The organism is Burkholderia cepacia, assembly GCF_001718835.1.
Taxonomy (GTDB): Bacteria; Pseudomonadota; Gammaproteobacteria; order Burkholderiales; family Burkholderiaceae; genus Burkholderia; species Burkholderia cepacia_F.
The window spans coordinates 691,613-748,696 of the sequence record NZ_CP013442.1 but is presented as its reverse complement, the minus strand read 5'-3'; the positions used below and the strand labels follow the sequence as shown (position 1 = coordinate 748,696).

Below are 57,084 nucleotides of genomic sequence, written 5' to 3'. Positions count from 1 at the left end.
GACAGTGATTATCTCCCATGCGATTTATTTGTCAAATCGATTGACCTAAGATTCCTCTCAACGAACGGCCGATCCCACTTCCGCGGTTCGGCGACTTTGAGGACAAGCAAAATGATTGAGATCCGTGCAGCAAACCAACGTGGCCGTGCGGAGCATGGCTGGCTCAGCTCCCGTCATTCGTTTTCGTTCGCGAATTACTACGATCCGAAGCAAGTCGGCTTCTCCGACCTGCTGGTGATCAACGACGACCGTGTCGCGCCGGGCCGCGGCTTCGGCACGCACCCGCACCGCGACATGGAGATCCTGTCGTACGTGCTCGACGGCGCGCTGGAACACAAGGACTCGATGGGCACCGGCTCGGTGATCGTGCCGGGCGACGTGCAGCTGATGAGCGCGGGCACGGGCGTGCGCCACAGCGAGTTCAACCACTCGCCGGAACTGCCGGTCCACTTCCTGCAGATCTGGGTGGGGCCGGCCGACAAGGGTGCCGAGCCGCGCTATCAGCAGACGAACCTGCCGGCCGAAGACAAGCGCGGCAAGCTCGCCCTCGTCGTATCGCCGAACGGCGACGCCGGTTCGCTGAGGATCCGGCAGGACACGCGGATTTACGCGGGCTTGTTCGACGGCGCGGAACGCGCGACGCTCGCGCTGCCGCCTGAGCGGTTTGCGTACGTGCACGTGGCACGCGGCAGCGTGTCGGTCAACGGCGTGACGCTCGGCGAAGGCGACGGCGTGCGCATCCGCGACGAACAGACGCTGACGTTCGCCGACGGGAAGGATGCCGAAGTGCTGGTGTTCGACCTGCGTCCGGTCGAAGTAACGGCCGAATGGGTGTGATGGCGTGATGGATGTCGTGATGCGCCGGAGGCAGGATTCCGGCGAAGGCCCCGCAGCGATGCGGGGCCTTTTGTTTGGTTCTTATATGAACGCGTGGCCGTCCGTTACCGGCCGAAAGAAAGTCGCCCATAGCAAGCGCCGCATGCTGGCAGCAATCAACGCCATCCCTGGTTTCCGGGCGTGCGATATCTCCGCCATATGTCTGTAAGGACCCGACATCGCCCTGCAAAAGTTGGTTTGCGGAACACACTCGTCGCGCTCCACATTCCGAACAAAAGCCGACGCGGATTGCCGAAAGGGCATTGAGCCCGTTGGCACATTCGATGCAAGCACGTCGAGCGTCAGTTGGATTTCGCCGACTGCGATTGAGTGGAGATGCATCATGTCGAGTATTTCGGATGAGGGGCAAAGGGGCCTCTCGCGCGTATTGCAAATGCTTAAAACCTTCTTTCGCGCGCCAAGGGACCTGTGGCCGTATGTGCTCACATGGGCGATCGCCATTCTGGCCATTCCATTTTGCGAGCTCGTCGTTTCCGGCGCTGCCACGCAACATTTGCAGGTGCCTCCGGTTGACACGCCGAAGTCGCTGGTCGACCGCGGCTACACCCCGGAGTTTCTGGCGGAACGCATCATGGCGGAAATGAGCAAAATCAGTAACGACAGCGGGTGGGTGCCGCACGATCCTCCGCTGTCCTACAACGGCCCCGACTTCAAGCTTCCGGGCCAGGAAATGTCCTATTCGTCAATCGTCGGGCTGCTGAAAACGATCGCGTTCTCAGACAAACAGGACGTGGTGGTCCATATCGGCATCACGAGGCGGAGCGAAGGCGAGGATTTGTACGACGCACACGTCCGGATCGAAAACGGTCCATTCAACACTGCGCCCGCTGACGTTCGGTTCACCGGCAATGACTTCAACCAGTCCGTGCGCAAAATCGCCATCGAGGTCATGCGGCTCGCCGACCCGAATACGCTCGCGAGCCATCTCGTCAAGGTAGAGAACGACGGCAAATGTTCTCTGAAGAAGTGCTCCTATCACGAGGCCGAGAAAATCTATAACAGCCTTCTCGCACTGCCAGGCTCGCCGCAACGCCAATGGGCGCTCGCCGGGAAAGGATGGCTGCTGCTCAGGCAAAACCGGTCCGAGGAAGCGGAACTGCAAACACGCGACGCGCTCCTGCGGTACCCGCATTCAGCCATTCTGCGAGCGAACCTCGGCATTGCGCTCGAGCAGGAGAAGCGAATCGACGACGCGCTCAGGGAACTCCGCGCCGGCGCCCGCGAGAAATCGAGCACCGCGGATAATCAGCGTCTGCTCGGCGATGTCCTGTTGCACGCGCAGCGGTACGACGAAGCGCTCAAGGCATTCAGGCGCGCAAGCGAGATGCGCCCGCAGGATCCGCAGATACTGCATGACTGGGGTGAAGCCCTCGTCAAGAACGGACAATTCGAGGAGGCGATCACCATACTTTCCCTTGCGGCCGATCTTCGCCCTGACTTCGCACCCTTGTATGCCGAATGGGGTCGAGCGCTGGAAGGCAAAGGCGATTTTCCTCACGCGGCACAAAAGTATGCAGAGGCGGAGAGGCGCGACCCTATCGACCTTGCCGCCCTGACTCCGCACGAAAAGCAACTCGCTCTCCTGGACCCTAAGTTCCGTGCCTCCGGTTTATATGCAAGTCAGCATGTCGCTGGCCGGGAGATCGTTCGCCGTTTCGGATTCGCGGATTCAATGCGTGATCTCCGCCAGGAAGCCACTCTTTGACTACTTTTGCGACCGTCTCTTGCTGGCCAACCGCCGACGCTCTGCCCCGCGTTCCCCGGAATCTCGGGGACGAACAGCTCGGCGGCAGATCGATCGGCGCCCCGGCGCAATGGCCGGCTCCGCGGCGTTCGCGCCATTGGTGCGGTCCATGTGCAGTCTGCGGGAAAGGGATGTCGCTCGAGAAAGCGCGCTCGATTACCGATCAGCGGCTGCGTTCCGCGCCGCCGTTAACCTGGATCACCTGACCCGTGACGTGCAGCGCGTCGGGCGACGCAAGCCAGCCGATCGTGTTCGCGATATCGTCCGGCGTGCCCGCGCGGCCGTTCAGCGATTCCGCCGCCTTGTCCTTGCGCTGCGCATCGGACAGCGCCGCGCCGAAGAACTCCGTGTCCGCGACGAAGCCGGGCGCCACCGTGTTCACGGTCACGCCTTTGGGCCCCAGCGCCTTCGCGAGATCGGCGGTATACGGATGCAGCGCGGCCTTCGATGCGCCGTAGCAGCCGACGCCCGAGCCGCGAAACGCGGCGATCGAACTCAGGAACACGATGCGCCCACCCGGTTGGCGCAGATGCGGCAGCAACGCTTCCGTCAGCAGCACCGCCGACAACGTGTTCTTGCGGAAGTTGTCGGTCCAGCGGCGCGCGACGCCCGCGAGGCCGTCCGCATAGGCGTCGGGCGGAGATTGCCGCAGCACGTGCCCGCCTGCCGCGTTGACGATCGCGTCGACAGTCGGGAATCGCGCGGTCAGCGTGCGCACGATCGCTTCCACCTGCTCCGGCACCGCCAGATCCGCGACCAGCGGCGCCACGCCCGGCGCATCCGGAAATGCATTGTCGATCTGTTCGGCTGCGTGCGCGAGCACGTCGGCGCGACGCCCGACGATCGCCACCTGCGCGCCGCGTTGCGCGAAATGGCGTGCGGTCGCGAAACCGATGCCGGTACCGCCGCCGCTGACTACGACTACCTGACTCATGTTCATGCTCCGTGTTGAAAGTAAGCGATCCGTATCGATTGATGCGGTTACCACGTCGCGGTGGAAAAACCCAGCGCGCGCGCCGGGTGCGCCCAGCGCATCGGCGCGCCGTCGACCCGCGCCGGTGCCCGCACGCGTTGCGCACTGCCCCAGCTCGTCTCCTCGATCCATGCATCCAGGTCACCCGGCTCCTCGGGGGCGAGCAGCGCGCGCTCCGGCGCCTGCAGGCCGCCCGACGACAGCAGCAGCGACGTTCTCGCCAGCGATCCGCGCGTTCGCGTGCCCACGTTGGTCGCCAGTCGGCGCGTCAACCCGCGTAGCGCCGCGGCGGCGAGGAAATAACCGGTGCCGTGATCAAGCGCCTGCACGGGAAGCGGAACGGGACGATCCGCGCCCTTCACGCGCATCGCCGTCTCGACGAGGCCCGTGCTCGTCTGCACCAGGCTGTCGAAGCCCCTGCGCCCACGCCACGGCCCGCTCCAGCCATAGGCGTCGAGCGACACGTCGACGAGCCCCGGATTGATCCGCCGCCGCTCGTCGGCATCGAAGCCGAGGCGATCGAGCGCATCGGGCCGGTAGCCGTGAACCATCACGTCGGCGTCGCGGATCAGGCGCCGCAGCACCGCGCGCCCGTCTCCCGATTTCAGGTCGACGCGCGCGGAGCGCTTGCCGAGCACGACTTCGTGAACCGTGTTCGGTTCGTCCCAGTCGATCGGATCGATGCGCAGCACGTCTGCGCCGAAGCCCGCGAGAAAACGTGTCGCCACGGGGCCGGCGAGAATGCGCGTCAGGTCGAGCACGCGAACGCCGCGCAGCGGCCGCGCGGCCGGCACGCTCCACAGCGGCCGCTGCCCTTCGACACTCACCGTGTCGTGAATCAGCAAGGGCTCGGCCCGCACCGCGAGCCCCTGCGGATGCCGGGCCCATTCGTCCTGCGTGTGCATCGCGGCCGCGCAGCCGCCCTGTTCGATCACCGCGACCTCGAGTTCCTCTTTGCGCCAGCGCGTGACCGCCTGCGCGACGGCCGCCTTGTCGAGCGGCGTGCGCAGCACCGCGAGCACGGCGTCGCGATGGTGCGGTGCATTGGTATGCAGCCGGATCCAGCCGTCGGACGCACGGTAGTCGCCCGCGATCACGTCCCACTGCGGCGGCATTTCCCAGCCACGCGGACGCAGCGACGTGCCGAACCACAGCGACACGTAGCGCCGGTCGACTTCGACGGCGGGCAACGCGCCGTGTGCCTGCTGCACGAGTTCCGCAAGCGCGACGCTCGCCGCACCGACCGCGGCCGAAGCGAAATCGGTGACGGGAAAGGCGGACGGCAACACGCCCGTGCCGGTGAACTTCAGGATGTTCAGACGATCGGCATCTCCGTTCAGCGCCTGCCAGATGTCACGTAGATATGCGTCCGTGCACGCGCTGCCGGCCTGTTCGAGTGCCGATGTCGAAGCATGTTCAGACATGACTCTTCCTGATTCGTATATATGGGGTAAAAAAGTCTATTCGTCGGCAACTTCGAGCGTCAATCTTGATTCAGCGAATCAAGATATCTTTTTACGCAACAGCAGTTTTCAAGCAGTGGCGGACCGGTATGTCAACGAATCGCCGTGACTTTGCATGACGCATCATTTCCCCTGGATCAACCGAATGATGAGACCGCTTGGTATCTGCTCACAAATACCAAACGGAATCCGTAATTCACATTCAATCGAATCGGCTTGCGTCACCCCACTGCGTACCGGCCAACGCGCAGGCCTTTTCGACATGAGTAGACCCCATCCACTCACTGAACCCGGATCACTATCGCCCCGCGCATCGACCACCGGCCATCGAACGCCCCGCCCCGGAACGCATGCCCGCGCATCGTCTTGCCGATCGCCCGGCTGCTTGACAAGCCGCGCGGGTTCGACGATTATTTGCGTGATACTTCTCCGTATCATTTAAATACACAAAATTCTGTCTGCGCGCGCATCCCCGATTACTCGTCTTTTCGGCCGTATTTCCGGCGGCCCGGGAAGGCAAGCAACGAATGCTTCGTGAGCAGCCACATCGCAGGCCCAGTGAGAACCTGAGAGAAGACGCAAGACCGGGCAGCGTCAGGGGCGAGGCAACACAACAACAGGGCACCGCCCAAGTCAGCAATGACAGCCTCGCCCCCTGCCGGCGTCGAATCCCGCCGAGCCGGCGCCAGCAGCGCGAGATGATCGACCAAGGCGTCGATCCGAATTCGGCGCGCCCGATTTGTGTGATGGGGAAACGGGTTTCCGCTCGCATCCTTCTGCATGACTGATGATGTGCAGCTCCCAATACTTCGCCACCTTTTTTATTTCATTACGACGCGTCGTGTATGATCGGCCCGCTTCATATCAGATCGATAATTACGAAAATCAATCAAATAAATTACAATCATAAAATCAGCCGCAAAATCAGTAATTAAAAAGAAATCCAAGGACGATCACACCATGCAAGAGGAAATTGTGGTATCGCGTACCGCTGCCGGGCCGGCATGCGAAGACGCAAGTCGAGGAAATGTGCTGGACGCCGCGTTGACGCTTCCGCTTCATCAGGCGATTTCGCTGCTTTGCGACACCGTGGACCTTGACGAGCGCGTCGATGCCCATCCGGACTGGAGCCAGCGCCTGTTGTCCCGGGTTCGATCCGAACTCGGCAAGGCGCTCGGGCAGCGCGACGAGCAGGCGCTAGAGGAAGTCCACGGGGCGCTGTTTGCGCTTTACGACCTGCACACGTGCGACGGAACGGAACCGCGTGCGATCAACCAGTTCAACCCGACGCTCACGCAGGTGCGGCGCCATATCGAACGCGCATGGCTCGACAGCGAGGGCCGGCGTCTGGCCGTCGCCGCCCCTGCCGCGCCCGACGGCCGTTCGATCGTCGAGGCGATCAAGCGGATGTGGTCGCAGCACGCGGTCGTGTCGCATCCTCTGTTCGACTTCCTCGAGAAAGAGGCGTCGCGCGAGCAGATCGTCGCGTTCTTTCGGAGTGACAGCGCGCTCAACCTGCGCTTCTTCGACCTGCTCCTCTATGCAATGATCGGCGCGCGCAGCGAGGCGCGCACCGAACTGGCGCAGAACCTTTGGGACGAAGCGGGGCGCGGCGATGCGGCGCAAAGCCACGTGAACCTGTTCCAGCATCTGCTGAACGTCGTCGGCGTCGGGCCGGCCGACGACAACCACGCGAGCGTGCTGGGATGGGAAGGGCTCGCGGGCCACAATCAGTTCATGCTGGCTTGCGTCAATCGCGCCCATTACTTCAAGTTGCTGGGTGTGATGGCGATCACCGAGCTGCTCGACCCCGCGCAGTATGAAAAACTCGTCAACGGGTGCAAACGGGTCGGGCTGGGCAGCGAAGGCGAATTGAGCTACTACGACGAGCACATCACGATCGACGTCGTTCACGGCGACGGCTGGCTGACCAACGTGATCACGCCGATCGTCGACCAGTCGCCGGCGATCGCCGGCGACATCCTGTTCGGCGCCGCGTGGCGGCTGTCGAGCTGCGACGCCTACTACAGCGCGCTGCACGCCAGATTGCTGGCGCTGCCGATGCTGCACGGCCAGGCTGCCTGACGAAGCACCGGCGCACGGCCGCGCTCAGGCGTGCCGTGCGCCGCGCGGCTTCGACGCGGCGCCGCCGTGCTCCTCGATCAGCTTCTTCGCGACTTCCCACGCATCCTGCGCGGCGTGATTGCGATCCCCGGCCACCGCCGCGATGGTCGCCCCGTCGAGGAGCATCACGATCTGCCGGGCCACGCGCTCCGCGGCGGCCGGCTCGACGAGGTCGATCATCAGGCCCCGGACGAACAGGCGCAAGTTCGCCTTCTGTGCGACCGAGATGCGGATGATCTCGCCCGAGTCGGAATGAAATTCGGACAACGCACCAACGAACATGCACCCCGCGAAATCACGCGCCCTGAACCAGCGGCCGTGCCAGTCGAACAGTTCCTGCAAGCGCTCGATCGGCGTTCCCTTGGTGCTCACCGCCTGCGTCATGGAGGCCAGCGCCTGATGCGCCCGCTGCGTCAGGACTTCGGAAATGAGGTCGTTCTTGGTCGGGAAATTGCGGAACAGCGTCATCTTCGCGACACCCGACTCCTTGATGATCCGGTCGGTGCCGACGGCGTGGTAGCCATGTTCTGCAAATAGGCGTGTCGCCGTATCGATGATGTCCTGTCGCTTGGTGCTCATGGGTGTGACCTTTCCGCTGGGCCGACGGCAAGAGAGTCCGGCCCCGGGATCGCCGCGATTATAAATGGATCGGTCTGCCCGCCGCCACGCTGCGGCAATTCGCGCGAGACGTCGACGGCGATGCGCTGCGCGACACGCCAGCCGCGCAGCGCGACGGCCGTTACTGCCCCGGCGACGGCGCGGCGCCGTTGGTGGCCTTTGCGCCGTCCGCCTTGCCTGCGCCGTTTTGCGGGCTCTGCGGATAGCCGGAGCGGTCGCCGGTCAGCCGATAGCCGTCTTTCTCGATGGCGCCCAGATCCTGGTTGCGCTTTTCCCGAGCGGCCTTGCGCGCCGCCTTGCGCTGCGCCTTGCCGAGTTCCTTGGGCGTCGGCTTGGCCATCGGCGCGGCTTCCGTCGCCGCATCCTGCGCAAACGCGATCGGCGCGCCCGCCAGCGCAAGGCCGATCGATGCCGCCATTGCCGCCGAGACAATGCGAATCCTGTTCATGCGCGAATCTCCTTGTCGATAGTCGATCGTCGCTCGAACGCCGCTGCGGATGCAAACGGCGGGCGGCGATACGCGTGTCTTCTTTTATACAAGCCGCGCAGACGCGACGCAATTGCCCGGCGAACATACACCTGGCCCGCCGTCATCGTGCAGCACGCACATTCGCCGACAGATCCGCCGCAAGTCAGGACGCCCGCCTGCGGACGATGTCGGCCAGCTCGCCAAGGTCGCGCCGGACCGCGTCCTTGCCCAGGCTCGACCATGCGTCGAACGACGTCGTGCCGCTCACCGCGCCGACGAAGCGGGTGCCGGCCCGTTCCGCGGCTTGCGCGTCGACTGCATGGTCGCCGACATAAAGCGCCGACGATGCCGGCACCTCGAGCCGCGACAATGCCAGCACGAGCCCCTCCGGGTCCGGCTTGTGACGTTGCACGTCCTCGCCGCCGACGATCACGTCGATCGACGCACGCAAGTCCGCGACATCGAGGATCGCTTCGATGCGGTAGCGAAACTTGCTCGAAACGATCGCGGTCGCCACGCCGCGCTCGCGCAGCCGTGCGAGCAGGCCGGGCACCTCCGGGTAGATCTTCGTCGACGCAACCATGACCTCGTCCGCCCGCGCCACGAACCGGCGTGCGAACTCGTCTGCCGGCTCCGGCCGGTCGTCCGCGGTCAGCGCATGGAACATCGCCTGCAACGGCAGGCCGATCACCGGACGGATCTGCTCGCTCGCCGCGGCGTCGTGCCCGAGCTCGCGCAGCGCATGCTGCGTGCAGTCGATGATGCCTGCGGACGAGTCGGCCAAGGTCAGGTCGAAATCAAAGATGACGGCGTCGATATCCATGCGTGAACTCCGGATCATGTGCGCGTGCGCACGCCGCACGCGCGAGGGTGGAAGTTGTGCGGTTCATTGCGCCAGCAGCATCCGCCGGATGATCAGCCTGAGCATCTGCGTATTCGCCTTCATCTTGAAGCCGGGCTCGGACGCCACGCGCATGAACGCGCCTTCCGTGAGCGCGAGCAACCAGGTGGCGGACAGGTCCGGCTTCAGGGTCCGGTCGATGCGCCCCTGGGCGATGCCGCGCTTGACCAGCGCGGCCAGCCGGCCCTTCACGAGCGACTCGTTCGCCGCGAACAGCGCGGCGACGTCCGGATTGCGCGTCGCCTCGACGCTGATTTCGACGGTGATGCGCACATGGACGGGGTCGCTCGCGAGCTGCATGAACTCGAGCGCGATTTCCTCGATCGCGGTAACCGCGTCTTCCGTGTCGAACCATTTCGCGAAGATGTCGACCGCGATGCGCTGGTCCTCCAGCGCAATCGCCTCGATGATCGACGCCTTGGTCGGGAAGTAGTGGAACAGATTGCCGGGACTCATGCCCGCGGCCGAGCAGATCGATGCCGTCGACGTGCCGTGAAAGCCGTCGCGCGCAAAACAGTCGATCGCGGCATCCAGGATCTGGCGCCGCTTCGCTTCCACTCTTTCAGGGTCGATCTTTCTCAAGGTGCCCTCTCTGCTGGACGTCGGCGCGAATCTTTATTAGACTGATTAATCGATCTATTATCAAACGACGGCAGACACGCGTCAAGCCGCCGATCCGAGGGCGAACAATTGAAACGACCGACCGTCATCCGCGTCGTGGTCGCCGTGGTGCTGGCGCCACTCGTCGCGTTCGGCGCCTACGCGCTGCGCGGCCTGTCCGACTTCGAACTGAACCAGAGCGCACGCGCGTCGACGCTGACGTTCCGTTCGGGCAGCGCCGAGCTGGCAGGCACGCTGGTCCTGCCGGCCTGCGTGCCCGACGCGCCGATCGTGCTGCTGATCCATGGCGACGGGCCGCGCGACCGCTTCTCGGAAGACACGTACCTGCCGCTCGTCAACAGCCTGCTCGACGCCGGCATCGGCGTGTTCGCATGGGACAAGCAGGGCACCGGCCGCAGCGGCGGCGACTGGCTCGCGCAATCGATGCAGGATCGTGCGAACGAAACGATCGCCGCGATGGCGCGCGTGCGCGCCGTCGTCGGCCCCGCGCACAAGATCGGCCTGCTCGGCTTCTCGCAAGGCGGCTGGGTCGTGCCGCGCGTCGCGAATGCGGTGCGGCCCGCGTTCTCGGTGATCGTCGGCGGCGCCGTCAGCTGGCGCCGGCAAGGCGTCTACCTGACCCGGCAGCGCATGCAGCGCGAAGGCGCGGCGCCCGACCGGATCGACACGCGGATCGCCGCCGAACTGAAGTCGAACGACGCGATCTTCGGCCGCCCGGGCGAGCGTGCCGACCCGCGCGCGCGCCCCGACATCGAGCCGCGCCGCTTCGGCTTCATCGCACGCAACTACCTGGAGGATGCGTCGCAGGCGCTCGCGACGATGCACGGGCCCGTGCTGGCCGTGTGGGGCGCGCAGGATCGCAATGTCGATCCGGTCGACGAGGCGAACGCGTACAGCCGTGCGTTCGGCAATCGCGCCGACCGGCGCGTGGTGATAGTGCCCGACGCGACACACGCGCTGCTGCGCGCCGGCTGGTTCGACTACCAGCTCGAGTCCGACTGGCCGTCGTGGAAAAAGCTCCTGTTCATGAGTCTAGGGCGCCGTGCGTACGAACCGGGCGCGCTCGGCATGATCGCCGGCTGGATCAACGCGCAATGAGCCCGCGGCGGCTCGCGTGCGCGCCGGCCGACAACCGGGCAACGGACCGGCGCCTTCTGCAGTACCCTGCTCACTTCCGGCACGGCGTCGCTCACGAAGCGCGCCGGCGCTTTTCCCCATCCGCGGCTCCGGCATACGCCCCGGCGCCGCGCCAAGGAGATACTGGATGTTTTCGTGGTTTGAACGGCGCCTGCCGACTTTCCCGCTCGAAGATCCGGTCACGCCGCCGAAGGGATTCTTCTCGTTCGTCTGGGCGTGCACGAAAGGCGCGCGCGGCTGGATCCTGCTGATCGCGCTGACGTCGGCCGCGCTGGCCGCGTACGAAGCCGCGCTGTTCGCGATGATGGGGCACGTGGTCGACTGGCTGTCGTCCCCGACGCCCGCCGATTTCCGCAACCGGCATCTCGGCACGCTGCTCGCGTATGCCGGCGTGCTGCTCGGCAGCGCGCTGCTGATCGCGCTGCATACGATGGTCAAGCACCAGGTGCTCGCGATCAACTTTCCGATGCGGCTGCGCTGGCTGTTTCACCGGCTGATGCTCGACCAGAGCCTGTCGTTCTATGCGAACGAGTTCGCGGGCCGCGTCACGACCAAGATCATGCAGACCGCGTTGGCGGTGCGCGACGCGCTGTTCATGTCGGTCGACGTCGTGATCGGCGTCACCGCCTACCTGATCGGCATCCTCGCGCTCGCCGCCAGCTTCGACTGGCGACTGATGATTCCGCTCGTCGTCTGGGCGATCGGCTACGGCGCGGCGTGCGCGTATTTCGTGCCGCGCCTCGGTGCGGTCGGCAGCCGGCAGGCCGACGCGCGCGCGCTGATGACGGGCCGCATCACCGACGCGTATTCGAACATCACGACCGTGAAGCTGTTCTCGCACACGCGGCGGGAGGCCGACCACGCGCGGCGCGCGATGGAAGCGTTCAAGGCAACCGGCGACGCGCAGATGCGGCTCGTCAGCGCGTTCGAGGTGACCAATCACGTGATGACCACCGCGCTGCTGATCGGCTCGACCGGTCTCGCACTCCATCTGTGGGCGCAGGGCGAGGCGAGTGCTGGCGTCGTCGCGGCCGTGATCGCGATGGCGCTGCGCCTGTCGAGTTATTCGCACTGGATCATGTGGGAGATGACCGAGCTGTTCGAGAACGTCGGCACGATCCAGGACGGTATCAACACGCTGACGAAGGTGCGCGCCGTCGTCGACCGGCCGGACGCGCGGCCGCTCGTCGTGCGGCGCGGCGAAATCGTGTTCGACAACGTGCAGTTCGCGCACGAGGACAACGGCAAGCCGGTGTTCGACGGCCTGACGCTCACGATCCGGCCGGGCGAGCGGATCGGCCTGATCGGCCGCTCGGGTGCCGGCAAGTCGACGCTCGTGAACCTGCTGCTACGCTTCTACGACGTGGGCGGCGGCGCGATCCGGATCGACGGGCAGGACATCGCGCACGTCACGCAGGACAGCCTGCGCGGCGCGATCGGGATGGTCACGCAGGATACGTCGCTGCTTCATCGGACGATGCGCGAGAACATTCTCTACGGCCGCCCGGACGCGAGCGAAAAAGACATGCGGGACGCGGCCGTGCGCGCGGAAGCGTCCGAATTCATCGACCGGCTGCGCGACCGCCACGGCCGCAGCGGCTACGATGTCGAGGTCGGCGAACGCGGCGTGAAGCTGTCGGGCGGCCAGCGGCAGCGCGTCGCGATCGCGCGCGTGATGCTCAAGGACGCGCCGATCCTCGTGCTCGACGAGGCTACCAGCGCGCTCGATTCCGAAGTCGAAGTCGCGATCCAGCGCAGCCTCGACGAACTGATGAGCGGCAAGACGGTGATCGCGATCGCGCACCGGCTGTCGACCATCGCGGCGATGGACCGGCTGATCGTGCTCGACGAAGGGCGCATCGTCGAGGAAGGCACGCACCAGCAACTGCTGCAGGCCGGCGGCATCTATGCGGCGCTGTGGGCGCACCAGAGCGGCGGGTTCCTCGGTGAAACGGCGGAGGCGGTGCAGTAGCCGGCGCGCCCTGCCGGCCTTCCATCCACGCGGCGATCGCAACGATCGCCGCGCTTCATATCCATTCGAGAAATGATTGGTTTCCTTGATGGTCCGTGGTCCGTATCGTTCACCGACTCGTCAGACCAATCGACCACGGGGGTAACCAGAAGATGCAATCATTCAAGCGACTCGCCCTTCTCGCGCTGCCGGCCGCGCTCTTCGCCGCCGGCGCCCACGCGCAGAGCAGCGTCACGCTGTACGGCATCGCCGATGCGGGCATCGCCTACGTGCACAATGCCCAGAACGCGAACGGCAGCAACGCGTCGAGCCTCGTCAAGTTCAGCAGCGGCAACCTGTCGGGCAGCCGCTGGGGGCTGCGCGGCACCGAGGATCTCGGCGGCGGCCTGGCCGCGCTGTTCCAGCTCGAGAACGGCTTCAACATCGGCACGGGCGCACTCGGCCAGGGCAGCCGCGAATTCGGCCGCAAAGCCGTCGTCGGCCTCGCGAGCAGCACGTACGGTACCGTCACGCTCGGCCGCCAGTACGATCCGGTCGTCGATCTCGTGCAGGGCCTCACGCAGGACAACTACTTCGGCGGCGTGTTCGCGACGCCGGGCGACCTCGACAACTACGACAACAGCCTGCGCGTCAGCAACTCGGTGAAATACACGAGCCCGCTGATCTCGGGCTTCCAGTTCGAGGGCCTGTACGGCTTCGGCGGCGTCGCGGGCGCCACCGGCAGCGGCCGCACGTACAGCTTCGGCGCAAGCTACGCGAACGGCCCGCTGTCGCTCGGCGCCGGCTTCTTCTACGCGAACGGCGGCACGACGACGGACAAGAGCGGCGTGCGCACGTGGTCGAGCAGCTCGGACACGCTGTTCAACACCGTGATCAACCAGGGCTTCTCGAGCGCGAAGTCGATCCAGATCGTGCGGGTGGCCGGCCAGTACGTGGCCGGGCCCGCCACCTTCGGCCTCGCGTATTCGAATACGCAGTACGGCGCGGACACGCTGTCGGCGTTCAGCCAGAACGCGAAGTTCAACAACGGCTCCGCGTTCTTCAACTGGCAGTTCTCGCCGGCGCTGCGCGCGGGTGTCGGCTACAACTACACGTCGCTGACGGGCCCGTCTTCCGCGCACTACAACCAGGTCAACCTCGGCGCGGACTACGCGCTGTCGAAGCGCACCGACCTGTATGCGCTGTTCGGCTACCAGAAGGCGAGCGGCAACACGCTCAACGCGAACGGCGCGGTCGTGAAGGCCGCCGCGTCGGTCGGCTCGTACGGCGTGAACTCCGGCACCGATACGCAGGAACTCGCGATCGTCGGGATTCGCCACAAGTTCTGACGCATCGACGGCGGCCGGCGCGCGCGCACTGCACGTGCCGGCCGCATTCCCGAACGAAGTTGTCATGCCGCCGGCCCGCCGAATCGGGCGGGCGCCGGCGGGCTAGACCGTTAGTTGCACATCGAACGTCCGCGCGCTCAATCGCGGTTTGCCTGCAACACCGTCAGCGCCGCCATGTTCACGATCCGCCGCACCGTCGCGCTGGACGTCAGAATATTCACCGGCGCGTTGACGCCCAGCAGGAACGGCCCCACCGCCACATTGCTGCCGGCCTCCGTCTTGAGCAGGTTGTACGCGATATTCCCCGCATCCACGTTCGGGCACACGAGCAGGTTCGCCGCCCCCTTCAGCGGCGACATCGGCAGGATGCGCAACCGCAGCGCTTCGTCCAGCGCGCAATCGCCATGCATTTCGCCGTCGATTTCGAGATCCGGCGCCTGCTCGCTGACGCGTTCGAGCACCTCGCGCATCTTCACGCCCGACGCCGCACTCCCCGACCCGAAGTTCGAGCGCGACAGCAACGCCGCTTTCGGCGTCAGGTTCAGCCATTCCATCTGGCGAGCCGCGGCGATCGTGAATTCCGCGATCTGCTCGGCATCGGGATTGTCGTTGACGTGCGTATCCACCAGCGCGACCGTCCGCTGATCGAGCAACAGGATGTTCATCGCCGCATAGACGTGCGCGCCGCGCCGCTTGCCGATCACCTCGTCGACGAACCGCAGGTGGTTGTGATATTCGCCAACCGTGCCGCAAATCATCCCGTCCGCATCGCCGAGCCGCACCATCATCGCGCCGATCAGCGTCAGGCGGCGCCGCATCTCGACCCGCGCCATTTCCTTCGAGATGCCGTCCCGGCAGCGCAGCTCCCAATACGTCGTCCAATACTGGTGAAAGCGCTCGTCGTATTCCGGATTGGTGACCTCGACGTCTTCGCCGAGCCGCAACCGCAGCCCGAATTTCTCGATGCGCGCCAGCAGCACTTCCGGGCGCCCGACCAGGATCGGGCGCGCCAGCTTCTCGTCGACGATCACCTGCACCGCGCGGAGCACGCGCTCGTCCTCGCCTTCGGTGAAGACGATCCGCGCCTTGCCGCCGTCACGCACCAGCCGGCGCGCCGTCGCGAACAGCGGCTTCATGAACGCGCCGGAGTGATAGACGAATTGCTGAAGCTGATCCGCGTACGCGGCGAAATCGTCGATCGGGCGCGTGGCGACGCCGTCCTCCATCGCGGCCTTCGCGACGGCGGGCGCGATCCGCACGATCAGTCGGGAATCGAACGGCTTCGGAATCAGGTATTGCGCGCCGAACGCCACGTCGTACGCGCCATAAGCCGCCGCGACCGAGTCGTTCGGCTCCTCCTTCGCGAGCCCCGCGATCGCATGGACGGCCGCGATCTCCATCCGGCGCGTGATCGAGGTGGCGCCCACGTCCAGCGCGCCGCGGAAGATGTACGGGAAGCAGAGGACGTTGTTGACCTGGTTCGGGTAGTCCGAACGGCCCGTCGCGATGACGACGTCGTCGCGCACCGCGCACGCCGCTTCCGGAAAGATCTCGGGCGTCGGGTTGGCCAGCGCAAGAATCAGCGGGCGCGGCCCCATCTTCGCGAGCATCGGCGCGGTCAGCACGCCGCCGGCGGACAGCCCGAGGAACACGTCGGCGCCCTCGATCACGTCGGACAGCGTGCGCGCCGACGTCTCCTGCGCAAAGCGCGCCTTGTCCGGGTCCATCGCGACCGTGCGCCCCGCATGGACGACGCCCTCGATGTCGGTCGCCCAGATGTTCTCCGGCGGCAGCCCGAGGTCGACCAGCAGGTCCAGGCAGGCCAGCGCGGCGGCCCCTGCGCCCGACGTCACGACCTTCACTTGCTTGATGTCCTTGCCCACCACGGCCAGCCCGTTGATGAACGCGGCGGAAACGGTGATGGCGGTGCCGTGCTGATCGTCATGGAAGACCGGGATCTTCATGCGTTCGCGCAGCTTCTGCTCGACCGTGAAGCACTCGGGCGCCTTGATGTCCTCGAGGTTGATGCCGCCGAAGGTGGGCTCGAGGCCCGCGATGATGTCGACCAGCTTGTCCGGATCGGTTTCGTTGATCTCGATGTCGAAGACGTCGATCCCCGCGAACTTCTTGAAGAGCACGGCCTTGCCTTCCATGACCGGCTTGGACGCGAGCGGGCCGATGTTGCCCAGACCCAGCACGGCCGTGCCGTTCGTGATCACGCCGACCAGGTTGCCGCGGCTGGTGAAGCGGTGCGCCTGCAGCGGATCGGCGGCGATTTCCTCGCAGGTGACCGCGACGCCCGGCGTGTACGCCAGCGCGAGATCGCGCTGGGTCACGAGCGGCTTGCTCGCGGTCACGGCAATCTTTCCCGGGGTCGGAAATTCGTGATATTCCAGGGCGGCCTGGCGTTCGGTCTTGTTCATGTGTCGTCTCGCATCCATGCGCCGGGCCCGTCCCGGCGACCATCGAAGCACGCCATTCTAGGCAGCCGTCCCGGGCGCGCCATTTTGAATTAGTATGCGTCCATCATGTTTACGTGATGGCCAAGGTTCGTGAGTCGTGCGATTCGATATTGAGGAAGTGAGCCGGCGCCTGAGCGCCCGCCTGAAGATGCGGCACCTGGTGCTGTTGCTGCAGATCCAGCAACACGGGTCGCTGACGCGCGCGGCCGAGCATCTCGCGAGCAGCCAGCCGGCCGTGACGAACGCGCTGTCCGAGCTGGAGAGCATGTTCGGCACGCCGCTCTTCGAGCGCTCGTCGCGCGGCATGCGGCCGACCGCGCTCGGCAACGTCGTGCTCGAACGCGCGCAGGCGATGCTGCACGACCTCGACCATCTCACCCGCGATATCGAAGCGGTCGTCGCCGGCCATGCGATGCGGCTGCACATCGGCGTGATTCCGTTCATTTCGGGCCGCACGCTGGCGGCGGCGATCCGGCGCACGCAATCGCAGGTGCCGCAGCGGCTCACGATGACGATCCACGAAGGCACCAGCGATGCGCTGATGGCGCAGTTGAGCGACCACACGCTCGACATCGTGATCGGACGCGCGTCGTCGACCGTCGATCTCGCGCAGTTGCGCTTCGAAGTGCTGCATCAGCAGAAGCCGCGCCTGATCGCGAGCCGCCGGCTCGCCGCGCGTCTGGCACGCAGCCGGCCCAACTGGCGCAAGCTCGCGGAGCTCGACTGGATTCTCGGCCCGCCGCACACGCCGCTCCGCGAGCAGATCGCCGACCTGTTCCTGCACGCCGGCGTCGCGCCGCCCGTGCCGATCGTCGAAAGCTACTCGTCGCGCCTGATCGGCGAAGTGATCGTGGCCAACGAAGACGCCGTGTCGATCGTCCCCGCCGATATCGCGGAGGAGCTCGTGCGCATCGCCGGCGTCGCGATCGTGCCGTATACGCTCGACTGGACGCTGCCGCCGGTTGCCGCGTTCACGCGCGCGGGCGTGGCGCGCGAGATCGATACGATCTTCGCGCAGATCCTCCGCACGCTGTATCAGGAAGCGGACGCAGGCCGGGCCGGCTGACGCCCGCTCGCGCAGCGAATTCGCAAGGAAACCGAAGCATCAGGGAATGCCGGGAGAGCGCAATGACAGGCAGTACGAAGCAGACCCGATCCGACTGGATTTCCCGCTCGGAAGCCACGCAGGGCATCGAGCGCATCGAAGCCTATTTCCGCGGCAACGCGTACTCGATGCACCGGCACGACACCTACGCGATCGGCCTGACCCTCGCCGGCGTCCAGTGCTTCCACTATCGGCGCAGCCTGCGCAGCAGCGTGCCGGGGCAAACGATGGTCCTGCATCCCGACGAGGCCCATGACGGCCAGGCCGGCACGCACGAGGGGTTCCGCTACCAGATGATCTACGTGCAGCCCGCCGCGATCCAGGCCGTGCTGGGCGGCAAGCCGCTGCCGTTCATCGACGGCGGCGTGACGACCGATCCGCGCCTGTTCGACGCGACCCGCGCCGCGCTGAGCCGGATGCGCGACGGCGCGGAGCCGCTCGAACGCGACGACGCGATCGTCGACCTCGCGCTCGCGCTGGATATCGCCTCCGGCGCCCGGCCGACGCGCAAGCCCGCGGATTTCGCCGCGGTGCAGCGAGCGCGCGAGTATCTGCAGGACGCATGCACCGGGCCCGTCACGCTGGACACGCTCGCCGCCATCAGCGGGCGGGACCGCTGGAGCCTGTCGCGGGATTTCCGCAACTTCTACGGAACGAGCCCGTATCGTTACCTGACCATGCGCCGGCTCGAAGCGGCGCGCGCGATGATGCTGCGCGGCGTGCCCCTCGCGGACGCCGCGGTCGCGGCGGGTTTTTCCGATCAGAGCCACATGACCCGGCATTTCCGCAGCGCATACGGAATCTCGCCCGCGCGCTGGCTGACGATGACGGGCCAGCCGCGCGCCGACTGACGGCGGCCGGCACGCACAATCGTTCAAGACTGCCCGCCGGCGGCCGGCCTAAGCTCCATTTACAGCACATCACCGTAACGGAGCCGGCATGTCCCACCCTTCTCTCCAGGCACCCGCGCATCGCGGCCAGCGCCAGACGATCGACCTGCTCGACAGGATTCGCCGCATCGACGGCCACTGGCAGCCGCGCGTCGTCGCTGAAATGAACGACTATCAGTTCAAGGTCGTGAAGATCGTCGGCGATTTCATCTGGCACCATCACGCCGACACCGACGAGACGTTCATCGTGCTCGAAGGCCGCTTGCGCATCGACTTCCGCGACGGCGCCGTGGAGCTGGGCCCGGGCGAGATGGCCGTGGTGCCGAAGGGGGTCGAACACAAGCCGTACGCGGCGTCCGAAGTGAAGCTGCTGTTGATCGAGCCGCGCGGCGTCGTCAACACGGGCGACACGGCCAGCGAAAGAACGGTCGAAAACGACCTGTGGATCTGACTGCCGCGATGCCGACGCACACGCCCGTCATCCGCGAAGCCGCGTTCCCCGCGGATACCGTCGCGCTCGTTGCCGTGATCCGCGAATACGTTCGCTGGCTCGACATGGACCTGTCCTACCGCGGCTTCGATGCCGAGATGGAGGCGTTCGAGCGGATCTATACGCTGCCGTCCGGCATGTTCTTCGTCGCGGAGGTCGACGGCGAGATCGCCGGTTGCGCGGGGCTGCTGCGCCATTCGAGCGAAACCGCGGAACTCAAGCGGCTCTATGTCCGCGCAGCATGGCGAGGCTTGTCGCTCGGCGAAAAGCTCGTCACGTCGGTGGTCGGGCGCGCGAAGGACCTGGGGTTCTCCTCGCTGGTTCTCGACGCCGTTGCGCAAACCCGTTTCGCCCAGCGCCTGTACGAGCGATTGGGATTCGCGGAAATCGCGCCGTTCTATGAGAACCCGGTCGAAGGCACGCGATTCATGGCGCTCGAGCTTTAAAGCAGCAGTCGATCGATGTGCGGTGCCGCCGGGGGCCGGTATTCACTAGAATCAATACACATGATCGCATCGCAGCTTTCCGGGCGAAGCGATGCGCCGCGCAACGCTGTCCCGGTGATCCTGCAGACCTGACTGGAAATGAGTGCTGGCAAAACGCTGTCCGGCATCGCGATGGCCGCGCTGTCCACGGCATGTGCCGCTGCGGGGGTGGCTGGAACCTGTGTGCCGTCGTTTTCCGAAGTCGACGTCACGCATGGATTCGAAGTGCGGAACCGCTGTGCTGTCTCCGCGCCCGCGCTCGCCAGCGTCACCGAACGCCTGAACCGCGCGGTGCAGCGCGACGGACTCGCCGCCGCGCAACGGGTTGCGCTGGCGAAAGCGGCCAACGTGATGCTGCACGCGGTCTTCTCCCGGTCAGGCCACGGCGAACCGACAGACGACGCCGCGTTGGTCAACCTCGAAACCCTCCTCGAAAGCCTCGCGTCGCAGATCAGGACCCGCACCGATATCGACCCTGCAGCCGAAGCGTCGAAATGGAACACACGCTATGACGATCTGCTGCGCAGGTTGTCGATCACGCGCAGCGCGGACCCCGCCGAACTGCAACTCGACGCGGCAGCGAAGCGCCTCGACCTGGATGCCGCGTCTGCGCTGACCATGCGGCTCGCGGCCAAAGTACCCGGCACCGCCCAGCTAACCGCGGCGCGCAACTATGAAGCGGCCAGCATCGAACTGCTTCGCTTCATGCCATGGAACGCGCTGCCGTACCTGGAGAAAGCCCATGCACTGCAGCCCGACGATGTGGCCATCGCCACCGCCTACGCCGACACACTGCTCGTGCAGCACGAGCCCGAGCGCGCGGAGCCGGTGTATCGCGCACTGCTGATCCAGTATCGGACGCTTGCGCAACAGAAGCCTGCCGCATGGCAACCCGCCGTCGCGCGTACGCTCGGCCAGCTCGGCAGTCTGTATGCGATGCAGCAACAGAAAAAGGAAGCCGAAGCCGCATGGCTGCACGCGCTCGAAATCTACTGGGCGCTCGCCCGCGTCAACGCTCCGGCCTACGATCCCGCGCTGGCGCAAACCTTCGACAACCTTGCAACGTTGTACCGCGACACGCAGCGCCTGCGGGAAGCGGCAGACGCGTGGCGCGAAGCCCTCGCCCTCGACCGCGCGCTGGCCCGGCAGGACCCGGCCCTGTACCGACCCGCGATCGCGACGACGCTCAACGATCTCGGCATCCTCTACGGCGCGACTCAGCGCATGCATGACGCGGAACGCGCCTATCGCGAAGCGCTCGGCATCCAGCGCGCACTCGCGCATGACAATCCGGCCGCGTGGCGTCCGGCGCTTGCGCGCACACTGAACAACCTCGGCAACTTCGATATCGCAAACGAGCGGCTGCCGGAAGCGGAACATGCCTACCGGGAAGCGCTGACGATCCGCCGGCAGCTCGTCCGCGAAAGCCCCGCGCTTTACCAGCCCGACCTGGCGCGTACGCTGGGCAATCTGGGCGTGCTGTACCGCATTGAACGGCGGCCGGCCAACGCACTGCAGGCGTATCGGCAGGCGCTGCAGATCGTTCACGCGCTCTCGCGCAATGCGCCTGCCGAGTACCAGCCCGACGAGGCGAGAATACTGAACAATCTGGGCGTGCTCTACAGCCGCACGGGCAGGCCGCGCGAAGCGGAAGACGCGTGGCGCCGTGCGCTGGATCTGTACCGCAAGCTCGCGTACGGCGATCCGCTGACCTGGCGACAGGATCAGGCTCGCACCTTGCGGAATCTGGGCACTCTTCTCCGCCAAACCGGACGTTCCGCCGAAGCCGACGAAATGAAGCGCGAGGCCGACGCACTGACCGACTCGACGCGGGCGCAATAGATCGCGAGGCAATCCTGCAGCGGCGAACTCGTCACCGGTCATTTTGTCGAAGCAACGTAATGGAAAGCATCCCATGAAGCTTCTTCGCGCTATCGTCGCCCTGGTCGTGCTCGTTGCCGGCTGCTCATCGGTGCCCGCCACCCAGCCGATCGCCCGGCAGATCCCGCCGGACACGCACACCTGTGCGTCGCGCGCCAGCCCCTGCGCGACGCGCGATGCCGCCACGTCGAAACCGCCGGTGCTCAGCGTCGGCGTCAGCGACCCTGATACGCAATTGATTCTGCCCTGGTTCCTCACCGACATCATCAACGCCGTGAACACGCACGAATCCTCCGGCGACTTCCTGCGCGCGATAAGAAGCGGCTTCTGACCCAATGACCGAGCGGCCCGGCGTCGCTCATCCCATCCATTACATCAGACGAATATCCGGCTGTCGGTGAGCCGGCGCTCGCCGCGACGCCTTGACCATTTCCCGATTCCCACCCTACATTGCCGTTTGCAGGCCCGCGCCCGCCCGGCGTGCTCATGACCCAAACCGATAGTTTGCTATCGAATTTGCTTGCCGCCAGCATCCCGGCCATGACCAATCTGCACGATCTCCGCCTCGCCGCAAGCAGCACGCTCGTGCTCGCCGCCCGCAAATGGCGCCGGGCGAGCGACGGCGTGCCGGCCGCGTTCAACACCCCCGACGCCACCGCGTCGCGCCACGCCCCGCCGGCCGATCTCGCGCCATGACCTATCCGAGCCTTCGCGACTGGCTGTTCTCGGGCAAGACGTTCGCTGCGTCGATGCTGGCGCTGTACCTCGGCCTGTATTTCCAGTTGCCGCGCCCGTACTGGGCGATGGCGAGCGTCTACATCGTGTCGAACCCGTTCGTCGGCGCGACACGCTCGAAGGCGCTGTATCGGGCGCTCGGCACCGCGCTCGGCGCGGCTGCCGCGATCTTCTTCGTGCCGCCGTTCGTCGAGACGCCGCTGCTGTTCGCGATCATCGTCGCCACCTGGTGCGGCACGCTGCTCTACCTCGCGATCTCCGACCGCACCGCGCGCAGCTACGTGTTCATGCTCGCCGGCTATACGATGCCGCTGATCGCATTGCCGACCGTGACCGATCCGTCCACCGTGTTCGACGTCGCGATCGCGCGTACCGAGGAGATCGTGCTCGGCATCGTCTGCGCGAGCGTGGTCGGCGGCGCCGTCTTCCCGAACCGGCTCGCGCCGACGCTGATCGAGCGCACCGATGCGTGGTTCAAGGACGCCGCGTTCTACGGCCGCGAGACGCTGTCCGGGCACATTGCCGGCAAGGCGCTGTCCGCGTGCCGGCAACGGCTCGCGGCGACCATCACGGGCCTCGAGTTCCTGCTGAGCCAGCTGAGCTACGACCACGCGCATCCGCGCATCCTCGCGCGTGCGCAGGCGCTCGCGGGCCGGATGCAGCTGTTCCTGCCGCTGATGTCGTCGCTCGCCGATCCGTTGATTGCGCTGATGCGCGACCTGCACCTGCGCCCGCCCGGGCTCGACGCGCTGCTGGCCGACGCGGCCAGATGGTTCGATGCGCCGCTGCCGTCGATCACCGGCGACAGCGCCGGCAGCGTCGACGACCCGGTCGCGGAGCGCCTGCGCGAACGCATTGCCGCGCTGCAGCCGGCCGACGACGCGCTCGCGAGCTGGGACGGCGCGCTGCTGTCGAACGCGCTGTGGCGGCTGCGCCAGGTCATCGACATCTGGCAGGACTGCCGCTCGCTGCGCGCGCTGATCGGCAACGAATCGGGCGTCTGGCAGCCGCGCTACCGGCACTGGCGGCTCGGCGGCACCGAGCGCTTCTTCGATCGCGGGATGATGCTGTTCTCGACGCTGACGGCGGTCGGCGCGATCGTCGTCGCGTGCGCGCTGTGGATCAGCTCCGGCTGGCACGACGGCGCCGCGGCCGTCACGCTCGTGGCCGTGTCGTGCAGCTTCTTCGCCGCGCTCGACGAGCCGGCGCCGCTGGTGTTCAAGTTCTTCCTCGCGACGACCGCGAGCGTCGTGTTCGCGGGCCTGTACCTGTTCGTCGTGCTGCCGCACGTGCACGATTTCGCGATGCTCGTCGTGATGTTCGCGGGCCCGTTCATCCTGATCGGCACGCTGCTGCCGCGCCCGCAGTTCAACATGGTGACGATGCTCGTCGCCGTGAACACGGCTACCTTCATCAGCATCCAGGGTGCGTACGACGCCGATTTCTTCGTGTTCCTGAACAGCAACCTCGCGGGCGTCGCCGGGCTGCTGTTCGCGTACGTGTGGACGCGTGCGACGCGACCGTTCGGCGCCGAACTCGCGGTGCGGCGCCTGCTGCGCTCGGGCTGGGAAGACGTCGCGCGCTCCGCGTCGACGCAGCCGCTCGACGACCAGCGCAACCACGCGTCGCGGATGCTCGACCGCGTCACGCAGCTGCTGCCGCGCCTCGGCGCATCCGACGACCACCGTCATCCGTCGATCGAAAGCTTCCGCGACCTGCGCATCGCACTGAATGCGCTCGACCTGCGCCGCTCGCGCCGCCGGCTGGCGGGCGACGTCCCCGACGCGATCGACCGCGTGCTGGCCGGCGTCACCGACCACTACGCACGCTGCGCGGCCGCGAACGCGCGCCAGCCGGCACCGCCCGCGCTGCTCGCCACGATCGACGACGCGCTGCGCCGCGTGGCCGACCGCACGCTGCCGGCGGCTGCGGCGGCGAGCGGCGTCGCCGCGCAACGGGCGGCGCCGGTCGTGCATCGCCGGCTGCGCGACACGCTGCACGCGCTCGTCGGCCTGCGCCTGTCGCTGTATCCGGCCGCGGCGGGGCAGGCGCCCCGGGCATCCGGAGCGGCGCAGCCATGACCTGTTTCTCTTCAACGCAACGGCCACCACGATCATGATCGGCGAAATCGACATCTTCGGCGTATTCGTGCCGGCCCCGCTCGTGCTGATGCTGATCGCCTACCTGATCAACATCGTCGTGCGCGCCGTGCTCGAGCGCGTCGGCTTCTACCGCCTCGTCTGGCATCGTTCGATCTTCGACCTCGGCATCTACGTGTTCGTGTTTGCCGCCGTCGTGATCGTTTCCCACCGTCTCGTGGCTACCTAACGTGAAAAAAACCTGGCTCTCGGCAGGGCAGATCCTGCTTACCCTGATCGTCGTCGTCGTGGCGGCCGTCGTGCTGTGGCGCATCGTCAACTACTACATGTTCTCGCCGTGGACCCGCGACGGTCACGTGCGCGCCGACGTGATCCAGGTCGCGCCGGACGTGGCCGGCCTCATCACGTCGGTGCAGGTCGCCGACAACCAGGAGGTCAAGCGCGGCCAGGTGCTGTTCGTGATCGACCAGGCCCGCTACACGCTTGCGGAACGGCTCGCCGAAGCCACGCTCGCCCAGCGCCGCGCGACGCTCGCCCAGGCGAAGCGCGAATACGCGCGCAACCTGCAGCTCGGCAACCTGGTTGCGAGCGAACAGGTCGAGGAAAGCCGCACGCGCGTCGAACAAGGCGAAGCCGCCGTCGCCGATGCGCAGGTGTCGCTCGACACCGCGAAGCTGAACCTCCAGCGCACGACGATCGTCAGTCCCGTCGACGGCTACCTGAACGACCGCGCGCCGCGCGTCGGCGAATACGTGCCTGCCGGCCGCGCGGTGCTGTCGGTCGTCGACCGCGATTCGTTCCGTGTCGACGGCTACTTCGAGGAAACCAAGCTGCGCGGCATCCACATCGGCCAGCCGGTCGACATCATCGTGATGGGAGAACCGCATACGCTGCGCGGCCACGTGCAAAGCATCGTCGCCGCGATCGAGGATCGCGACCGCACGCAGGGCGCGAACCTGCTGCCGAACGTGAACCCTGCATTCAGCTGGGTGCGGCTCGCGCAGCGCGTGCCGGTGCGCGTCGTGCTCGACGAGGTGCCCGACGATTTCCGGATGATCGCGGGCCGCACCGCGACCGTCTCGATGCGCGAAGCCGACACGCGCCGCGCCGGCAATGCGAAGCCGGGCGCCGCGAGCGCGGCGGGGGCGTCGCAATGAAGCAGCGCGGCCTCCATCTCGCGGCGGCGCTCGCACCGCTTGCGCTCGCACTCGGCGCGTGCAAGTCCGTCGGCCCCGATTACACGCTGCCGCAGCAGGCGTACGTGAATGCGCCGCTCGCGAACCACGCGCTCGACGACGCGAACGGCACGCTCGTGTCGCGCGACGCCGTGCCCGGCAACTGGTGGCAGCTCTACGACGACCCCGTGCTCAACGCGCTCGTGCGCGACGCACTGAAGTCGAACACCGACCTGCGCGTCGCCGCGGCCAACCTCGCGCGCTCACGCGCGGCGCTGGAAGTCGCGAGCCAGCAGGGCGGCTTCTCGGGCGGCGCGGAGGCCGCCGTGCAGCGCGCGCAGGAATCGGCCGAGCAATATCTGCTCGAGAACAAGCTGCCGGTCGTCAACGAAGGCGCGGTCGGCATCAATGTGTCGTACGAGATCGACCTGTTCGGCAAACTGCGGCGCGGCGTCGAAGCCGCGCGCGCGGACAGCGAGGCCGTCAGGGCCGCCGGCGACCTGGCGCGCATCACGGTCGTCGCCGACGTCGTGCGCGCGTACGTCGAATCGTGCTCGGCCGGCGACGAGCTGGCCGTCGCGAAGCAGTCGCTCGCGCTGCAGAAGCAGCGCGTCGCGCTGTCGCAGCGGCTGCGCGATGCGGGGCGCGGCAACCAGACCGACGTCACGCGCGGCGTGACGCAGGTGCGCACCCTCGCCGCCGACATCCCGCGCTTCGAAGGCCGCCGCAAGGTCGCGCAATACCAGCTCGCCGCGCTGCTCGCGCGGTCGCCGGCCGACCTGCCGAAGGCCGTCGCCGAATGCGAGCGCCTGCCGAAGCTGCGCCAGCCGATTCCGATCGGCGACGGCGCCGCGCTGCTGCGCCGCCGCCCCGACGTACGCGAAGCCGAACGGCAACTCGCCGCCGCGACCGCGCGCATCGGCGTGGCAACCGCCGCGCTGTACCCGTCGATCAGCATCGGCGCGACGGCAGGCACGACCGGCCTCGCCGGCGACCTGTTCTCGCCGGTCACCAATCGCTGGTCGTTCGGACCACTGATCAGCTGGTCGTTCCCCGTCAACGGCCAGCGTGCGCGTGTGCGCGAAGCCGAAGCCGCAACGGGCGGCGCGCTCGCCCACTTCGACGGCGTCGTGCTGAACGCGCTGCGCGAGACGCAGTCGAGCCTCGCGACCTACGCGGCCGACACGCAGCGCGCGGATGCGTTGCTGACGGCGTATGAATCGGCGCGAAGCTCGGCCGACGAAACGCATCGCCTCTATATGGCCGGCCGCGAGTCGTTCATCTCCGACCTCGACGCGACGCGCACGCTGACGAGCGTGCAGGCGCAGGTGGCGGCAGCCGAAGGCCAGGTCGCGGCCGACCAGGTGCGGCTCTTCCTCGCGCTCGGCGGCGGATGGGAAGCGGACGCGGCGCCGGCCGCGCAAAGCGCCGTGCAGCCGGCCGCAAGCGCATCGGCCAACCCGGCGGCGCGGGAATGATCTCCGCGGCGCGTCACGGCGGCCGGGCCATCGCGGCCACGCGGATGCGTGATCCGCACCATCGCGACCGGACGTCGCCGGCCGTTCGCGTCGGCGGTAGACTGTCCGGTGCATCCCTTCCGTCCATCGCTGCCCGCCGGGCAGCGACCCTCATTCCGGAGATTCATCATGCGAACCAGCGCCCGCAACCATTTCGCCGGCCAGGTCAGCACCGTCAAGACCGGTGCCGTCAACGACGAAATCACGCTCCGCACGCAGGACGGCCTCGACATCTTCGCCGTGATCACCCACGGCAGCGCGGCTTCGCTGGGCCTCGCGGCCGGCTCCGCGGCATTCGCGCTGGTCAAGGCGTCGTCGGTCATCGTGATGGTCGACGTCGACAGCAGCAAGGTGTCGGCCCGCAACTGCGTCGCGGGCACCGTATCGTCGGTCACGAAGGGCGCGGTCAATTCGGAAGTCGTGATCAAGGCCGCGGGCGGCGCCGAGATCGTCGCGATCGTCACCAACGACAGCGTCGATCGTCTCGGCCTCGCGAGCGGCACGGCTGCGTCCGCGATCTTCAAGGCATCGAGCGTAATCGTCGGCGTCGAGTGACGCCCTCGCGCGCTGGCGCCGTGATGTCTGCGTCCGACTGCACCGATCCGTCCAATCTGCCGCTCGCCTGCGAGCAGCAGCGGCGCGCGCTGCTGGCCGGCGCGGCCGATGCCGATGCGCCGGACGCCCGCCTGTTCGCGACGCTCATCGCGGCACGCGGCGGACGCGGCGAGCTCGCGCTGCTCGGCCTTTCGCAGGCGCAGTTCGCCGCGCTGCTGGCCCGCCACTTTCCGCGCCTGCAGCCGGCCGAGATCGCCGCGCCGCCTGCCAGGATCGTGCTCTGGAACAGCGTGCATGCGGACTTCGTCGCAACGCTCAGCGCACTGCTGTTGCGCGATGCCAGTCGCGCGGTTCGCCGCGACGACGCCGAATGCGTCGCCGCGATCATCGCTCATGCGTGCCTGCGTCCCGATCATTTGTGGCGAGACCTCGGGCTCGACGGACGCGATGCGGTGTCCGGCATGCTGGCGCGCTATTTCCCCGCGCTGGCGGCGCGCAACGTCGCGCATCTGCGCTGGAAGAAGTTTCTCGCCCGCGAAATCGCGGCCGATCTCGGCGTGCCGCCCGCCCCCGCGCCGGGATGCCCCGGTTGCGACGACTACGCCCATTGCTTTCCGCACACGCAATAGCAGCCGCGCAGCCGTCGCGCGCACAGCCCGTTCGTGTATCCTGTCGCGCATGACCAAGCCCTCCACCGCCGCGAAGCGGCCCGCAGCCGACGAACCCAGCGTGAGTTTCCGCATGCGCATCCGCAAGGGCGACACGATCGCGCTCGGCCCGGGCAAGGTCGCGCTGCTCGAAGCCGTGCGCGAGCATGGTTCGATTTCGGCGGCGGCGCGCAGCCTGAAGATGTCGTACCGGCGTGCGTGGCTGCTGATGGACGAGCTGAACCGCTCGCTGAAATCGCCGGCGACGGTGTCCGAGCATGGCGGGCAGAGCGGCGGCGGCAGCGTGCTCACGCCGGTCGGCGAGGAGATCATCCGCCTCTATCGCTCGATCGAGCTGCAAGCGCAAAAGCATTGCGCGAAACAGATCGCGGCCCTCACCCATCTCATGCAGTCCTGACGACCTGATGCGGCGCTAGCCGTGCCGCAGGCAGAACGCCGATACACGGCTGCAGCGGGACGACTGCGCCGTATCGTCGTGGTCGTCCGTCATCAGATCGACGAAACTGGCGACGCTCGCGGTCCTGAGCGGGTGATAAGCAATCCGGTGCCGCTCGCACAGGCGCTTGAGCAGGTTCATCGAATCGTGGTCGATGCAGTCGACCGGGAACACGACCAGGTCGGCGCCGGGAATCGACGCCGCCAGCTTGCCCTTGCGGTCTTCGATGCCACCGTCGTGAATCGTCAGCGAGCCGCCTGCCGATTCGACGAGCCGCCTGATCGCCGCATGCGCGCCGGGGCGGCCGCCGACGTACACGATACGCTTGCCCTGCACGCGCGCGAGCGCGGTCGGCTCGCTCCCGGCTTCAGCAAGCGTGCGCAGCACCGTCTGCTCGATCGCATGCGCTTCGCGCTTCATCGTCTCGATCGTGTCGCGCTGCGCGTCGAGTTGCGCGCGCAGCGCCTGCACCCGCAGCTGTTCCTCCTGCAGCCGGTCCTCGGCAGCGCCGCGGCGGCTCGCATGCAGCGCGACGACGGCATCCCGCTCGCTCACCGCTTCACGCAGCCGTGCGAGTTCCGCATGCAGGCCGTCGCCGGCCGGCTCGGCACGGCGGCTCGCCGCCGCGCTCAGCGATTCGATCGTCGCCCGCAGTCCGCGCACCTCGGCGTCGCGTTCGACGGCGAAGGTCCGCAGCCGGTGCTGCTGGCGCTCGATCTTGCTCCTGAGCGTCACGTTCTCGTCTTCGAGCGCGACGAGTCGCCGGATGTCGGCCCGGTTGGCCGCGCCCACCAGATGCGACAGCATGTGTACGTCGCCGAACGCAAGCTGGCGCAGTTCCGGCGTGCTGGCCGGATGCGTGATGACGGCCCAGTATGCGGGCGGCACGTCGCCGGTCTTCAACGCATCGGCCCACAGCGCACGCAATGCGTCGGCATCCGTCGCGGCGCCGAAGCGCTTGATCGCGAGCGCGTAACGCTGATCGAGCGCCTTGTGCAGCGCCTTTGCGCCTTCGCCGCCCTGCGTCGCGAGCTCGACCGCCGCATGATGGATCTGCAGGTCGGTGGCCTGCTCGCGATCAACGTCGGCATGGCGCGGCACGAGCTTGCGCAGTTCCGCCGTCGACAGGCAGGTGCCGATCACCGAGCAGTGGAAGTGCGGATCGAGTTCGGCGAGGCGCGCCCGGCGGGTCGCCGTCGCACGGGTGACGGGCGCGGGCCCGCAGCAGCGGTCCTCGGGTGGATGCGGCGGATGCAGCTGTTCCGCACCGGGTTGGCCGGGTGCCAGTCGGGACAGTCGAAACGGGGGCATCTCCATCGCGGACCTCGATCAGTTGGCGGTTCAGGCGGAGCGCTCGCGCCCGCTGCGCGGCATCGACGCCGCATCAGGCGGCAACGGGTGCTCGGCGCGACCCGCGAGCACGTGCGCGACGCACAGCCCGACGAGTTCGGCGTCGAGCAGCTCCAGCACCGTGGCGGCATCGCGAAGCTCGGCATCGCTCGCCGGCGGCGAATGCAAAAAGATCACATCGCGGTATCGTTCCGCCGCCCCGACGCGTTCGATGCAGCGCCGCAGCTCGGGCAGGCGACGAAATTCCGCACGTTCGGCACTGGACGCGAGCGACTGCAGCAGCGCATCGAAACGCCGCGCGTCGGGTGCGCCGGCGTTCGGTGCATCCACGCCTTGCCGCTCGTCGAGCATCGCGATGAAACGCAACACGCTGCCGCGCAATCGCGCAAACGCATCGGCCACGTGCGCGATCCGCTCCGCACGCTGCCCATCCTCGCGCCGCCTCAGCGGCACGATGCTCGCGGACTGCTTGCCGCGTACAACGCCGTCGTCCTGACCCTGCTGCACCAGTTCATCCATCCCGCCCTCGCTGCAACCGAACGCGCGTCACTCGACGGTGCGTCGCTTCTCCATGGCCTCGTAATATACAGCAGAATATAACGAATGCGGATTCGTTCCGCGACAGCACCGCTCCGCCCAACGCGATCGCGCTCGCCGGAAAACGATGCCTGCCCCCAGGAATAAGCCGTCCGAGCCGAACGTTTACTGCACGTACTTCGCACATCGGAACAGAGACGCACCGTCGCCCCGGCTTGCCCGTTCTTGCCGCCCGACAGGCTGTGCCCGTTTCGACAGGCGCAAGTTTCACCGCACAGGGAGGCAATCATGAACCCCGCTTGTCGTGCCGCGCTCGTCGCCGGCATGGCTGCGCTCGGCATCGCATCGCAGGCGTGCCACGCGCAGCAGACCGTCAAGGCGACGCTGCGCTCGGACTCGATCCAGCTCGAACCGCGTGACGTGAAAGCCGGCAAGGTCACGTTCGACGTCGTGAATTCAGCGGACAGCGACATGACGCACGAACTCGTCGTGCTGAAGACGGAACTCGCCGACGGCGCGCTGCCCGTCCGCAAAGGACAGGTGCTGGAACAGCGTCTGCACAAGGTCGGCGAAGTCGAGGACATCGCGCCGGGCAAGCGCAGGCGTCTCGCGCTGACGCTTGCGCCCGGCCACTACGCGCTGATCTGCAACAAGCCCGGCCACTATTCGGCCGGCATGCATGTGGCGCTGGTCGTCACACGCTGAACGATTCCGCGTGAATGGAGAGGAGGTGACCAAACGCCGGCTAATGCCGGTGACGGTGATGGATATCCGGGAAATGCGTGTGCGAATGCGTGATCGGCAGATGCGCGTGCGGATGTGTATGCGGTTCGTTGCCGTCGTACGCAAAGTCGTGCGCATGCTGGTGATGTTCGTCGTGCCGATGCCGGTGCGTGTGCTCGAGCCGCTCGTGCGTATGCGTGTGTTCGTGCCGCTCGCGAACGTGCAGCCAGATACCGAGCGCCATCAACGCGGCAGCGATCCAGAACGTCGCGGGCGGCAGCGCGGGCCAGATCAGCAGCGCCAGCACGACGCCGAACAACGGTGCGATCGAGAAATACGCGCCCGTGCGCGCGCTGCCGAGATGACGCAGCGCGACGACGAACAGCACGAGGCTGATCCCGTAGCCGCCGAGCCCCGTCAGCATCGCGGCGGCCGTCGTCGCGGCGGCGGGCCAGGACGCGCCTGCCGCGACGGCGACCGCGATATTGACGGGACCCGCGACCAGCCCCTTCACGCACGCGATGACCATCGCATCGTTCGCGGCCACCTTGCGGGTGAGGTTGTTGTCGATCGCCCAGCACAAGCATGCGCCGACGATCAGCAACGCGCCCGTCGGCACGCCCGCCGCACCCGGCTTCCACGACAGCAGCGTGCCGCCGGCGACGATAGCGACCATCCCGAGGAACACCTGCAGGTCGACGTTCTCGCGGAATACCACCCACGCGATCACTGCAGTCAGCACGCCTTCGAGATTGAGCAATAGTGCACTCGTGGCGGCCGGCGTGCTCGCCAGGCCGAGCATCAGCAGCGCCGGCCCGGCGATGCCGCCCGCCGCGATCGCGCCGGCCAGCCAGGGAAGCTCCGATTTCTTCAGCGCGTGACCCGTGTCGGCATGGGCGGCAGGCCGGCGCAGCCGGCGGATCACGATGCCGGCGCCCAGCCCGATCCCGCTGCCGAGATAGAACAGGCCGGCGACCATGAACGGCGACATCGCGCCGAGTAGCGCCTTGGCCAGCGGCGTGGCGGCGCCGAACAGGGCGGCCGCGGTCAGTGCGACGACGATCGCGTTGAATCTCGAGTGCATGGGATTGGGGAATGCGGGTTGCGCAGGGCTTGCGGCGACATGCGCAGAGTATCTCACCTGCTTGACGGCCTGACGTCATTTTTCACCGGCGCGCCGCATACGAAATACGATTGATTCGCCTTGCTGTTTCGTCACCGATACACCCATGTCCGATTGAGATTCGACGCGCGACTGACTATCGTTGAAGCGGCACGACACAACGCAAGTGGACACTGCTCTGATGGGAGACTACCGCCATGAAAGGCGACAAGAAGGTCATCGGCTATCTGAACGCGCAGCTGAAGAACGAACTGACTGCGATCAATCAGTACTTCCTGCATGCGCGCATGTATCGGCACTGGCAGCTCGACAAGCTCGGCAAGCATGAGTACGACGAATCGATCGGCGAGATGAAGCATGCGGACGCGCTCATCGAGCGGATCTTCGTGCTCGACGGCCTGCCGAATCTGCAGGACCTCCACAAGCTGCTCGTCGGCGAGCATACGGAAGAAATCCTCGAATGCGACCTGAAGCTCGAACGGGCGTCGCAGGCCACCTGCAAGGAGGCGATCGCGTACTGCGAATCGGTGCAGGACTACGTGTCGCGCGAGATCCTCGAGCACATTCTCGACGATACAGAGGAACACATCGACTGGCTCGAGACGCAGCTCGACCTGATCAAGAAGGTCGGCATCCAGAATTATCTGCAGTCGGGCATGACGTCGCTCGAGTGAGCGCGCGATCGTGCCCGACTGCGCGCGGCACGTGCGTTACATGTGCCACTTCACCGTCGCGGTGAGCGTGCGCGGATCGCCGGGCATGTTGTACAGGTCCGCATTGCCGTGCGCGGCAATGAAGTAGCGGCGATCGAACAGGTTGTCGAGCGTGAGCGTCACGTCGACCTTCTTGCTGCGATAGCCGGCGCCAAGATTGAACACCGTGAACGACGGCAGCGTGACGAGATCGCTCGCCGACGTATAGCGCGCCGACTGGAGCTGCATGCCGGCCGCCGCGTAGAAGCCGTACGGCAGCTCGCGCTTGATCCACAGGTTCGCGCTGTGGCGCGGCATCAGCCCGGGCGTGTTGCTGGACAGCGCCAGCCCGGCCGACGTCGATTGCGCCGAGCCGTCGACCGTCCCGTTCAGGTACGCGTAACCCGCATACACCGACCACTTCGGCGCGATCTCGCCGGTGAAGCCCAGCTCCATCCCGTGCACGTGCTGCGTGCCGATCGGCAGCGCATAGCCGGGATTGTTCGGGTCGCCGATCTGCTGGTTGGTCTGGCGCATGTCGAACAGCGCGACGCTCGCCGTCGCCTTGCCGCCGAGGTCGAAGCGCGAGCCGACTTCATACGCGGTGGTCTTCTGCGGCGCGAGCGCGGCGCCGTTCGCGAACGCGCCGGCACTGATCAGCGTATCGGCGAGCGGCGAGAACGACTGGCTGAACGACCCGTACAGCGTCAGCCAGTCGAGCGGTTCGTAGATCAGCCCGACGCGCGGGCTCCACGCGCGATCGGTACGGTCGAGGTTGACGTTCGACGACGTGTAGTCGTGGCGGATCTGGTTCAGGTAGTCGAAACGCAGCCCCGCGAGCACCTTCCAGTGCTCGGTCAGCGAGATCAGGTCCTGCGCGTAGACGCCCGCGAGCCCGACGACGGTCGACGCGTTCGTCTTCGCCCGCGCGCCGGTCGGCACGCCGGGCAGGATCGCCTGCTGCGGATTGAACAGGTCGTAGGTCGCGACCTTCGACACGCTGTAGATCGTGTCGAACTTCTGCTGCTGCGACAGCTCGAGCCCGTACAGCAGCTCGTGGCGCATGCCGAACAGCGAGGTCTTCTGCGTGAGCTCGAACAGGCCGTCGATGCCGTGGTCGGTGCGCTGGCGCGTCGACTGGTCGAGCGTGACGACCGGGTGCGCGGCGGTCATGATCGGCTCGTACGTCACGTAGTTCTTGCGTTCGAGCGAGAAGTCGTACGCGCGGATCGCGCCGTGAAACGACAGCGAATCGCTGAAGCGGTGATCGAGCGACACCGTCGCGCTCTTCGCGGAGATGTCGTTGTACGAACTGTTCGCCGCGTCCGCCGAGCCGTAATACGTGTTGATCGGCACGTCGACCGGCCGGCCGCGATACGCGGGCAGCCCCTGGTCGGACGTGCGGCGGTCGTGCAGGTAGTCGAATTCGACGTTCAGCACCGTGTCGCGGTCGAGCTTGAACTGCGCGGACGGCGCGATCGCCTGGCGGTTGAGCTGGAACTGGTCGCGAAAGCTGTTCGAGTTCTCGGCCGCGCCGGTCATCCGGAAACGCGCCGCATCGTTCGCGTTCCAGCCGAGGTCGAATTCGCCGCGCCGCTCGCCGCGCGTGCCGAGCGTCACGCCCACATCGCGCACCGGGTTCGCTTCCGGCCGCTTCAGCACGCGATTCACGATGCCGCCCGCCGAGCCGCGTCCGTACAGCACGGCCGCCGGCCCCTTCAGCACTTCGACATGATCGACGTTCGACAGGTCGCGGTAGTACAGCGCATCGTCGCGGATACCGTCGACGTACTGATCCGTGATGCTGTTGAAGCCGCGGATCGTGATCTGGTCGCGCTGGCCGTCGCCGACCGAAAAGCCGATGCCCGGCACGTTGCGCAGCGCATCCTGCATCGACGTCGCGTTCTGGTCCTCGATCACTGCGTGCGGAACGACGTTCACCGTCTGCGGCACGTCCATCAGCGACAGGTCGGTCTTGGTCGCCGAACGCGAGCGGCTCGCATCGTATGCCGCGCGTTCGGCGGCGGCGTTGACGGAAATCGTCGGCAGCGTCGCCGGCGTGTCGCTTGCCTGGGCAAACGACGTTTTTGCGCCGGCCAGCGACGTGGCGATCAGAAGCGCATGGCAGGCGCTCTTGTTGAGTTTCATCGGATACGAAAGAAAAACGGTCGACGGATCGGCTTCGGCAGACATGAAAAAGGCCGCGGCGTCCGTCCCGCGGCCTGAAATATCTCGAAATATTAAATGATAATGATTCGCGTTTTTAATCAATATGCCGATCTGTCGCCTGCTTGCAACATGCCATGTGTCAGACGGTGCGTTTCATCGCACCGACATTTCCGATTCCTGACAAATTGCTTTCCATGAAGGTGTTTCCAGCGATGCGGTCTCGAACGCGCGGCCGGATTGCGCTACTGTCCGGCCGGCCCGCCGCGCTTGAGTTTCGCTTGCCGCCGCGCACGGTCATTGACGATCTGGTGCCGGCGATGGTCGGTCATCTTCTTCCAGTCGCGCGCCTCGTCGCGCGTGCGCAGGCAGCCGACACAGAAACCCGTGCTGCGGTCGAACGAGCAGACGTCGATGCAGGGTGACTTGACCGCCATCGCCTACGCCGCCGAATGCGGATGCGGATGCACGACTTCGACGGTCAGGTGCGAAAGGCCTGCGACGGGATCGAGGAGGTCATGGTAGAAACGCGCATCGCGGCTGCCGTCAAGTGTGGTCACCGATACGATCGCGCTCATGTGGCCCGGCCCGAGACGCCAGGCGTGCAGGTCCGTCACCCGGTCTCCGCCGCCTTCGATCAGGCTGCGCACACGCTGCGCGAAGCGCGGATCCGATTCCATGTCGAGCAGGACGCCACCCGTATCGCGTATCAGCCCGTACGACCAGTTCGCGATCACGAGCGCGCCGACAATGCCCGCGACGGGATCCATCCAGACCCAGCCGAATGCACGTGCGAGCAGCAGGCCGACGATGGCCAGCACCGACACGGCCGCGTCGGCGATCACGTGAACGTAGGCCGACCGGATGTTGTGGTCGCGCGTCGTGACCGCGTGCGGGTGCGCGTCGCCATGATCGTGATCGTGCTCGACGCATGCGGTTTTCGATGCATCGTCGTGCGCGTGTTCGTCATGAGCGTGGCCATGCGCGTGATCGTGATGATGGTCGTGCCCATGGCCGTGATGGCCGCCGCTCAGCAGCCACACGCTGGCGAGATTGACGAGCAGGCCGAGCACGGCAATCGGAATCGCTTCGCCGAAGTGAATGGGAACGGGCGCCAGCAGACGCGCAACCGCCTCGTAGCCGATCAGGATCGCGATCATCGCGAGCACGATCGCGCTCGTGAACCCGGCCAGGTCGCCCAGCTTGCCGGTGCCGAACACGAAGCGCGGATCGTCGGCATGCTTGCGCGCATAGGTATAGGCCAGCGCGGCGATCAGCATCGCGCCTGCGTGCGTCGACATGTGCAAGCCGTCGGCAACGAGCGCGAGCGACCCGAACATGCTTCCGCCAACGATTTCCGCGACCATCATCACGCTGCACAGCGCAATCACCGCCCACGTCTTGCGTTCGTTCTGGTCATGCGCCGCGCCGAGGAAAATATGGTCGTGCCCCGCGCCGAATGCCGCGTCCTTGAAATCGCTCATGCCGTGTCTCACTTGAAATAGCTGTGCACGACGTCGATCAGCTGCTCGGTCGCGCTGCCCTCGTCATGGCCGCCATCGTGCTCGGCATCGACGAGGTGTGTGCGAATGTGGTCTTCCAGCACGACGGCCAGCAGCCCGTTCATCGCGCCGCGACAACTCGTGATCAATTGCAGGACTTCATTGCAGCCGTGCTCCTCCCCGAGCGCGCGCTCGATGGCCTCGACCTGACCCTTGATCCGGCGCACGCGGTTCAGCAGCTTCTGTTTTTCGCGGACGGTGTGGCTCATCATTGGCCTCCAGATAGGGAGGGGGAGTATACCTCGGAAGCTCAAATCAATATAGGGTACTGGGGTATATCATCGGGAACGCGTGGCATCACGCGATTGCAGGCCGAATAGTCCCTTCGTCATCCGGATCGTCCAGGTCGATCCACACACAACCCCATCGTAGCGAGCGGCATCTCCGGGATGTGCCCCACCTGCGGTGCGCTGCCCCTGCCGGCTACGGCTTCCGCTGAACAGACGCGCGCCCGACGTATCGGCGACGCCGGGGAATTCTCACGATCAATCAGGATAACGAATCGGATGGTGCGAGCGAAGTCGTCGGCGCGTCGACTGTCCAGGCTCATTGAGCGGGTACTCGAACCCGCCGTCGCACGGTCGCGACGGCATTCGCGCAAACCGACGGAAGATGACGGGGAATGTGCACGCGGGGATCGCGTGATGGGGGCTTCACATTGCCCGCCCGGAAAACCCTGCTTGCACCGCCGACGGTCCAGGACACGCCGGCGGTCACGGTATCGCGTCGACGCGTTACTCGGTTTTCGCTGCTTGCGGCTCGACCGGCGCCGCTTGCGTCCCGGCGTCCGTCGTTTGCGGCTCGGCGGTTTCGACCTGCTGAGCCTGAGCCTCGGCCTTTTCCGGCTGCGCATCCGCCTTTGCGGCTTGTGCGGGCCCCTTCCTCTTCGGGCCGCGCGCCTTCAGCCGTCGCGCGCGCGCCGCGTCGTCCTTCGACACCCGCCCGGCTCCGTTGCCCTGCAGGTCGACCCGCACGGCATCTTCGACGAGGCACGACCAGTAGCGGTTGCCGCGGCACCACGTCGACATCGCTTCGCGCAGTTCGGCTTCGGTCAGCCCCACTGCCTGCGCCTGGCCGGCGAGATCCGCCCAGATGCCGACCTTGAGCGGCACTTTGGGGGCCGGATTCTTCGGGAACGCCGCCGGGAAGCGTTTCTGCAGCTTGCCGATCGCGACGACGACCGGATCGACCGGCGCAGTCGGCTTGCCGCCGGACGACGGCCTTGCGCCCGAAGACGCTTTCGCACCGGACGACGCCTTCACGCCCGAAGCCGCCTTCGCACCGGACGGTGACTTGGCCCCCGAAGCCGGCTTGCCGCCGGACAACGGCTTGGTTCCGGAATCCGGCTGCGCCTTCGCGCGCTTCGCGTTGCGCTCCTGCTTGGCCTTCGCTGCGAGCTGCGCCCGCAATTCGGCAAGTTGTTCAAAACCCATAAATTCAATCCACCAGGAATATTGAGCGTGGCTTCCACCGCGCGCCGGGCATCGCGCAACGGTTCCGGATGGCGGCTTTCGGCCACTCCGTCACCGGCACGGAAGATACGGCATGAGCAGCATGTCACACGCATCTGTTCGGGCACCCGGCCTCGCTGCCGGATGGAACGCAGGACAGGAGTATACCGCGCGCGTCACGTCTGACGGACCGCCGAATCTCATTCGTTGCGCGGTCAGGCGTTGCCGGCGCGATGGCGAGCTGTGCGGCCGAAGTCGCGGCCGCGGCTGCTTCGGCGCGCAACGTAGCCGTTTATGGGAGTGCGAGGCCCGCGCCGGCTTCGCCCCCGGTCCGCCGGGTCTTGCGTCTTGTCGTCAGAACACGCCGAGCGCGAGACCAGCCGCGAGGCCGGCGCCCAATTCGGCGCAGCGCGCGAGATCGTCGCCGTCGATCGTCTTGGCCGCGAGGATGCGTTCCGGCGTCTGCGCGTGCGTACAGACGATCAGGCCGGGCGCCACGTTCTTCAACCGCCAGCCTGTCGCGATCCGGTCGATCTGGCGCAATGCGTTCTGCCCGTCGCTTCCCGCGCAGATCATCACCGCATACGGGCGGCCGTTCACGCGATCGAGCGCCGCGTAGTAGCAGCGGTCGAAGAAATCCTTCATCAGCCCGGACATCGCCGCGAGATTCTCGGGTGTCGCAAACAGATAGGCGTCGGCGTCCAGCACATCGTCTGCGCTCGTCGCGTCCGCGCGCTGCAGCCTGACCGACGCCGGATTGCTCACGCGCCGCGCCGGCAGCCGCTTCGGCCATCTGTTGCGTGCCTCCGGTCATCGTGTGATAGACGATCAGGAGCGTTTTCATCGGTGTTCGTGTGTCTCCCGCCCGATGCATGGCGCCGGCCATTTCGCGACGACGCGATGCGGCACTCGCTCGCGCGATCCGTGCGGCATCGGTATCAGTATCGGCGCGCTTCCAATGTAGATCAAACGCCGAGGTCTCGAGAAAGTGCGGTTCCACATATCTTCAACGATCGTTCCCGCCGTCGTCCCGCTTGCGCTCGTAGTACGCAAGAAACATGTCGGCAGCGGACTCGGCTACCCGCTTCTGCGCGGCTTCGTCGAGCGGCGGCTGGCCCATCGTGATCTGCGGCCAGAACGCGAATGCCTTTATCGCACCCAATAACTGAAACGACGCGAAGGCCGGATCCGGCGCCGTGAGCCGGCCGGCCGCGGCAGCCGCGCGAATCCATACCGTCATGTCTTCCTCGCGCTCGCCGAGGCGCTCGACCATGTCGCGCGCACGTTCCGGCGAATGGATGGCCGCACCGATCGCGACCCGCGCGAGTGCAATGAAAGACGCATCGTTGAGAAGGCGCAGCTTGCGCGCCAGCAATTCGAGCAGTTGCCCGCGCAACGGCGCGTCGTTGCAATAGGCGGGCAGGCTGCCTGTCTGGCATGCGTCCCAGAGCTGGTGCAGGATCGCGGCGAACAGCGTTTCCTTGCCCGGAAAGTGGTTGTAGACCGTACGTTTCGACACGTCCGCGCGCGCGGCGATTCGATCCATGCTGGTCGCGTCGTAACCCGACGCGAGGAATTCCTCGATCGCGGCACTGATGATGGCCGCGCGCTTTCGATCGGTCAGACGTTGATGAGTGGCACTCGTATTCATTTCCGAATTTTACACCCATCAGTTTACTTTCTCCGAAGATAAACTACACTGTGCAGTGTATTTTTAATCCGGATGGATTCCATGACATCGTTCCCCGATTTCGTTCATCGCACGTTGGGCTTCTCCGCCGCGAAACGCGGCCGCATATCGTCCGCCGGATCGCCGCAACACGACGGCGAACGCTTCCTCAATGTTGCGCCGCGTCCGGTCGAAGGACTCGGAAAGATGCTCCGCATCATGTGGAACATGTTGTTCAACAAGCCGCGCGGCGCGGTGCCGGCGGGCGCCCTTCCGGTCGATACGCTCACCCGCGACGAGCTCGACGCGGCCCCCGATCGCAGCCTGTACCGGCTCGGCCATTCGACGCTGCTGCTCAAGCTGCGCGGCGAATTCTGGCTGACCGATCCCGTCTTTGCCGAGCGCGCGTCGCCGTTTCGTCGCGTCGGCCCCAAACGTTTCCATGCGCCTCCGATCGCGCTTGCCGACTTGCCGCCGCTGCGCGGCGTGATCCTGTCGCACGATCACTACGACCACCTCGACCGCGACACGGTGCTCGCGCTCGCGGCAACCACCGGTGTGTTCGTGACAACGCTGGGTGTCGGCGACCGCCTGATCGAGTGGGGAATCGACGCGAAGAAAGTCCGTCAGCTCGACTGGTGGCAAAGTGTCGACGAGGCCGGCTTGACGCTGACCGCGACGCCTGCCCAGCACTTTTCCGGGCGCAGCCTGTTCGACGGCAACAGTACGCTGTGGGCGTCCTGGGTCATCGTCGACGACGACTTGCGCGTGTTCTTCAGCGGAGACACGGGTTACTTCGATGGTTTCCGGACGATCGGCGAGCGCCTCGGGCCGTTCGACGTCACGCTGATCGAAACAGGCGCATACGATGCGCAATGGCCGTACGTGCACATGCAGCCGGAAGAAACCGTGCAGGCACACATCGATTTGCGCGGACGCTGGCTGGTCCCGATCCACAATGGCACGTTCGATCTCGCGATGCACCGCTGGCAGGAACCGTTCGAGCGCGTCACGGCGCTGGCGACAGCACGCGGCGTCGAACTGTCGACGCCGCGCATGGGCGAACGTCTGACACTGGCTGCGCCACATCGCGGCGAGCGGTGGTGGCGCAGCGTCGACGAGAAAGTCGAAGCGGCGAAGTCGCTGAGGCTGGCGATTTGTGCGGCGCGGACGGCCAGGTGAACGTTGCTTGTTCGGATGTGCTGGTCGACGCGTCGTGCATTTGCCGGGGAACGGCTTGGCCGCGCGTGCTCGCCCCGACGACCGCACTCCTCGGGGCAGACGACCGTGGCGACGGACATTCTCGTTCTTCGTTTGAAATACCGGATTCCGCAGGAGGCAGGGACTGAGGTTGCGGGCGGGTAATTCTTGTTAGGTATCGGAGCATTCAGCGCGCCTACTGGCTGCCTCCACATCGCCTTGCCTCTCGCATTCCACGTTTCATTTCGTCGCAACGAGATAGCGAGTTGGCGCGCTAATCAAGTGCTTTGGTGTGAGTGCGGTCCGGTTCCCGACGTCAGGCGAAAAACAAATCATTCGATATTCGTCCTTCGCGTGGTCGCTCACAAAGTGCGGACTCGGGCACGAGCACAACTTCGCGCAGGGCAACACCCTTGTGCGCGATTGGCAGGGCACATCACAACTGCTCAATCGAAATAGCCATCTGCATCAAATCAAACGAAGCCGGAATTCGGGCGTGGATGTTTGTCAAGGTATCGGCTGTCCTGCGGACCGAATCGCAATAAAAGCGGCAAGTTCGATATGCAAACCGCCTAGCCCACTGCCCTGCTCTATCCAATAGCTCGAGTTCCTCGAGCGCTTCTTTTCCAAACGCGCATTAGCAATTGCTACATTGCTATTGGCAATCCTTCGTCCACGACTTCGTCAAGCATCGCTGTTTGCTGCTCAGGATGAGGAACGGGGTATCGCGTTGTCACGTGACAACTCACGCGCCGCGCATCCGCCTCCAGATACGGTATCGCATCGCATTCAAGTCAGGATTTTGGGTATGCCGGCGAGTAAGTATCAATAACTACAAAATACGTTTCAAATGAAATGCTGAACGGCAAACCGCCAGGGGAATGACGCGCGCGTCACGAATCTTCATTTGCCCCTGTTTTCGGCAGCGAATCCACCGAATATGCGTGAAACAACTTGAGGAATCTCCCGGAAACCCTTGCCAGGCATGGTTTTACGAGCATACCCCTATTTCGCACAGATGTTTCACGATGTGGATTAACGCCTATCCGATACCTGCGTCCGACCGTCTCGGATGGCCTCAATACGCCCAATGACATCCCGGATCGAGCAACTGACGCCAGCTGTGCGAGCTACGCGCATGTTCAATCGTTCGGCATGGGAGTACTCGAGACAGCGTCATATGCGCCAAGAAGCCGTTTGATCAACTTCGTGGATAAGCCCACCATTAATGGGGTCATATCACGGCGAGGGGACATATTTCTAGCCCCTACTAGCTGCACCTCGCCTTAAAAAAGCCTCGTACCGTGATCCGTGGAAAGGAATACATAACTAACACGAAAAGCGCACATCGAGGCCGCTGCAATGCAATGGCTTGAGCGCAGTGACTCCATTGCGCCTAAACGCTGCTGCGGATCGCCCGTCAATCTGCCTCCGCTACAAGTCAGCTACCCGTCGATCCCTGCTTGACATTCCTCGCGCAACAACAATTCCTCAATATAGCCGCCAGTTGTCACGTGACAACTCATCGACAAGCGATGAGCCCTGGTCCATCGCAAGTTCTCTTGTCGCTCATTCTCAGAGATATCTCGCCTCCCCAGCATGAGCCGATTCCAACCGGCGCGAAGCTTGTTGACGCTCACCACCGCAATTGTCACGTGACAACTCGCTATTTGGTGGCGACACCACCTATCGACTCGATCGCTAAGATTTGCAATTGAGCAAACTGCCGATGAATGACCAACTTGCCCGCCTCGCGTCGTCCATCAACATGGCAAATTGTCACGTGACAACTGCATATCCGCTGTCGGCCATCATTTGGCTGAACAAGACATCGCATTGTTATAGGTGCTCAAAAAAAGATCGCGCGAGTGAAATTCCAAAATCTAGTCACAAACACCACGCTTGAATCATCTCGTCGACCGTCCACTCCATTGAGAAGATGGAGTCGGCCGAAATTGCTATTGGCTCTAGATGCATGACTCTTGTTGGATATCCCCCAGAACGTTGGCCGTTCTGCCACTTGTCACGTGACAACAACATCGCTCGTCTGCGTTTCTCGAAAGGAACATCTTGTCTGGACATTTCTCCAAAAAATGCATATATTACGCAAAACTCCGTGGAGGAATTTAATGGCTTTCAAGATCGCCGTCAGTAATCAAAAAGGTGGGACTGGAAAGACCACCATCTCCGTCAATATCGCCGCAGCCTTCGAGGCGGGTGGAAACAAGGTTGCGCTCATCGACGCCGATCCCCAGGGCACATCCGTGAGATGGGTCACAAGCGGCGAGAACACACTCCCGATGACGGTTCTTTCGCTCGCCCCGGCCGGTCGAGGAATCGGTGGGGAGATCAAGAAGCAGGACGCACATTTCGATGTGATCGTCGTCGACTGTCCCGGCAACCTCGAAGATCCGCGAATCGCATCGGTACTCGAAGTTGCCGATTTCTGCCTTGTGCCGCTGTCGCCGTCGCCGGCCGATCTCTACAGCACCGTCGCGATGATCCGCATGATCGAATCGATGCGATCCGTTCGTAACCCAAATTTGTCTTCCGCACTAATGCTGAATAGCGTTAATGGAAAAACTAAAATGCGTGAAGAAATTTTAAAAATTCTAAGAGCAGAAGAAATAGGGGAGCATCTGCTCGACAGCCAGATCGCACAACGTGAGGTCTACCGTCAGACATTTGCGCTCGGCACCACGATCCATCATCACAATCGGTACCTGAAGGGCCTGAAAGAAGCCCGTGCGGAAATCGAAAAGCTGGTCACGGAAATGGCCCAATACATCGCGTCGACGCGCGCTACCGGAGCCGCCCATGGCTAAGGACACCTCGAAAGACAAGAAGCCGACCGGCAACCTGCATCTCGCAGCCGGCCTGCTGCGCGGGCTCGCGCAGGAAAATGCGGCACTCGAAACGCGGCTGCCCGAACCGTCCGTCACGCCGCTGACCGCTGTCGCGCCGCCTGCGGTCAAAGCAGTCGTGACGCTGCCCGCCGATGCGGAGGATCTCGGCGCCCCGCAAAAGGTTGCCGTGAAGGATTGCATTCCGAACCCGTTCAACCCGCGCGTGTTCTATTCGGAGTCGAGCCTGCACGAGCTCGCCCTGACGCTGAAACGGGAAGGGCAGATCGAGCCGATCAAGGTGACGCGGCTGCCGGAGTTTCCCGGCAAGCTCGTCGTGATCGACGGGCAACGCCGGCTTCGCGCGACGAGCATCAACGGCGACGAAACCATCAACGCCACGTTCCGCACGGATCACACGCCCGAGCAGCTCTACACGATCGCGTATCGCGCGAACCACGACCACGAACGCCAGACGATCTTCGACGATGCGGTCGCGTGGAAGCGTCTCCTCGACGAGAAGGTCTTTTCCGACCAGAACACGCTGGCGGAAAAGATCGGCAAGGACAAGGCATCGATCAGCAAGACGCTGTCGCTCAACGCACTCCCGAACACACTCCTTGAACGGATGGCGAGCGCGAACGACGTGGTCGGCCTGCAGGCGGCGTACTTCCTGAAGCTGATCTTCGAACGCCTTGGCGAGCCGACGGCCGATCGGCTGCTGACGGCCGTGATCGACCGGAAAAAATCGGTTCGTGATCTCGAGAATTTCCTGCGTGCGCAGAGCGACGGCAGCAAGAAGGCTGGACGCACCCGTTACAGCGTTCGGCACGATTTCGCGCTCGAATCGCGGACGATCGGGCAATTGAAGACGTATCCCGACGGACGTGTCGACCTGCAGCTCAAGGGCGTCGACACATCGCACCAGGAGGCGCTCGCCGACAAGCTGAAGACCGTCATCGACGCGTACGTTGCCGAGCTGCCCACCGCACAAAAGTAAGCTGCCCAAATAAAAAAACCTCGCAGGGAAGCTGCGAGGTTTTTTTATCAGTTTGCTGCGAGACTGCTTTTCAGCAAGAATTCCAGCAAGTCGTCCGAGGTCGGTTCGCCCCATGTATCCAGCGCGAGCCATCGGAAGAAGCTGGTCTGCGCGAGTTTGCTCGCCTTCTTCTTCGGCGACAGCGTCAGGTCCTTCGAGCCTGCCACCGTCTCGTTGTAACGCTCGATCAGCTTGGTCTGGTCGTCGATCTCCAGTTCGCGGAAATACGCGCCGGCTTCCTCGACCTTCGCCGCCAGATATTTGTCGCGAATCTGTTCCTGTTTGCTCTGCGCCGTCTCTTTCGCCGGCGTCGCCGTCTCCGTCGCCTGGCCGTCCGACAACGTGTAGCCGTGCGTCAGCGCCTTGCGGAAGTACGCGGCCACGTTGTCGACCGGCGCCGCATTCTTCTTCGTAGTCCGATTGAGCGTGTAGGCAATCGCAGCCTTGATGCGCTGCACGCCGTATTGCGTGATCAGCCGGCGCGCTTCCGAACGCGGAATGCCGAACTTGGCGACCTCCTCGACCAGCGCTTCGTTCTTGACGTCGCCGTCCTCCACCGTATCGGCGCTCTGCTTGCGCGTCACCTTGAACTGGACGGCTTCCACGCTCCGGCCGGACTTGTGTTCGATCAGCTCGAGCGTGTGATCCGAAACTTCGTTCACCTCCTGAATGCACGGCACCAGGACCTTGCTCTTGAACAGCTTGTATTCCTTGTACGACTGCGACGCCTTGTCCTGGCCGAGAATGAGGTCACGAAATTTCGGCAGCGGGATCTTCGCGGTGATGCCGATTCCTTCGTAGCGCACCGTGTTTTCCCACAACGCGAGCGAGTGCGACCGCCGGAACTCGCGGGCGATCCGCATATCGATCAGTGCGTAGATCTCGGGGTTGAGCAACTCGCTGCGAATCTGGTCGGAGAAGCTGTACTTCAGCACCGACTGCTCGAGCTCCGCGCCGGCGAGCAGGCCCGACGCTTTCCAGACTGTCGATCGATCCGCGGCCAGATAGTCCCAGTTGACGACGGTACTGATCAGCGAGTTGACCGTGTCCTTCACGTATTTCGTGTTGTTGCTGTTCAACCCGCTCTCGTGCGAGAGCGACGCGATCGAGATCGAGAAGCTCGTGCGGCCCGGCTCGAACGCCTCCTGCCGAAGCGCGTTCTTGATCAGCGAGCTGAACATCTTGCGCTGCTGCAGCCCGATCTTCCCGGACTTGGGCGCGATATGAATCGCCTGGACCGCCTTGCGCAGCAAGTCGGGAGGCTCGGGTGTCTGAAACAGCGAAACCTGTTTGTCTGAGCCTTTGCTTGCGGGCTTGCGCGGCATCGTAATGTCCGGATAAGGTCACCTTGTTGAGAGCGGACTTTATACCTTTTCGCCGCCGCCGGCAATGTCCCAGCTCGCAGGTCACTTGCACAATCGTGGCTAACTCATCGAGCACAAAGGAGATTTTTTTGTGAAGCAATGCTCGCAAGCCCCCATAAGCATCTACCTTTTCTCGGAGTCTCTTCCCAAAAGCAGCTACCTTTGGCGAGTTCCGACCGAATCGAGCCGGCCCTGAGCCTCATCGAAGGTAACCTTTTATGGGAACCAGACGGACGGAACGACGATCGGCCGCCGAATTCGTGGTGCCGTGCAGCACCCCGGCATTTTTTCCCCCATAACTTGCAACCTTGGCGGTTCCCCATGAATGGGTACCTTTCCATCCTCGTGTGTTTCGATGTTCGCGCAGATCAGGTCGTAACGCATCCAGATCGATCCCATAGCTGGCAACCTTTTGAAACTCCCATAAAAGGCTCCCTTTCCATCGAAGCGATCCTGTTTATGGGAAGGCAGGACTCACCTGGTATCCGAATCCTGTTCGGCACACGTTAGCCCGCCTCCCATAAACGGATACCTTCAAAGCGCCCCACAAATGGCTACCAAAGATCATCCTTGTGGACATTCGTCGCGCGACAGCGTGTCCGAATCCCCCCATAGATGGGTACCATTGCCGCTTCCCATAGGCGGCTACCCGCGGCATTCCACCGTCAAATTCCCATAACCGGGAACCCTCCCACCATATCCACAGCCCAGATTCCCCATTCCGAGGTACCCAATTCCCCAAATCCACAGACCTGAGACCCCAAACCCTTCTACCTTCCCTCCCATAAATGGGTACCGAACACCGGTCAAACCCTTGTCAGGCAAGCCTGTGAGGCTTCTAAAAGTAGTTAAAGAAGTAAACGTTGCTTTCTAAAGATGTAAACACACTGTGTGCTTCCGGAAAAAGCCACCCCCCATAAACCGCTACCAGACGACCTGCCTGCGTGCAGTCAAGCGACGTCCGCCGAGGGTTCCTGCCGATCTGACACGTGCATCGCACCGTCTGGCGGGCCTTTCCGCATAGAAGAGGTCGCTTCGACGTGAGTACATACTCACATTCATCGATACGTATAAAGCTATGGGAACGAATCGAAGGAAAACGCCGTTTTTCTGTCGACAGGTTCCCGTCTATGGTGCGCTGTGTCGTCAGCCAACGGAGACACTTCGACGTTCGCCCGAGGCTACCAGCCCAGTATTCCCGCAGCTGACGCTACGCACAGTAGCTGCTGTGTTGATGTCCTGTGGCAATGCGATGGGTTCCATGAGACTTCGCGCCCGGCAACCTGATGAAACTGGGTGATCTGTGGATAAAGCTGCATGAGCAAGTTCACGCACAACGGATCTGCGAGAAGGTCACCGCAAATTTCTACCTTTGCATCTCCGACATCCATTCTCGACACGTCCACCAAACAGCCGGGCAATACGGCCCAACGTGAACACGAAGGCACGTCCGTGACTCACCACAGGCGATCCTGCACACAGCTCCCGAAAATCCTCACCGTTCCCGGGCTCCATGGACGCTCACGAATGTCGCGATCCGGACGGACAAGCCGGACGAGCAATCGTCCCAAAGCTTTGGGTGGTCGTTTATGGGAAGACGTCAATCGAGGGAACGTGACCGAGATCAACGATGCCGTCACGCCATGACGATGCACCATGCGGCGGTTTCCATATCGCCACTGGTGCGGCGACGCAGTTATGATTCACAGGCCCCGATCGACGTATCAGCGTTTCGGTCGCAGGGGGATATCTCGACGTACTTCAATCTGTAATCAATCAGAAGAAGGAGTTCACGGATGCGTATCCAAACCAGAAGGCTCACGCTCGTCGCTGCCGCTGCGGCGCTCCTCATCGGCGGCGCGGCACCGGCGTATGCGCAGGCGCCGGCCAGCGAACCCGCGGCGCAGGCGCAGGATGCCAAGGCGGCGAAGGCGCAGGCACGCAAGGAAGCTCGCGCGAGACACAAGGCCGAGCGCAAGGCCGCGCGCGCGAAGAACAATGCCGAGCTGAAGAAACTCGAAGACGCGGGATACAAGCCGGCGGCCAATGATCCGAACTATCCGCAGAACCTGCAGAACGCGGAGAAGAAGGCAGGGGCCGCTGCCGGCGCGAGCCAGTAAGCATTCTCCGGGCGCGTGCGCCGTGCGATGACGGCACGGTGCGCCGCTTGCCGTCGCCATGCGAAGTGAAAGCGTGACTCCGCCCGCGCCTGACCGCGCGTCATTTCTGCGTCAGGCGTCGCGCGGAGCCGACGCGCCGCCCGCCAGTTTCAGCCAATCCATGAAAGCGCGTACCGCGCCGTCTTCCGCACGCGCCGCGGCCACATAGATGAAATAGCGCCACGGCGGCAGCGCCGGTTCGCCGAACGGCTGCACGAGCCGACCTTCGGCGATGTCGTCCGCGACGAGCGCGATCGGCCCCATCGCGACGCCGAGCCCGTCGAGCGCACCCTGGAGCGTCAGGTAGAAATGCTCGAGCGTGAGCGAGTGGCGCGGCACGAGATTCGGATGTCCGGCTGCCGCGAGCCATTCAGGCCACATGCCGGGATAGGTGGCCGCGTGCAGCAGCGTGAAGTGCTCGAGATCCGCGGGTTGCCTCAGCGGCCGTCCGTCGAGAAGCCGCGGCGCACACACGGGCAGCCGCACCTCGGAAAGAAACTCCTCGGCAACGTAGCCGTCGATGGCCTGCGGCCCGCCGCGAATGATCACGTCCACGACGTCGCGCAGCTTGTCGATCGGCTCGTTCGACGTCGACAGCCGTACCTCGATGGCTGGATGGGCGACCTGAAACGACGACAGCTTCGGCACCAGCCAGCGCAACGAAAACGTCGCAGGCGCACTGACGCGCAGCACCCCATGGCGTCCTCGCTGAAGCTGCTGCGCGGTGGCGAGCGCGATCCGGTCGAACGACGCACCGACCTCGGCCAGGTAGACCCGTCCGGCCTCCGTCAGCTCCACCCGCCGGTTATGGCGTTCGAACAGCGGCCGTCCGAGCCAAGCCTCCAGTTGCTGAACGTGCCGGCTGATCGCGCCGTGGGTCACGCACAGTTCGTCGGCGGCCAGCGTGAAGCTGCCGTGGCGCGCGGCGGCTTCGAACGCGCGCAGCGAATTCAGCGGAGGAAGGGTTCGGCGCATTGCATCCGTTCGTGTGAGTTTATGTCACGCAGTATCTCAGGTTTAATCGTTTGATCGTCAAGTACCGCTGCGCCAATATGCGATGCGGGCGGCTCGCGGAGACCGCCAAGTGTTGAAATTTCTCACATGGAGTGCGGAGCATGCCGAACGTGGTGGTCGTGGGCGCCCAATGGGGCGACGAAGGTAAGGGACGTGTCGTAGACTGGCTGGCGGCACAGGCCGATCTCGTCGCGCGCTACAACGGCGGCCACAACGCGGGTCATACGCTGGTTGTCGGCGGCAAGACATACAAGCTCGCGCTCCTGCCGAGCGGCATCGTGCGCGGCAAGCGCGGCGTGATCGGCAACGGCGTGGCGCTCGATCCGGAAGCCTTGCTCGCGGAAATCGCGCGGATGGCCGAACTCGGGCTGTCGGTGACGCCGGACAACCTGTCGATCGCCGAGAACGCGACGCTGGTGCTGCCGATCCACCGGGCCGTCGATCGTGCACAGGAGCAGTTGCGCCGCGAGCCCATCGGCACCACGCTGCGCGGGATCGGGCCGGCCTACGAGGACAAGGTCGGCCGCCGGGGGCTGCGGGTCTGCGATCTGGCCGATCCGGACGGACTCGCTCACAAGCTCGACGCGCTGCTCGATCATCACAATGCGTGGTTTCGTGGCCTGGGCCTCGACACGTGGTCACGCGATGCGATGCTGGCGACGCTCGCCGACCTCGCGCCCAAGGTGCTGCCGTTCGTGCGGCCGGTGTGGGCCGACCTCAACGACGCGCACGACCAGGGCAGGAAGATCCTGTTCGAGGGGTCTCAAGCCGTGATGCTGGACATCGACTGGGGCACGTATCCGTTCGTGACGTCATCCGGCACCGTCGCATCGGCAGCGGCGGCCGGTACGGGGCTCGGCGCGTCGAAGCTCGGCCATGTGCTGGGCGTGACCAAGGCCTATGCGACCCGCGTCGGCGGCGGGCCATTCGTCACGGAGCTTGCCGACGAGGCCGGCGAGCGGCTGCGGGAGCGCGGGCGCGAGTACGGCGTGAATACCGGCCGGCCGCGCCGCTGCGGATGGCTCGATGCCGCGCAGTTGCGTCAGGCGGTCAGGATTTCGGGCATCGATTCGCTGGCGCTCACCAAGCTCGACGTGCTCGACGGTTTCGACGTGATCCGGCTCGGCGTCGGCTACGAGCTCGACGGAAAGCGCATCGATCATCTGCCCGCGAGCCTCGCTGCGCTGGCCCGCGCGAAGCCGGTCTACGAGCAGTTCGACGGGTGGGCCGGCACGGTCGCCGGAAAACGGCGGCTCGGCGACCTGCCGCAAGCGGCGCGCCGCTTCGTCGAACGCGTCGAAGCGGTCGCGGGCGCACCGGTTGCGATGATCACGACCGGCGCGGAGCGCGACGACACGATCGTGTTGCGCAATCCGTTCGAGTCGTCCGCGCGCGCATAGCACGCCGCTGGCAACCCGGTCGCCCACGCCGGTCGCACCGTCAGGAGTCCGGCCGAGCGGGCGTGTGACCACATCGGCGATGCGTCGTCCGGAAGCGTCGGCTTGACCACCGCGGCCGGGATCATGCCGAACTGGACACGTCCGCACCGCTGCTGTACTGTTCCGCACAATTCGTGCCGAAGCGGAATGCGCACGCGTGTGCGTGCGTGGATGTCCCGCTTCGGAGCGACGCCGTCGGCGGCGTGCGCAGCAACGCTCGCGCTGCGGCGATACAGGCACGGTCCCGGCCTCGCGCATCGCGACGCGCCCGGGCCGCATGGCGCGACGTGATCTCAATCCCGGGGACAGGTCGATGGACACGTTACAGATGATGCGCATTTTCGTCCGGGTTGCGGAGGAGGGCAGCTTCACGAGCGCGGCCCAGCGCCTGGACATCACGACGGCCTATGCATCGCGGTCGGTCGCGCAGCTCGAGACCCATCTGCGCACGCGCCTGCTCAACCGCAGCACGCGCCGCATCGCACTGACCGACGCCGGGCAGCGTTATCTCGACCGCTGCCAGCGGGTGCTCGCCTATATCGACGAGGCCGAGGCGGAAGCGGCGGACGCGCAGGCGAAGCCGTCCGGACGGCTGCACGTTCATGCGACGACGAGCTTCGGCCAGGCCTACGTGGTGCCCGCGGTCGTGCGTTACCGGCAGCGTTATCCGTCGGTCGCGGTCGAGCTCACGCTGTCGCAGCACGTACCCGACATCATCGACGAAGGCTACGACGTGTCGCTGCAGTTGAGTGCGACGGAGCTTCCCGATTCGGGGCTCGTGTCGCAGCGGCTCGGCGAGGTGCACAGCGTGCTGTGCGCGTCGCCCGCGTACCTGCGCGAACACGGCACGCCGCAGACGATCAAGGACCTCGAAGCGCATGCCTGCCTGCAGATCGTCACGCCCGTATTTCCGCGCGATCGCTGGCATCTCGACGGCCCCGACGGCCGAGAGACCTTCGAGCTTCCGCTGCCCGACTTTCAGGTGAATGTCGCCGATGCGCTCGGCGCCGCATTGCGCGCCGGCCTCGGTATCGGTTCGCTGCCGATGTCGACCGCGGTGCCGGCACTGCGCAGCGGCGCGCTGGTGCGCGTGCTGCCCGACTACCGCTTGCAGAAGCTGACCGTCTACACGCTGTACGCATCGCGCCAGTATCTCGATGCGAAAATCCGCACGTTCGTCGATTTTCTGCGTGAATGCGTACCCGAAATGCTGGCCACCGACGAGGCTGCGCTGTGCGGTTCCGGTCAGCCTTGAGCCGGCGCGGCGCCGCCGTGACGGCGTCACGCGCGCCTTTGTTGCCATCATCCGCCGGCCGCATGCGCCCGGCCGGCAGACGACGATCACGCGTATCGCAACGCGCTTACTTCGGCTCGGTCGTCCACAGCGTGCGGCCGAGGAACGTGAGCGTCCGGTCCCATGCGATCTGCGACCATGCCGGATCGTATTGCGTGCCCGGCAGGCGGCCGGGGCCGACGGCCGTTTCGTTCGCGAACGCATGGTGCGCGAGATAGCGATGGAACGTGAAGTCGACGTTCGCGGCGCCCAGCTTCTTCTCGAGCGCATCGACCTGGTCAATCGCGAAGAACGCATCCTGCGTGCCCCAATGGCCCATCAGCGGCACCTTGAGCTTCGATGCGTCGATGTAGTCGAGCGGGGGCAGGCCGTACCACGCGATGCCGGCTGCCACGTCGGCGTTCTGCAGCGCGAGCAGGGTCAGTGCGCCGCCCATGCAGAAGCCGGTGACGGCGATGCGCGCGGCTCGCGTCTTCAGGTACTGCACCGCGCCGGGGATGTCCTGCGAGGCCGCGTCGCCGAAATCGAGCCCGGTCATCAGGTGGTGCGCTTCTTCTTCCTCGACCGTCGATTTGCCGCGATACAGGTCGGGCACGAGCGCGAAGTAGCCGCAGCGCGCGAGGCGATCCGCGACGCCGCGGATCTGGTCGTTCAGCCCCCACCATTCCTGGATGACGACGACCGCGGGCGCGCCTTCGGTCTTTGCCGGCGTGGCGAGATAGCCCTGCAGTTCCTGGCCGTCCGGGCGTCGAAACGTGATCATGGAACCGGATGTTTGAGACATGAAACCGCTCCTTTTCGAAAAATGCGCATGGGTACCGCTTCAGAACAGCCGGCGAGCGCGGCAGCGACCGGAATCTTCCCGGTGGCCTTCGCGACTTCCCCACGGCCGCTTCGGCCGGCTTCGTACTCGCCGGAATTCTATGCTCAAACGTGCCGGGTCTGCGCTCGTGATGATGGCGGTCGGCCGGCCCGGAACGTGGCCGTCGTCGGGGCGCGAGGTGCGGCCGCCGTGACGGCGCAGACTTTCATCGCTGCGCGCCGACCGGCCTGAATTCAAGCATTCCTGAATATTCGCGCGGAAACGGCTTTGTATGTCATGGCGCCGTTCGTTGCGAACATGCATGGCCGACAGTGAAAACACCACGCCCCCGACGATCGGGGGCGTGGTGTTCCGTCGTTCGACCGCGCTCGCGATGCGCGAGCGACGGGCGGGCTCAATGACCGAAGTAGACCGAGCCGGGGCCGCTCTGCGTGACCGTCACGACGTGGCCCGCGCGAACGCCGGCGGCTGCCTGCGCGCCATAGCCGGTTTCGTCGGCGTTGGTGACCCGCGTCTGCGCGGCCTGCAGCGTCGGCGACGGCTGGCTCGATTGGGCGAACGCGCCGTACGACGCGGACAGGGCAGTGGCTGCGACCACGGCGTAGATGAACGATTTCATGTCGACCTCCGGTTTCGTTGATTTCGCGCTTCACTGATTGTGCTGAGCGGTTGACTGCATCGTAGCGATGGCGATACCGGCCAGAAATACCGATTGCGGCGAAAAATTATTGCAATTGGGTTAACGATCCGCGATGGAGTCCGAGCTTTTCGGGGGATTGTTTGAAAGGCGTGGAATGATCGGGTTGTTACGTGACAAAGTCGGCATCGGCGATGCCGAACATTTCTCGCCGATCCGGCCACACGCTATCCCGCATCGCCAATAGTTCGGCAAAACGCCTATAATGATTGGGCAAATTGCCGAGGAGGACCCATGGCAACCATTGCTTTTCATCCTTCGGGCGTCGCGCATCCGCGTCAGGCCGAATTCACGATTCTCGAACAGCTGCTGGCGATCCGAGTCCGATCGGGGGCCGATCTTGCCGAGCTGGCGAGCGCGCGCGTCGACGTCTCGGTGATCGACCGGCTGTCCGAGCGCGGGCTGAAATCGGATGAACTGGCCTTCATCATTCCGCGCCGCACGCTGAGCCATCGTCGCCAGGCGCACGAACGCCTGTCGCCGGAGGAATCCGACAAGGCGATCCGTCTCGCGCGCATCGTCGCGCAGGCGACGGCCACGTTCGGCGACCAGGACAAGGCGATGGCGTGGCTGCGCAACGGGCTCCAGCGCTTCGGCGGCCGTACGTCGCTCGACATGGCGAGCACCGAGCATGGCGCGCGGCTCGTCGAGGAAGCCCTCACGCAGATCGACGAGGGGTATTTCGCTTGACGACGCTGTGGCGGATCAGCAATTTCGCCGACCTGAAAGGCATCGGCGGGTTGCGCGCCGGCGGGCGCTGGCATTTCGCCGGGCAGCCCGTCGTGTATCTCGCCGAGCATCCGGCGCTCGCGCTGCTCGAGACGCTCGTTCATTTCGAGATCGCCACGGTCGAGCAATTGCCGAGCGGATACCAGCTGCTGCGGGTCGAGGTGCCCGACTCGGTTGCGGTGGCCGAGATCGCCGAGCACGACGCACCGGCCGACTGGCGGACGAATCCCGACTGGACGAAGGGCGCGGGCACCGAGTGGCTGCACACGCAACCGAGCGCGCTGCTGCGCGTGCCGAGCGTCGTCGTGCCGCACGCGCACAACTTCCTGCTGAATCCACTTCACCCGGCCGTCGCCGAGATTCGCGTCGCGGAGATCTTGCAAACGCCATACGACAGCCGAATCCTGCGGCTGATCCAGCCGAAGCCGCAGGCGTGACCCCGCACGCGCCGCGCGGCTTGCCCGCCGGCTCGCGTGAAACCGGCATCGCATCGGCAGGCCGCTCGACGACGCGGACGACGTCGCACGCACGGCGCGCATGGCCGTTGGCCGGAACCGAGGGAATGCCATATCCCGTCGCCGCTTGCCGCATGCAGGTGCGGCACTAGAATGTGTAAGAGCAGGTTCCGGGCAGGGGAAGCGATCGTATGCGCTGCGCACATTGCGGATTCGACAACCCCGCCGGGGTCGGCTTCTGCGAGACCTGCGGGGCCGTGTTGACGCGCACCTGCCCGCGCTGCGGCCACGAGTCGGGCGCGTCCGCGAAGTTCTGCAGCGAATGCGGCGCGCCGCTGGCCGATGCGGGTCCGTCGCCGCGTCCGCGGCTGTCCGCCGGGCCTGCCGGTCCGTCCATGGCGCCGATCCATTACACGCCTCAGCACCTCGCCGAGCGCATCCTCGCGGAACAGGCGGCGATGGAAGCGCGCGGCGGAACCGCTGGCGAGCGCAAGACCGTCACCGCGCTGTTCGCGGACATGGCCGGCTCCACCGCGCTGATCCACGACCTCGATCCGGAAGAGGCCCACCGGCTGATCGAGCCGGTCGTCGCGCTGATGATGGAAGCCGTCCACTACTACGAAGGCTACGTGGCCAAGTCGCTCGGTGACGGCATCCTCGCGCTGTTCGGCGCACCGATCGCCCACGAGGATCATCCGCAGCGCGCGCTGTTCGCGGCGCTGCGCATGCAGCAGGCGATGCGCCGTCACAGCGACCGGATTCGTCTGGAGAAGGGCATCCCGCTGCAGATCCGCGTCGGCGTGCACACCGGCGAAGTCGTCGTGCGCTCGATCCGCACCGACGACCTGCACACCGACTACGATCCGGTCGGGCACACGATCCACATCGCATCGCGGATGGAAGGCATCGCGACGCCGTCGTCGATCCTCGTCAGCGAGTCGACCCACAAGCTGGCCGAAGGCTATTTCGAGTTCAAGGCGCTCGGCGCCACCCAGGTCAAGGGCGTGCCGGAGCCGCTGCCGGTGTACGAGGTGCTGGGGCTCGGCGCGCTGCGCACGCGGCTGCAGCTGGCCGCGCATCGCGGCCTCGCGCGCTTCGTCGGCCGCGACGCCGAACTCGATCACCTGCACGGCGCGTTGCAGCAGGCCGGCGCGGGGTGCGGGCAGGTCGTCGCGGTGGTCGGCGAGGCCGGCGTCGGCAAATCGCGGCTGTTCCACGAGTTCAAGGAGCGCTCGCGGCGCGGCTGCCTGCTGCTCGAGACTTTCTCGGTGTCGCACGGCAAGGCGTTCGCGTATCTGCCGCTGATCGAGCTGCTGAAGAACTATTTCCAGATCACTGCGCAAGACGACGAGCGCCGCTGCCGGGAAAAGGTGATGGGCAAGGCGCTGACGCTCGAGCGCAGCTTCGAGGAACTGGTGCCCTACCTGCTTTATCTGCTGGGCGTCGGCGACGGCGGACCGGCGCTCGCCGAGATGGACCCGCAGATTCGGCGCGAGCGCACCTTCGACGCGATCATCCGGCTGCTGGCGCGCGAGAGCCGCGACCAGCCGGTCGAGCTGCTGTTCGAGGACCTGCAATGGCTCGATCGGGAGACCGAAGCATTTCTCGCCTGCCTGATCGAGCGCGTCGAGCGCACGCGCATCCTGCTGCTCGTGAACTACCGGCCGGAGTACCAGCCGGTCTGGGAAGGCGCGGCGCATCGCACGCAATTGCGGCTCGAACCGCTGGGCCCGGCCGAGGCCCAGGGGCTGCTCGCCGCGCTGCTCGGCGACGATCCCACCCTCGCGCCCCTCGAGCAGCTGATCCTCGAAAACACGGAGGGCAATCCGTTCTTCATGGAGGAAGTGGTCCAGACGCTCGTCGAGGAACACGCGCTGCTCGGCGAGCCGGGGCGCTACCGGATCGAGCGGATTCCGGCCGCGCTGCATATTCCGACGACCGTGCAGGGCGTGCTGGCCGCCCGCATCGACCGGCTCGCGATCGACGAGAAGGAGTTGCTGCAGACGCTCG

General features: G+C 65.4%; 50 protein-coding genes and 2 pseudogenes (1 of these 52 running past the window's edge). 31 read left to right on the top strand and 21 right to left on the bottom strand.

The genetic code is table 11. The features are described 5' to 3' along the window. Positions 1-111: 111 nt before the first annotated feature. Positions 112-837 carry a pirin family protein gene (locus tag WT26_RS02920; protein ID WP_069272146.1) on the top strand — a complete coding sequence of 242 codons (726 nt, stop codon included), beginning with the start codon at positions 112-114 and terminating at the stop codon, positions 835-837. Between the two features lie 382 nt (positions 838-1,219). Continuing rightward, the gene (locus WT26_RS02910; protein ID WP_060155265.1) at positions 1,220-2,602 is read left to right on the top strand and encodes a tetratricopeptide repeat protein; all 1,383 of its coding nucleotides are present in this window, start codon (positions 1,220-1,222) and stop codon (positions 2,600-2,602) included. A 202-nt stretch (positions 2,603-2,804) separates the two neighbouring features. Here WT26_RS02910 and WT26_RS02905 read toward each other — a convergent pair whose 3' ends face one another. Both WT26_RS02905 and WT26_RS02900 read right to left on the bottom strand, forming a co-directional pair. Continuing rightward, the gene (locus tag WT26_RS02905) at positions 2,805-3,575 is read right to left on the bottom strand and encodes an SDR family NAD(P)-dependent oxidoreductase (RefSeq protein WP_059947737.1); all 771 of its coding nucleotides are present in this window, start codon (positions 3,573-3,575) and stop codon (positions 2,805-2,807) included. Positions 3,576-3,622: 47 nt separating this feature from the next. Beyond that, the gene (locus WT26_RS02900; RefSeq protein WP_069272145.1) at positions 3,623-5,038 is read right to left on the bottom strand and encodes a CoA transferase; all 1,416 of its coding nucleotides are present in this window, start codon (positions 5,036-5,038) and stop codon (positions 3,623-3,625) included. A gap of 1,083 nt (positions 5,039-6,121) precedes the next feature. On the opposite strand from WT26_RS02900, the gene WT26_RS02890 reads away from it, so the two are divergent. Beyond that, complete coding sequence (locus WT26_RS02890; RefSeq protein WP_059858946.1) at positions 6,122-7,162, top strand: iron-containing redox enzyme family protein; 1,041 nt, start codon at positions 6,122-6,124, stop codon at positions 7,160-7,162. 24 nt (positions 7,163-7,186) lie between these two features. Here WT26_RS02890 and WT26_RS02885 read toward each other — a convergent pair whose 3' ends face one another. The 4 genes from WT26_RS02885 to WT26_RS02870 all read right to left on the bottom strand — a co-directional run bounded on the left by WT26_RS02885 (position 7,187) and on the right by WT26_RS02870 (position 9,771). Then, positions 7,187-7,780, bottom strand: coding sequence for a TetR/AcrR family transcriptional regulator (locus WT26_RS02885; protein ID WP_059854047.1), 594 nt, complete (start codon positions 7,778-7,780; stop codon positions 7,187-7,189). 160 nt (positions 7,781-7,940) lie between these two features. Beyond that, on the bottom strand, positions 7,941-8,237 hold the full coding sequence (locus WT26_RS02880) for a hypothetical protein (protein WP_230461534.1): 297 nt from the start codon (positions 8,235-8,237) through the stop codon (positions 7,941-7,943). Between the two features lie 214 nt (positions 8,238-8,451). Continuing rightward, positions 8,452-9,111: an HAD family hydrolase gene (locus WT26_RS02875; RefSeq protein WP_059892839.1), complete on the bottom strand. Its 660-nt coding sequence runs from the start codon at positions 9,109-9,111 to the stop codon at positions 8,452-8,454. A 63-nt stretch (positions 9,112-9,174) separates the two neighbouring features. After that, the gene (locus tag WT26_RS02870; protein ID WP_069272144.1) at positions 9,175-9,771 is read right to left on the bottom strand and encodes a TetR/AcrR family transcriptional regulator; all 597 of its coding nucleotides are present in this window, start codon (positions 9,769-9,771) and stop codon (positions 9,175-9,177) included. Positions 9,772-9,879: 108 nt separating this feature from the next. On the opposite strand from WT26_RS02870, the gene WT26_RS02865 reads away from it, so the two are divergent. The 3 genes from WT26_RS02865 to WT26_RS02855 all read left to right on the top strand — a co-directional run bounded on the left by WT26_RS02865 (position 9,880) and on the right by WT26_RS02855 (position 14,247). Continuing rightward, positions 9,880-10,908 (top strand): alpha/beta hydrolase family protein, encoded by a 1,029-nt coding sequence (locus tag WT26_RS02865; protein WP_069272143.1) that lies wholly within the window; start codon positions 9,880-9,882, stop codon positions 10,906-10,908. Between the two features lie 166 nt (positions 10,909-11,074). Beyond that, positions 11,075-12,919, top strand: a complete 1,845-nt coding sequence (locus WT26_RS02860; protein WP_069272142.1) for an ABC transporter ATP-binding protein — start codon at positions 11,075-11,077, stop codon at positions 12,917-12,919. A 152-nt stretch (positions 12,920-13,071) separates the two neighbouring features. Further along, complete coding sequence (locus WT26_RS02855; RefSeq protein WP_069272141.1) at positions 13,072-14,247, top strand: porin; 1,176 nt, start codon at positions 13,072-13,074, stop codon at positions 14,245-14,247. A 137-nt stretch (positions 14,248-14,384) separates the two neighbouring features. On the opposite strand, the gene WT26_RS02850 is transcribed toward WT26_RS02855, so the two are convergent. Next, positions 14,385-16,670, bottom strand: a complete 2,286-nt coding sequence (locus WT26_RS02850; protein ID WP_069272140.1) for an NADP-dependent malic enzyme — start codon at positions 16,668-16,670, stop codon at positions 14,385-14,387. Between the two features lie 136 nt (positions 16,671-16,806). Here WT26_RS02850 and WT26_RS02845 point away from each other — a divergent pair, with 136 nt between their 5' ends. The 14 genes and pseudogenes from WT26_RS02845 to WT26_RS02785 all read left to right on the top strand — a co-directional run bounded on the left by WT26_RS02845 (position 16,807) and on the right by WT26_RS02785 (position 28,706). Then, positions 16,807-17,775, top strand: coding sequence for a LysR family transcriptional regulator (locus WT26_RS02845; protein ID WP_069272139.1), 969 nt, complete (start codon positions 16,807-16,809; stop codon positions 17,773-17,775). 62 nt (positions 17,776-17,837) lie between these two features. Further along, the gene (locus WT26_RS02840; RefSeq protein WP_059983697.1) at positions 17,838-18,665 is read left to right on the top strand and encodes an AraC family transcriptional regulator; all 828 of its coding nucleotides are present in this window, start codon (positions 17,838-17,840) and stop codon (positions 18,663-18,665) included. A gap of 88 nt (positions 18,666-18,753) precedes the next feature. Continuing rightward, the gene (locus WT26_RS02835) at positions 18,754-19,155 is read left to right on the top strand and encodes a cupin domain-containing protein (RefSeq protein ID WP_010089213.1); all 402 of its coding nucleotides are present in this window, start codon (positions 18,754-18,756) and stop codon (positions 19,153-19,155) included. Positions 19,156-19,163: 8 nt separating this feature from the next. After that, positions 19,164-19,640 (top strand): GNAT family N-acetyltransferase, encoded by a 477-nt coding sequence (locus tag WT26_RS02830; RefSeq protein WP_045565981.1) that lies wholly within the window; start codon positions 19,164-19,166, stop codon positions 19,638-19,640. A gap of 171 nt (positions 19,641-19,811) precedes the next feature. Beyond that, on the top strand, positions 19,812-21,521 hold the full coding sequence (locus tag WT26_RS02825; protein ID WP_231130433.1) for a tetratricopeptide repeat protein: 1,710 nt from the start codon (positions 19,812-19,814) through the stop codon (positions 21,519-21,521). A gap of 73 nt (positions 21,522-21,594) precedes the next feature. Then, positions 21,595-21,891: a hypothetical protein gene (locus WT26_RS02820; protein ID WP_059826007.1), complete on the top strand. Its 297-nt coding sequence runs from the start codon at positions 21,595-21,597 to the stop codon at positions 21,889-21,891. Between the two features lie 209 nt (positions 21,892-22,100). Next, positions 22,101-22,223, top strand: a pseudogene (locus tag WT26_RS35140) (MarR family transcriptional regulator); the annotation flags it as partial. Between the two features lie 29 nt (positions 22,224-22,252). Continuing rightward, entirely contained in the window at positions 22,253-24,376 is a 2,124-nt protein-coding gene (locus WT26_RS02815) for an FUSC family protein (RefSeq protein WP_069272138.1), read from the top strand. Between the two features lie 34 nt (positions 24,377-24,410). Further along, on the top strand, positions 24,411-24,623 hold the full coding sequence (locus tag WT26_RS02810) for a DUF1656 domain-containing protein (protein WP_059522018.1): 213 nt from the start codon (positions 24,411-24,413) through the stop codon (positions 24,621-24,623). A gap of 1 nt (position 24,624) precedes the next feature. Further along, entirely contained in the window at positions 24,625-25,551 is a 927-nt protein-coding gene (locus tag WT26_RS02805) for an HlyD family secretion protein (RefSeq protein ID WP_069272137.1), read from the top strand. Continuing rightward, the gene (locus WT26_RS02800; protein ID WP_069272136.1) at positions 25,548-27,047 is read left to right on the top strand and encodes an efflux transporter outer membrane subunit; all 1,500 of its coding nucleotides are present in this window, start codon (positions 25,548-25,550) and stop codon (positions 27,045-27,047) included. Before WT26_RS02805 ends, WT26_RS02800 begins: the two co-directional genes overlap by 4 nt. Positions 27,048-27,215: 168 nt before the next feature. Then, on the top strand, positions 27,216-27,641 hold the full coding sequence (locus WT26_RS02795; protein WP_069272135.1) for a TOBE domain-containing protein: 426 nt from the start codon (positions 27,216-27,218) through the stop codon (positions 27,639-27,641). A 23-nt stretch (positions 27,642-27,664) separates the two neighbouring features. Next, positions 27,665-28,270, top strand: a complete 606-nt coding sequence (locus WT26_RS02790; RefSeq protein WP_059985122.1) for a nitrogen fixation protein NifQ — start codon at positions 27,665-27,667, stop codon at positions 28,268-28,270. Positions 28,271-28,382: 112 nt separating this feature from the next. Beyond that, the gene (locus tag WT26_RS02785; protein WP_069272183.1) at positions 28,383-28,706 is read left to right on the top strand and encodes a winged helix-turn-helix domain-containing protein; all 324 of its coding nucleotides are present in this window, start codon (positions 28,383-28,385) and stop codon (positions 28,704-28,706) included. Positions 28,707-28,721: 15 nt separating this feature from the next. Here the strand turns inward: WT26_RS02785 and WT26_RS02780 are convergent, their stop codons facing one another. Beyond that, the gene (locus tag WT26_RS02780) at positions 28,722-30,062 is read right to left on the bottom strand and encodes a DUF2325 domain-containing protein (RefSeq protein ID WP_069272134.1); all 1,341 of its coding nucleotides are present in this window, start codon (positions 30,060-30,062) and stop codon (positions 28,722-28,724) included. Positions 30,063-30,086: 24 nt separating this feature from the next. After that, the gene (locus WT26_RS02775; protein ID WP_069269652.1) at positions 30,087-30,614 is read right to left on the bottom strand and encodes a hypothetical protein; all 528 of its coding nucleotides are present in this window, start codon (positions 30,612-30,614) and stop codon (positions 30,087-30,089) included. 306 nt (positions 30,615-30,920) lie between these two features. Here WT26_RS02775 and WT26_RS02770 point away from each other — a divergent pair, with 306 nt between their 5' ends. Next, complete coding sequence (locus WT26_RS02770) at positions 30,921-31,337, top strand: plastocyanin/azurin family copper-binding protein (protein WP_059624844.1); 417 nt, start codon at positions 30,921-30,923, stop codon at positions 31,335-31,337. A 40-nt stretch (positions 31,338-31,377) separates the two neighbouring features. On the opposite strand, the gene WT26_RS02765 is transcribed toward WT26_RS02770, so the two are convergent. Then, on the bottom strand, positions 31,378-32,439 hold the full coding sequence (locus WT26_RS02765) for a DMT family transporter (protein ID WP_069272133.1): 1,062 nt from the start codon (positions 32,437-32,439) through the stop codon (positions 31,378-31,380). Positions 32,440-32,675: 236 nt separating this feature from the next. Here WT26_RS02765 and bfr point away from each other — a divergent pair, with 236 nt between their 5' ends. Then, the gene (bfr, locus tag WT26_RS02760; RefSeq protein ID WP_069269650.1) at positions 32,676-33,152 is read left to right on the top strand and encodes a bacterioferritin; all 477 of its coding nucleotides are present in this window, start codon (positions 32,676-32,678) and stop codon (positions 33,150-33,152) included. A 36-nt stretch (positions 33,153-33,188) separates the two neighbouring features. On the opposite strand, the gene WT26_RS02755 is transcribed toward bfr, so the two are convergent. From WT26_RS02755 to WT26_RS02725, 7 genes and pseudogenes are all read right to left on the bottom strand, one after another. Further along, positions 33,189-35,318 (bottom strand): TonB-dependent receptor, encoded by a 2,130-nt coding sequence (locus tag WT26_RS02755; RefSeq protein WP_069272182.1) that lies wholly within the window; start codon positions 35,316-35,318, stop codon positions 33,189-33,191. 263 nt (positions 35,319-35,581) lie between these two features. Further along, complete coding sequence (locus tag WT26_RS02750; protein ID WP_069272132.1) at positions 35,582-35,773, bottom strand: DUF1289 domain-containing protein; 192 nt, start codon at positions 35,771-35,773, stop codon at positions 35,582-35,584. Between the two features lie 3 nt (positions 35,774-35,776). Further along, positions 35,777-36,820 carry a CDF family Co(II)/Ni(II) efflux transporter DmeF gene (gene dmeF, locus WT26_RS02745; RefSeq protein WP_069272131.1) on the bottom strand — a complete coding sequence of 348 codons (1,044 nt, stop codon included), beginning with the start codon at positions 36,818-36,820 and terminating at the stop codon, positions 35,777-35,779. An 8-nt stretch (positions 36,821-36,828) separates the two neighbouring features. Continuing rightward, a complete protein-coding gene (locus WT26_RS02740; RefSeq protein ID WP_069272181.1) occupies positions 36,829-37,107 on the bottom strand; it encodes a metal/formaldehyde-sensitive transcriptional repressor in 279 nt (92 codons plus the stop codon). A gap of 525 nt (positions 37,108-37,632) precedes the next feature. Then, complete coding sequence (locus WT26_RS02735; protein ID WP_069272130.1) at positions 37,633-38,331, bottom strand: ProQ/FinO family protein; 699 nt, start codon at positions 38,329-38,331, stop codon at positions 37,633-37,635. A gap of 372 nt (positions 38,332-38,703) precedes the next feature. After that, positions 38,704-39,193 (bottom strand): annotated as a pseudogene (locus WT26_RS02730) (NAD(P)H-dependent oxidoreductase). Between the two features lie 162 nt (positions 39,194-39,355). After that, on the bottom strand, positions 39,356-40,000 hold the full coding sequence (locus WT26_RS02725) for a TetR/AcrR family transcriptional regulator (RefSeq protein ID WP_069272129.1): 645 nt from the start codon (positions 39,998-40,000) through the stop codon (positions 39,356-39,358). Between the two features lie 81 nt (positions 40,001-40,081). On the opposite strand from WT26_RS02725, the gene WT26_RS02720 reads away from it, so the two are divergent. From WT26_RS02720 to WT26_RS02710, 3 genes are all read left to right on the top strand, one after another. Next, positions 40,082-41,200 (top strand): MBL fold metallo-hydrolase, encoded by a 1,119-nt coding sequence (locus tag WT26_RS02720; RefSeq protein WP_069272128.1) that lies wholly within the window; start codon positions 40,082-40,084, stop codon positions 41,198-41,200. Between the two features lie 2,147 nt (positions 41,201-43,347). Continuing rightward, a complete protein-coding gene (locus tag WT26_RS02715) occupies positions 43,348-44,043 on the top strand; it encodes a ParA family protein (protein ID WP_069272127.1) in 696 nt (231 codons plus the stop codon). Then, positions 44,036-45,061 (top strand): ParB/RepB/Spo0J family partition protein, encoded by a 1,026-nt coding sequence (locus WT26_RS02710; protein ID WP_069272126.1) that lies wholly within the window; start codon positions 44,036-44,038, stop codon positions 45,059-45,061. Before WT26_RS02715 ends, WT26_RS02710 begins: the two co-directional genes overlap by 8 nt. A gap of 47 nt (positions 45,062-45,108) precedes the next feature. On the opposite strand, the gene WT26_RS02705 is transcribed toward WT26_RS02710, so the two are convergent. Next, positions 45,109-46,425, bottom strand: coding sequence for a replication initiation protein (locus tag WT26_RS02705; RefSeq protein ID WP_069272125.1), 1,317 nt, complete (start codon positions 46,423-46,425; stop codon positions 45,109-45,111). 1,835 nt (positions 46,426-48,260) lie between these two features. Between WT26_RS02705 and WT26_RS02700 the strand changes: the two genes are divergently transcribed. After that, complete coding sequence (locus WT26_RS02700) at positions 48,261-48,584, top strand: hypothetical protein (protein ID WP_069272124.1); 324 nt, start codon at positions 48,261-48,263, stop codon at positions 48,582-48,584. A 111-nt stretch (positions 48,585-48,695) separates the two neighbouring features. Here WT26_RS02700 and gcvA read toward each other — a convergent pair whose 3' ends face one another. Next, positions 48,696-49,598, bottom strand: a complete 903-nt coding sequence (gcvA, locus tag WT26_RS02695) for a transcriptional regulator GcvA (protein WP_069272123.1) — start codon at positions 49,596-49,598, stop codon at positions 48,696-48,698. A gap of 140 nt (positions 49,599-49,738) precedes the next feature. Between gcvA and WT26_RS02690 the strand changes: the two genes are divergently transcribed. Together WT26_RS02690 and WT26_RS02685 are read left to right on the top strand one after the other, a co-directional pair. Continuing rightward, positions 49,739-51,037 carry an adenylosuccinate synthase gene (locus WT26_RS02690; RefSeq protein WP_069272122.1) on the top strand — a complete coding sequence of 433 codons (1,299 nt, stop codon included), beginning with the start codon at positions 49,739-49,741 and terminating at the stop codon, positions 51,035-51,037. A 352-nt stretch (positions 51,038-51,389) separates the two neighbouring features. Further along, positions 51,390-52,331: a LysR family transcriptional regulator gene (locus tag WT26_RS02685; RefSeq protein WP_069272121.1), complete on the top strand. Its 942-nt coding sequence runs from the start codon at positions 51,390-51,392 to the stop codon at positions 52,329-52,331. Between the two features lie 106 nt (positions 52,332-52,437). Here the strand turns inward: WT26_RS02685 and WT26_RS02680 are convergent, their stop codons facing one another. Both WT26_RS02680 and WT26_RS02675 read right to left on the bottom strand, forming a co-directional pair. Then, the gene (locus WT26_RS02680; RefSeq protein ID WP_069272120.1) at positions 52,438-53,154 is read right to left on the bottom strand and encodes a dienelactone hydrolase family protein; all 717 of its coding nucleotides are present in this window, start codon (positions 53,152-53,154) and stop codon (positions 52,438-52,440) included. A gap of 433 nt (positions 53,155-53,587) precedes the next feature. Further along, a complete protein-coding gene (locus WT26_RS02675) occupies positions 53,588-53,812 on the bottom strand; it encodes a purine-nucleoside phosphorylase (protein WP_069269645.1) in 225 nt (74 codons plus the stop codon). A gap of 312 nt (positions 53,813-54,124) precedes the next feature. Here WT26_RS02675 and parS point away from each other — a divergent pair, with 312 nt between their 5' ends. The 3 genes from parS to WT26_RS02660 all read left to right on the top strand — a co-directional run. Next, a complete protein-coding gene (gene parS / locus WT26_RS02670; RefSeq protein ID WP_069272119.1) occupies positions 54,125-54,580 on the top strand; it encodes an antitoxin Xre/MbcA/ParS toxin-binding domain-containing protein in 456 nt (151 codons plus the stop codon). Beyond that, entirely contained in the window at positions 54,577-55,056 is a 480-nt protein-coding gene (locus tag WT26_RS02665; protein ID WP_069272118.1) for an RES family NAD+ phosphorylase, read from the top strand. The genes parS and WT26_RS02665 overlap by 4 nt, the downstream gene beginning before the upstream one ends. A gap of 209 nt (positions 55,057-55,265) precedes the next feature. After that, positions 55,266-57,084 carry the 5' portion of an adenylate/guanylate cyclase domain-containing protein gene (locus WT26_RS02660; protein ID WP_069269643.1) on the top strand. Its footprint extends 1,622 nt past the window's final position, so only the first 1,819 of its 3,441 coding nucleotides appear in the window; its start codon is at positions 55,266-55,268; its stop codon lies beyond the right edge, outside the window.

Excerpts from the sequence above, each read along its gene's own strand:
- gcvA (WP_069272123.1), bottom strand. The coding sequence starts at position 49,598 with ATGCGCCGAACCCTTCCTCCGCTGAATTCGCTGCGCGCGTTCGAAGCC.
- WT26_RS02825 (WP_231130433.1), top strand. The coding sequence starts at position 19,812 with ATGGCCGCGCTGTCCACGGCATGTGCCGCTGCGGGGGTGGCTGGAACC.
- WT26_RS02900 (WP_069272145.1), bottom strand. The coding sequence starts at position 5,038 with ATGTCTGAACATGCTTCGACATCGGCACTCGAACAGGCCGGCAGCGCG.
- WT26_RS02790 (WP_059985122.1), top strand. The coding sequence starts at position 27,665 with ATGTCTGCGTCCGACTGCACCGATCCGTCCAATCTGCCGCTCGCCTGC.
- WT26_RS02715 (WP_069272127.1), top strand. The coding sequence starts at position 43,348 with ATGGCTTTCAAGATCGCCGTCAGTAATCAAAAAGGTGGGACTGGAAAG.
- WT26_RS02690 (WP_069272122.1), top strand. The coding sequence starts at position 49,739 with ATGCCGAACGTGGTGGTCGTGGGCGCCCAATGGGGCGACGAAGGTAAG.
- WT26_RS02810 (WP_059522018.1), top strand. The coding sequence starts at position 24,411 with ATGATCGGCGAAATCGACATCTTCGGCGTATTCGTGCCGGCCCCGCTC.
- WT26_RS02775 (WP_069269652.1), bottom strand. The coding sequence starts at position 30,614 with ATGGATGAACTGGTGCAGCAGGGTCAGGACGACGGCGTTGTACGCGGC.
- WT26_RS02880 (WP_230461534.1), bottom strand. The coding sequence starts at position 8,237 with ATGGCGGCATCGATCGGCCTTGCGCTGGCGGGCGCGCCGATCGCGTTT.
- WT26_RS02830 (WP_045565981.1), top strand. The coding sequence starts at position 19,164 with ATGCCGACGCACACGCCCGTCATCCGCGAAGCCGCGTTCCCCGCGGAT.
- WT26_RS02780 (WP_069272134.1), bottom strand. The coding sequence starts at position 30,062 with ATGGAGATGCCCCCGTTTCGACTGTCCCGACTGGCACCCGGCCAACCC.
- parS (WP_069272119.1), top strand. The coding sequence starts at position 54,125 with ATGGCAACCATTGCTTTTCATCCTTCGGGCGTCGCGCATCCGCGTCAG.
- WT26_RS02885 (WP_059854047.1), bottom strand. The coding sequence starts at position 7,780 with ATGAGCACCAAGCGACAGGACATCATCGATACGGCGACACGCCTATTT.
- WT26_RS02765 (WP_069272133.1), bottom strand. The coding sequence starts at position 32,439 with ATGCACTCGAGATTCAACGCGATCGTCGTCGCACTGACCGCGGCCGCC.
- WT26_RS02920 (WP_069272146.1), top strand. The coding sequence starts at position 112 with ATGATTGAGATCCGTGCAGCAAACCAACGTGGCCGTGCGGAGCATGGC.
- WT26_RS02750 (WP_069272132.1), bottom strand. The coding sequence starts at position 35,773 with ATGGCGGTCAAGTCACCCTGCATCGACGTCTGCTCGTTCGACCGCAGC.
- WT26_RS02850 (WP_069272140.1), bottom strand. The coding sequence starts at position 16,670 with ATGAACAAGACCGAACGCCAGGCCGCCCTGGAATATCACGAATTTCCG.
- WT26_RS02910 (WP_060155265.1), top strand. The coding sequence starts at position 1,220 with ATGTCGAGTATTTCGGATGAGGGGCAAAGGGGCCTCTCGCGCGTATTG.
- dmeF (WP_069272131.1), bottom strand. The coding sequence starts at position 36,820 with ATGAGCGATTTCAAGGACGCGGCATTCGGCGCGGGGCACGACCATATT.
- WT26_RS02840 (WP_059983697.1), top strand. The coding sequence starts at position 17,838 with ATGACAGGCAGTACGAAGCAGACCCGATCCGACTGGATTTCCCGCTCG.
- WT26_RS02705 (WP_069272125.1), bottom strand. The coding sequence starts at position 46,425 with ATGCCGCGCAAGCCCGCAAGCAAAGGCTCAGACAAACAGGTTTCGCTG.
- WT26_RS02725 (WP_069272129.1), bottom strand. The coding sequence starts at position 40,000 with ATGAATACGAGTGCCACTCATCAACGTCTGACCGATCGAAAGCGCGCG.
- WT26_RS02860 (WP_069272142.1), top strand. The coding sequence starts at position 11,075 with ATGTTTTCGTGGTTTGAACGGCGCCTGCCGACTTTCCCGCTCGAAGAT.
- WT26_RS02755 (WP_069272182.1), bottom strand. The coding sequence starts at position 35,318 with ATGAAACTCAACAAGAGCGCCTGCCATGCGCTTCTGATCGCCACGTCG.
- WT26_RS02795 (WP_069272135.1), top strand. The coding sequence starts at position 27,216 with ATGCGAACCAGCGCCCGCAACCATTTCGCCGGCCAGGTCAGCACCGTC.
- WT26_RS02875 (WP_059892839.1), bottom strand. The coding sequence starts at position 9,111 with ATGGATATCGACGCCGTCATCTTTGATTTCGACCTGACCTTGGCCGAC.
- WT26_RS02740 (WP_069272181.1), bottom strand. The coding sequence starts at position 37,107 with ATGAGCCACACCGTCCGCGAAAAACAGAAGCTGCTGAACCGCGTGCGC.
- WT26_RS02820 (WP_059826007.1), top strand. The coding sequence starts at position 21,595 with ATGAAGCTTCTTCGCGCTATCGTCGCCCTGGTCGTGCTCGTTGCCGGC.
- bfr (WP_069269650.1), top strand. The coding sequence starts at position 32,676 with ATGAAAGGCGACAAGAAGGTCATCGGCTATCTGAACGCGCAGCTGAAG.
- WT26_RS02855 (WP_069272141.1), top strand. The coding sequence starts at position 13,072 with ATGCAATCATTCAAGCGACTCGCCCTTCTCGCGCTGCCGGCCGCGCTC.
- WT26_RS02735 (WP_069272130.1), bottom strand. The coding sequence starts at position 38,331 with ATGGGTTTTGAACAACTTGCCGAATTGCGGGCGCAGCTCGCAGCGAAG.
- WT26_RS02800 (WP_069272136.1), top strand. The coding sequence starts at position 25,548 with ATGAAGCAGCGCGGCCTCCATCTCGCGGCGGCGCTCGCACCGCTTGCG.
- WT26_RS02675 (WP_069269645.1), bottom strand. The coding sequence starts at position 53,812 with ATGAAATCGTTCATCTACGCCGTGGTCGCAGCCACTGCCCTGTCCGCG.
- WT26_RS02835 (WP_010089213.1), top strand. The coding sequence starts at position 18,754 with ATGTCCCACCCTTCTCTCCAGGCACCCGCGCATCGCGGCCAGCGCCAG.
- WT26_RS02905 (WP_059947737.1), bottom strand. The coding sequence starts at position 3,575 with ATGAGTCAGGTAGTCGTAGTCAGCGGCGGCGGTACCGGCATCGGTTTC.
- WT26_RS02700 (WP_069272124.1), top strand. The coding sequence starts at position 48,261 with ATGCGTATCCAAACCAGAAGGCTCACGCTCGTCGCTGCCGCTGCGGCG.
- WT26_RS02815 (WP_069272138.1), top strand. The coding sequence starts at position 22,253 with ATGACCTATCCGAGCCTTCGCGACTGGCTGTTCTCGGGCAAGACGTTC.
- WT26_RS02785 (WP_069272183.1), top strand. The coding sequence starts at position 28,383 with ATGCGCATCCGCAAGGGCGACACGATCGCGCTCGGCCCGGGCAAGGTC.
- WT26_RS02770 (WP_059624844.1), top strand. The coding sequence starts at position 30,921 with ATGAACCCCGCTTGTCGTGCCGCGCTCGTCGCCGGCATGGCTGCGCTC.
- WT26_RS02710 (WP_069272126.1), top strand. The coding sequence starts at position 44,036 with ATGGCTAAGGACACCTCGAAAGACAAGAAGCCGACCGGCAACCTGCAT.
- WT26_RS02720 (WP_069272128.1), top strand. The coding sequence starts at position 40,082 with ATGACATCGTTCCCCGATTTCGTTCATCGCACGTTGGGCTTCTCCGCC.
- WT26_RS02680 (WP_069272120.1), bottom strand. The coding sequence starts at position 53,154 with ATGTCTCAAACATCCGGTTCCATGATCACGTTTCGACGCCCGGACGGC.
- WT26_RS02685 (WP_069272121.1), top strand. The coding sequence starts at position 51,390 with ATGGACACGTTACAGATGATGCGCATTTTCGTCCGGGTTGCGGAGGAG.